Annotated in this window: 54 protein-coding genes, 1 rRNA gene and 1 pseudogene (1 of these 56 only partly in view); 12 read left to right on the forward strand and 44 right to left on the reverse strand. The window is 44.7% G+C overall.

Annotation, left to right across the window (positions count from 1 at the left end; all coding sequences use genetic code 11):
- From ACTW1R_RS15270 to pth, 13 genes are all read right to left on the reverse strand, one after another.
- Positions 1–1,096, reverse strand: a 16S ribosomal RNA gene (locus ACTW1R_RS15270); it reaches 464 nt to the left of the window's first position.
- 662 nt (positions 1,097–1,758) lie between these two features.
- A complete protein-coding gene (gene lysS / locus ACTW1R_RS15275) occupies positions 1,759–3,252 on the reverse strand; it encodes a lysine--tRNA ligase (protein WP_034858661.1) in 1,494 nt (497 codons plus the stop codon).
- Positions 3,253–3,348: 96 nt separating this feature from the next.
- Entirely contained in the window at positions 3,349–4,362 is a 1,014-nt protein-coding gene (gene dusB, locus ACTW1R_RS15280) for a tRNA dihydrouridine synthase DusB (RefSeq protein WP_087628086.1), read from the reverse strand.
- Entirely contained in the window at positions 4,363–5,244 is an 882-nt protein-coding gene (gene hslO / locus ACTW1R_RS15285; protein ID WP_005230756.1) for an Hsp33 family molecular chaperone HslO, read from the reverse strand.
- 142 nt (positions 5,245–5,386) lie between these two features.
- Entirely contained in the window at positions 5,387–7,495 is a 2,109-nt protein-coding gene (gene ftsH, locus ACTW1R_RS15290; protein WP_010749000.1) for an ATP-dependent zinc metalloprotease FtsH, read from the reverse strand.
- Between the two features lie 73 nt (positions 7,496–7,568).
- Positions 7,569–8,114: a hypoxanthine phosphoribosyltransferase gene (hpt, locus tag ACTW1R_RS15295; RefSeq protein ID WP_005230750.1), complete on the reverse strand. Its 546-nt coding sequence runs from the start codon at positions 8,112–8,114 to the stop codon at positions 7,569–7,571.
- 19 nt (positions 8,115–8,133) lie between these two features.
- Positions 8,134–9,534, reverse strand: a complete 1,401-nt coding sequence (gene tilS / locus ACTW1R_RS15300) for a tRNA lysidine(34) synthetase TilS (protein WP_270274258.1) — start codon at positions 9,532–9,534, stop codon at positions 8,134–8,136.
- Positions 9,535–9,634: 100 nt separating this feature from the next.
- Positions 9,635–10,078, reverse strand: a complete 444-nt coding sequence (locus ACTW1R_RS15305) for a S1 domain-containing RNA-binding protein (RefSeq protein WP_010748998.1) — start codon at positions 10,076–10,078, stop codon at positions 9,635–9,637.
- A gap of 74 nt (positions 10,079–10,152) precedes the next feature.
- Positions 10,153–10,599: an FtsB family cell division protein gene (locus ACTW1R_RS15310; RefSeq protein ID WP_005230746.1), complete on the reverse strand. Its 447-nt coding sequence runs from the start codon at positions 10,597–10,599 to the stop codon at positions 10,153–10,155.
- An 83-nt stretch (positions 10,600–10,682) separates the two neighbouring features.
- Positions 10,683–10,949 (reverse strand): RNA-binding S4 domain-containing protein, encoded by a 267-nt coding sequence (locus ACTW1R_RS15315; RefSeq protein ID WP_005230745.1) that lies wholly within the window; start codon positions 10,947–10,949, stop codon positions 10,683–10,685.
- Positions 10,936–12,567, reverse strand: a complete 1,632-nt coding sequence (locus ACTW1R_RS15320; protein ID WP_087628088.1) for a polysaccharide biosynthesis protein — start codon at positions 12,565–12,567, stop codon at positions 10,936–10,938. The genes ACTW1R_RS15315 and ACTW1R_RS15320 overlap by 14 nt, the downstream gene beginning before the upstream one ends.
- 15 nt (positions 12,568–12,582) lie before the next feature.
- The gene (mfd, locus tag ACTW1R_RS15325) at positions 12,583–16,101 is read right to left on the reverse strand and encodes a transcription-repair coupling factor (RefSeq protein WP_016608449.1); all 3,519 of its coding nucleotides are present in this window, start codon (positions 16,099–16,101) and stop codon (positions 12,583–12,585) included.
- An 11-nt stretch (positions 16,102–16,112) separates the two neighbouring features.
- On the reverse strand, positions 16,113–16,673 hold the full coding sequence (pth, locus tag ACTW1R_RS15330) for an aminoacyl-tRNA hydrolase (RefSeq protein WP_005230721.1): 561 nt from the start codon (positions 16,671–16,673) through the stop codon (positions 16,113–16,115).
- Positions 16,674–17,028: 355 nt separating this feature from the next.
- Between pth and ACTW1R_RS15335 the strand changes: the two genes are divergently transcribed.
- From ACTW1R_RS15335 to ACTW1R_RS15345, 3 genes are all read left to right on the forward strand, one after another.
- Entirely contained in the window at positions 17,029–18,012 is a 984-nt protein-coding gene (locus ACTW1R_RS15335) for an L-lactate dehydrogenase (protein ID WP_005230720.1), read from the forward strand.
- A 285-nt stretch (positions 18,013–18,297) separates the two neighbouring features.
- Positions 18,298–19,695, forward strand: coding sequence for a L,D-transpeptidase family protein (locus tag ACTW1R_RS15340; RefSeq protein WP_167822285.1), 1,398 nt, complete (start codon positions 18,298–18,300; stop codon positions 19,693–19,695).
- 155 nt (positions 19,696–19,850) lie between these two features.
- Positions 19,851–20,150 carry a hypothetical protein gene (locus tag ACTW1R_RS15345; protein WP_270290758.1) on the forward strand — a complete coding sequence of 100 codons (300 nt, stop codon included), beginning with the start codon at positions 19,851–19,853 and terminating at the stop codon, positions 20,148–20,150.
- A gap of 53 nt (positions 20,151–20,203) precedes the next feature.
- Here the strand turns inward: ACTW1R_RS15345 and ACTW1R_RS15350 are convergent, their stop codons facing one another.
- Positions 20,204–20,581 carry a winged helix-turn-helix transcriptional regulator gene (locus ACTW1R_RS15350; protein ID WP_015510504.1) on the reverse strand — a complete coding sequence of 126 codons (378 nt, stop codon included), beginning with the start codon at positions 20,579–20,581 and terminating at the stop codon, positions 20,204–20,206.
- Positions 20,582–20,678: 97 nt separating this feature from the next.
- On the opposite strand from ACTW1R_RS15350, the gene ACTW1R_RS15355 reads away from it, so the two are divergent.
- The 3 genes and pseudogenes from ACTW1R_RS15355 to ACTW1R_RS15365 all read left to right on the forward strand — a co-directional run bounded on the left by ACTW1R_RS15355 (position 20,679) and on the right by ACTW1R_RS15365 (position 22,567).
- Entirely contained in the window at positions 20,679–21,557 is an 879-nt protein-coding gene (locus ACTW1R_RS15355; RefSeq protein WP_375826770.1) for an aldo/keto reductase, read from the forward strand.
- 39 nt (positions 21,558–21,596) lie between these two features.
- Positions 21,597–22,078 (forward strand): annotated as a pseudogene (locus ACTW1R_RS15360) (VOC family protein).
- Between the two features lie 159 nt (positions 22,079–22,237).
- Complete coding sequence (locus ACTW1R_RS15365) at positions 22,238–22,567, forward strand: SdpI family protein (RefSeq protein ID WP_016608455.1); 330 nt, start codon at positions 22,238–22,240, stop codon at positions 22,565–22,567.
- A 33-nt stretch (positions 22,568–22,600) separates the two neighbouring features.
- Here the strand turns inward: ACTW1R_RS15365 and ACTW1R_RS15370 are convergent, their stop codons facing one another.
- The 8 genes from ACTW1R_RS15370 to arcA all read right to left on the reverse strand — a co-directional run bounded on the left by ACTW1R_RS15370 (position 22,601) and on the right by arcA (position 30,135).
- Positions 22,601–23,296: a YoaK family protein gene (locus ACTW1R_RS15370; RefSeq protein WP_074536488.1), complete on the reverse strand. Its 696-nt coding sequence runs from the start codon at positions 23,294–23,296 to the stop codon at positions 22,601–22,603.
- A 63-nt stretch (positions 23,297–23,359) separates the two neighbouring features.
- Complete coding sequence (locus ACTW1R_RS15375) at positions 23,360–23,875, reverse strand: VanZ family protein (RefSeq protein WP_015510509.1); 516 nt, start codon at positions 23,873–23,875, stop codon at positions 23,360–23,362.
- Positions 23,876–24,089: 214 nt separating this feature from the next.
- On the reverse strand, positions 24,090–24,596 hold the full coding sequence (locus ACTW1R_RS15380; RefSeq protein WP_005230706.1) for an arginine repressor: 507 nt from the start codon (positions 24,594–24,596) through the stop codon (positions 24,090–24,092).
- Positions 24,597–24,673: 77 nt separating this feature from the next.
- Positions 24,674–26,125: a YfcC family protein gene (locus ACTW1R_RS15385; RefSeq protein ID WP_008380167.1), complete on the reverse strand. Its 1,452-nt coding sequence runs from the start codon at positions 26,123–26,125 to the stop codon at positions 24,674–24,676.
- A 63-nt stretch (positions 26,126–26,188) separates the two neighbouring features.
- Positions 26,189–26,878, reverse strand: coding sequence for a Crp/Fnr family transcriptional regulator (locus tag ACTW1R_RS15390; protein WP_270290756.1), 690 nt, complete (start codon positions 26,876–26,878; stop codon positions 26,189–26,191).
- Positions 26,879–26,919: 41 nt separating this feature from the next.
- Entirely contained in the window at positions 26,920–27,855 is a 936-nt protein-coding gene (gene arcC, locus ACTW1R_RS15395) for a carbamate kinase (RefSeq protein ID WP_270290755.1), read from the reverse strand.
- Positions 27,856–27,872: 17 nt separating this feature from the next.
- Positions 27,873–28,892, reverse strand: coding sequence for an ornithine carbamoyltransferase (gene argF, locus ACTW1R_RS15400; protein WP_016608459.1), 1,020 nt, complete (start codon positions 28,890–28,892; stop codon positions 27,873–27,875).
- 19 nt (positions 28,893–28,911) lie between these two features.
- Positions 28,912–30,135 carry an arginine deiminase gene (gene arcA / locus ACTW1R_RS15405; RefSeq protein WP_010748983.1) on the reverse strand — a complete coding sequence of 408 codons (1,224 nt, stop codon included), beginning with the start codon at positions 30,133–30,135 and terminating at the stop codon, positions 28,912–28,914.
- Positions 30,136–30,535: 400 nt separating this feature from the next.
- On the opposite strand from arcA, the gene ACTW1R_RS15410 reads away from it, so the two are divergent.
- On the forward strand, positions 30,536–32,341 hold the full coding sequence (locus ACTW1R_RS15410) for a M3 family oligoendopeptidase (protein ID WP_144809507.1): 1,806 nt from the start codon (positions 30,536–30,538) through the stop codon (positions 32,339–32,341).
- Positions 32,342–32,388: 47 nt separating this feature from the next.
- On the opposite strand, the gene ACTW1R_RS15415 is transcribed toward ACTW1R_RS15410, so the two are convergent.
- From ACTW1R_RS15415 to ACTW1R_RS15455, 9 genes are all read right to left on the reverse strand, one after another.
- Positions 32,389–32,856, reverse strand: coding sequence for a TspO/MBR family protein (locus tag ACTW1R_RS15415; RefSeq protein ID WP_010748985.1), 468 nt, complete (start codon positions 32,854–32,856; stop codon positions 32,389–32,391).
- A gap of 126 nt (positions 32,857–32,982) precedes the next feature.
- On the reverse strand, positions 32,983–34,338 hold the full coding sequence (gene celB, locus ACTW1R_RS15420; protein WP_015510511.1) for a PTS cellobiose transporter subunit IIC: 1,356 nt from the start codon (positions 34,336–34,338) through the stop codon (positions 32,983–32,985).
- A gap of 7 nt (positions 34,339–34,345) precedes the next feature.
- On the reverse strand, positions 34,346–34,849 hold the full coding sequence (locus ACTW1R_RS15425) for a hypothetical protein (RefSeq protein ID WP_015510512.1): 504 nt from the start codon (positions 34,847–34,849) through the stop codon (positions 34,346–34,348).
- A 15-nt stretch (positions 34,850–34,864) separates the two neighbouring features.
- Positions 34,865–35,179, reverse strand: coding sequence for a PTS cellobiose transporter subunit IIA (locus ACTW1R_RS15430; RefSeq protein WP_016620318.1), 315 nt, complete (start codon positions 35,177–35,179; stop codon positions 34,865–34,867).
- A 13-nt stretch (positions 35,180–35,192) separates the two neighbouring features.
- Positions 35,193–37,226 carry a BglG family transcription antiterminator gene (locus ACTW1R_RS15435; protein ID WP_015510514.1) on the reverse strand — a complete coding sequence of 678 codons (2,034 nt, stop codon included), beginning with the start codon at positions 37,224–37,226 and terminating at the stop codon, positions 35,193–35,195.
- 54 nt (positions 37,227–37,280) lie between these two features.
- A complete protein-coding gene (locus tag ACTW1R_RS15440; RefSeq protein ID WP_015510515.1) occupies positions 37,281–37,598 on the reverse strand; it encodes a PTS cellobiose transporter subunit IIB in 318 nt (105 codons plus the stop codon).
- A gap of 296 nt (positions 37,599–37,894) precedes the next feature.
- On the reverse strand, positions 37,895–38,734 hold the full coding sequence (locus ACTW1R_RS15445) for a glycosyltransferase family 8 protein (RefSeq protein WP_016608464.1): 840 nt from the start codon (positions 38,732–38,734) through the stop codon (positions 37,895–37,897).
- 225 nt (positions 38,735–38,959) lie between these two features.
- Positions 38,960–39,481, reverse strand: coding sequence for an NADPH-dependent FMN reductase (locus tag ACTW1R_RS15450; protein WP_016608466.1), 522 nt, complete (start codon positions 39,479–39,481; stop codon positions 38,960–38,962).
- A 36-nt stretch (positions 39,482–39,517) separates the two neighbouring features.
- Entirely contained in the window at positions 39,518–40,123 is a 606-nt protein-coding gene (locus ACTW1R_RS15455) for an NADPH-dependent FMN reductase (RefSeq protein ID WP_034858676.1), read from the reverse strand.
- A gap of 201 nt (positions 40,124–40,324) precedes the next feature.
- Here ACTW1R_RS15455 and ACTW1R_RS15460 point away from each other — a divergent pair, with 201 nt between their 5' ends.
- Together ACTW1R_RS15460 and ACTW1R_RS15465 are read left to right on the forward strand one after the other, a co-directional pair.
- Complete coding sequence (locus tag ACTW1R_RS15460; RefSeq protein ID WP_086338759.1) at positions 40,325–41,179, forward strand: MarR family transcriptional regulator; 855 nt, start codon at positions 40,325–40,327, stop codon at positions 41,177–41,179.
- Positions 41,180–41,238: 59 nt separating this feature from the next.
- Positions 41,239–42,990: an ABC transporter ATP-binding protein gene (locus ACTW1R_RS15465; protein WP_325844017.1), complete on the forward strand. Its 1,752-nt coding sequence runs from the start codon at positions 41,239–41,241 to the stop codon at positions 42,988–42,990.
- A gap of 41 nt (positions 42,991–43,031) precedes the next feature.
- Here the strand turns inward: ACTW1R_RS15465 and ACTW1R_RS15470 are convergent, their stop codons facing one another.
- Entirely contained in the window at positions 43,032–43,397 is a 366-nt protein-coding gene (locus ACTW1R_RS15470; protein WP_213336079.1) for a hypothetical protein, read from the reverse strand.
- Positions 43,398–43,559: 162 nt separating this feature from the next.
- On the opposite strand from ACTW1R_RS15470, the gene ACTW1R_RS15475 reads away from it, so the two are divergent.
- Both ACTW1R_RS15475 and ACTW1R_RS15480 read left to right on the forward strand, forming a co-directional pair.
- Positions 43,560–43,892, forward strand: coding sequence for a helix-turn-helix domain-containing protein (locus ACTW1R_RS15475; protein WP_015510522.1), 333 nt, complete (start codon positions 43,560–43,562; stop codon positions 43,890–43,892).
- Between the two features lie 5 nt (positions 43,893–43,897).
- On the forward strand, positions 43,898–44,374 hold the full coding sequence (locus tag ACTW1R_RS15480; RefSeq protein WP_034858679.1) for an ImmA/IrrE family metallo-endopeptidase: 477 nt from the start codon (positions 43,898–43,900) through the stop codon (positions 44,372–44,374).
- Positions 44,375–44,443: 69 nt separating this feature from the next.
- On the opposite strand, the gene ACTW1R_RS15485 is transcribed toward ACTW1R_RS15480, so the two are convergent.
- From ACTW1R_RS15485 to ACTW1R_RS15505, 5 genes are all read right to left on the reverse strand, one after another.
- Positions 44,444–45,256, reverse strand: a complete 813-nt coding sequence (locus tag ACTW1R_RS15485; protein WP_010748973.1) for a metallophosphoesterase family protein — start codon at positions 45,254–45,256, stop codon at positions 44,444–44,446.
- Between the two features lie 4 nt (positions 45,257–45,260).
- Entirely contained in the window at positions 45,261–46,043 is a 783-nt protein-coding gene (gene phnE, locus ACTW1R_RS15490; RefSeq protein ID WP_010748972.1) for a phosphonate ABC transporter, permease protein PhnE, read from the reverse strand.
- Positions 46,040–46,819, reverse strand: a complete 780-nt coding sequence (phnE, locus tag ACTW1R_RS15495; protein WP_010748971.1) for a phosphonate ABC transporter, permease protein PhnE — start codon at positions 46,817–46,819, stop codon at positions 46,040–46,042. The genes phnE (ACTW1R_RS15490) and phnE (ACTW1R_RS15495) overlap by 4 nt, the downstream gene beginning before the upstream one ends.
- Positions 46,791–47,582: a phosphonate ABC transporter ATP-binding protein gene (gene phnC, locus ACTW1R_RS15500; protein ID WP_005230661.1), complete on the reverse strand. Its 792-nt coding sequence runs from the start codon at positions 47,580–47,582 to the stop codon at positions 46,791–46,793. The genes phnE (ACTW1R_RS15495) and phnC overlap by 29 nt, the downstream gene beginning before the upstream one ends.
- Positions 47,583–47,742: 160 nt before the next feature.
- Complete coding sequence (locus tag ACTW1R_RS15505; RefSeq protein WP_005230658.1) at positions 47,743–48,675, reverse strand: phosphate/phosphite/phosphonate ABC transporter substrate-binding protein; 933 nt, start codon at positions 48,673–48,675, stop codon at positions 47,743–47,745.
- Between the two features lie 196 nt (positions 48,676–48,871).
- Here ACTW1R_RS15505 and ACTW1R_RS15510 point away from each other — a divergent pair, with 196 nt between their 5' ends.
- On the forward strand, positions 48,872–49,543 hold the full coding sequence (locus ACTW1R_RS15510; RefSeq protein WP_074934164.1) for a cyclic nucleotide-binding domain-containing protein: 672 nt from the start codon (positions 48,872–48,874) through the stop codon (positions 49,541–49,543).
- A 187-nt stretch (positions 49,544–49,730) separates the two neighbouring features.
- On the opposite strand, the gene ACTW1R_RS15515 is transcribed toward ACTW1R_RS15510, so the two are convergent.
- The 7 genes from ACTW1R_RS15515 to ACTW1R_RS15545 form a co-directional block, all read right to left on the reverse strand.
- Positions 49,731–51,602 (reverse strand): beta-glucoside-specific PTS transporter subunit IIABC, encoded by a 1,872-nt coding sequence (locus ACTW1R_RS15515; protein WP_489927313.1) that lies wholly within the window; start codon positions 51,600–51,602, stop codon positions 49,731–49,733.
- Positions 51,603–51,740: 138 nt separating this feature from the next.
- Positions 51,741–52,583, reverse strand: coding sequence for a BglG family transcription antiterminator LicT (licT, locus tag ACTW1R_RS15520; protein WP_016608476.1), 843 nt, complete (start codon positions 52,581–52,583; stop codon positions 51,741–51,743).
- Between the two features lie 278 nt (positions 52,584–52,861).
- Positions 52,862–53,767 (reverse strand): EamA family transporter RarD, encoded by a 906-nt coding sequence (rarD, locus tag ACTW1R_RS15525; protein ID WP_005230654.1) that lies wholly within the window; start codon positions 53,765–53,767, stop codon positions 52,862–52,864.
- 156 nt (positions 53,768–53,923) lie between these two features.
- Positions 53,924–55,360, reverse strand: coding sequence for an MDR family MFS transporter (locus ACTW1R_RS15530; RefSeq protein WP_254777721.1), 1,437 nt, complete (start codon positions 55,358–55,360; stop codon positions 53,924–53,926).
- The gene (locus ACTW1R_RS15535; RefSeq protein WP_005230651.1) at positions 55,357–55,797 is read right to left on the reverse strand and encodes a MarR family winged helix-turn-helix transcriptional regulator; all 441 of its coding nucleotides are present in this window, start codon (positions 55,795–55,797) and stop codon (positions 55,357–55,359) included. Before ACTW1R_RS15535 ends, ACTW1R_RS15530 begins: the two co-directional genes overlap by 4 nt.
- Before the next feature lie 150 nt (positions 55,798–55,947).
- The gene (locus tag ACTW1R_RS15540) at positions 55,948–56,934 is read right to left on the reverse strand and encodes a tRNA dihydrouridine synthase (protein ID WP_325837617.1); all 987 of its coding nucleotides are present in this window, start codon (positions 56,932–56,934) and stop codon (positions 55,948–55,950) included.
- A 147-nt stretch (positions 56,935–57,081) separates the two neighbouring features.
- Positions 57,082–57,642 carry an LOG family protein gene (locus tag ACTW1R_RS15545; protein WP_270290749.1) on the reverse strand — a complete coding sequence of 187 codons (561 nt, stop codon included), beginning with the start codon at positions 57,640–57,642 and terminating at the stop codon, positions 57,082–57,084.
- Between the last annotated feature and the right edge of the window lie 29 nt (positions 57,643–57,671).

Raw genomic sequence — 57,671 nt, forward strand, 5'->3', positions numbered from 1 at the left:
ACGACACGAGCTGACGACAACCATGCACCACCTGTCACTTTGCCCCCGAAGGGGAAGCTCTATCTCTAGAGTGGTCAAAGGATGTCAAGACCTGGTAAGGTTCTTCGCGTTGCTTCGAATTAAACCACATGCTCCACCGCTTGTGCGGGCCCCCGTCAATTCCTTTGAGTTTCAACCTTGCGGTCGTACTCCCCAGGCGGAGTGCTTAATGCGTTTGCTGCAGCACTGAAGGGCGGAAACCCTCCAACACTTAGCACTCATCGTTTACGGCGTGGACTACCAGGGTATCTAATCCTGTTCGCTCCCCACGCTTTCGAGCCTCAGCGTCAGTTACAGACCAGAGAGCCGCCTTCGCCACTGGTGTTCCTCCATATATCTACGCATTTCACCGCTACACATGGAATTCCACTCTCCTCTTCTGCACTCAAGTCTCCCAGTTTCCAATGACCCTCCCCGGTTGAGCCGGGGGCTTTCACATCAGACTTAAGAAACCGCCTGCGCTCGCTTTACGCCCAATAAATCCGGACAACGCTTGCCACCTACGTATTACCGCGGCTGCTGGCACGTAGTTAGCCGTGGCTTTCTGGTTAGATACCGTCAAGGGATGAACATTTTACTCTCATCCTTGTTCTTCTCTAACAACAGAGTTTTACGATCCGAAAACCTTCTTCACTCACGCGGCGTTGCTCGGTCAGACTTTCGTCCATTGCCGAAGATTCCCTACTGCTGCCTCCCGTAGGAGTCTGGGCCGTGTCTCAGTCCCAGTGTGGCCGATCACCCTCTCAGGTCGGCTATGCATCGTTGCCTTGGTGAGCCGTTACCTCACCAACTAGCTAATGCACCGCGGGTCCATCCATCAGTGACGCAAAAGCGCCTTTCAACTTTCTTCCATGCGGAAAATAGTGTTATACGGTATTAGCACCTGTTTCCAAGTGTTATCCCCTTCTGATGGGCAGGTTACCCACGTGTTACTCACCCGTTCGCCACTCTTTTTCTTTCGGTGGAGCAAGCTCCGGTGAAAGAAAAAGCGTTCGACTTGCATGTATTAGGCACGCCGCCAGCGTTCGTCCTGAGCCAGGATCAAACTCTCATAATGATTTGTTTGAATGACCATACGGTCATTAAGCTCATAAAAATTAACTTTGCTAGCTATTGCTTGCATGTATTTGTTTCAATAAATTGAAACGTCCTACACATTGGTTCGTTTGCTTGCTTTGTTCAGTTTTCAAAGGTCTACCGTGCTGTGTTAGCAACTTTTATATCATATCAGAGTGACATTTAATTGTCAACTCTTTTTTAAAAGTTTTTTTCGCTCGTTGTTTTTCAACTTCGTAGCGGCTGTCTCAGCGACTTAATTAGAATAACAAATGATTTGTTATTTGTCAACAACTTTTTTCAATTAATTTTGTTGATCTATCAACATCAATTAACTATTTTAAAATTGCGACTTCGTTATAATATCATCTGTCGAGCTGTGCGTCAACTACTTTTTTTCAATTCTTTTTAGGAATTCATTTAGTCATTTGGCACATGTAATAATATACCAACTAAATCCCTTGCGGTCAATCATTTTCTATGGCTTTTTTCAATTTTTACAAACCCGTCTAATCGCATTGGATCCAGCTTTTATCGTTCGCATTTAATCCGTTTTCTGGCAACTTTCGTGGCGTTTTTCCCTCTAATTCCTCGCTGTTTTTCTCCCTGATCCAGCAGACAAGAAAAAAAGCCGCCCACCTCTTGCGAGTGGACGGAGTTTTTTTATCTCATTGTTGGGAATAATAAAACGTCGCGAATCGATTGCGCATCTGTCAACAGCATCACTAAGCGATCGATCCCGATCCCTAATCCACCAGTTGGCGGCATACCGTATTCAAGTGCTTCTAAGAAATCTTCATCCACCCCATGGGCTTCATCATTTCCTGCTTCACGCTCTTTTTCTTGCCCTTCAAAACGTTCTCTTTGATCGATTGGGTCATTTAGTTCCGTGAAGGCATTCGCAAATTCACGACCAACAATAAATAATTCAAAGCGGTCGGTAAAGCGTTCATCTTCTGGATTCTTTTTCGCTAATGGCGAAACTTCCACTGGATGACCGAAGACAAAGGTTGGCTGCTGTAACGTTTCTTCAACAAATGTCTCAAAGAATTCATTGATGATATGGCCAACAGTCATGGCATCATTGATTTCGACATGATGTTCTTTCGCTAAGCTGCGGGCTTCTTCAACGGACATTGGTTGCCAGAAATCAACACCTGTTTGATTTTTGATTGCATCGACCATATGGATTCGCGCAAAGTCGCTAGCTAGATCGACTTCTTGTCCATCGTATTGGATCGTTGCTGTGTGCAAGACTTTTTCAGCAGCATTACGGATAATGCCTTCGGTCAGATCCATCACATCTTTGAAATCTGTATATGCCGTATACGCTTCTAACATCGTAAACTCAGGATTATGGGTCGTATCGATGCCTTCATTTCGGAAAACGCGGCCGATCTCATAGACTTTTTCCATGCCGCCCACGATCAATCGTTTTAAGTGAAGCTCAAGAGCGATCCGTAAATACAGATCCATGTCTAAGGCATTGTGGTGGGTAATGAAGGGACGAGCCGCTGCACCACCTGCTTGATTATGCAATACTGGCGTTTCGACTTCGATATACCCATGACCGTCAAGGTAACGACGAATTTCGCTGATGATTTGGCTTCGTTTCATGAAACGATCAAAGCTTTCTTTATTACTGATCAAATCCAAGTAACGTTGACGGTAACGTTGTTCTACGTTCGTCAAGCCATGGTATTTGTCAGGCAATGGACGCAATGCTTTTGATAAGATCACGATTTCTTTGGCTTTGATGGTCACTTCACCGGTATCGGTCTTCATGATTTCACCAGATACGCCGAAGAAATCACCTAAGTCTGCGTGTTTGAATACTTCGTAAGGTTCATCCCCTACTTGGTCTTTACGTACATATATTTGAATACGGCCTTCGCGGTCTTGTAAATGCGCAAAACCAGCCTTACCTTTTCCACGTTTTGTAACGATTCTTCCTGCAATGCTTGCTGAAAGATTCATTTCGGCTAATTCTTCTTTGGTTCTTTGATCAAATAACTCATGTAACTCGGCAGAATTATGGGTGCGTTCGAATCGCTTGCCAAAAGGATCAATGCCTTCTTCCCGTAGTTTTTCCATCTTTTCACGGCGAACCAACATTTGATCATTCAATTCTTCTTGTGTTTGTCGTTCCTCTGTCACGAGTTTTCCTCCATTCTTAACTTGGGTTTCCTTCTTATAATGCCAATGATGACGCAAAAAATCAAGCCGAACTTTCGAATCGACTTGATTTGTTTCTTATTCCTTAAGAGTTGCTAGCGGCTGTTTTTCGATCTTTTCCACAAATGCATCTAATAAATCAAAAATCGTCTGCTTATCTTCCGCTTGGTTAATTGCCGCTTTGACTTTGGCTGCCCGCGAAATACCTTTTAAGTAGTACGCAGCATGTTGACGAAATTCTCGCGAAGCGATTTTTTCCCCTTTTAGCTCAGCCAAACGTTCTAAATGAAGTTTCGCTGTCGAAATTTTTTCTCGCGGTGTTGGTTCTGGCAATAACTCGCCTGTCTCCAAGTATTGCTTGGTGCGGTGGATCATCCATGGATTGCCTAACGCTGCCCGTCCGATCATCACTGCATCTGCACCGACTTCTTCCAACATTCGCTTGGCATCTTCAGGGGTTTTGACATCGCCATTGCCCATAAAGGGAATCGTGATACTTTGCTTCACTTGTTTCAACACGTCCCAATCTGCCGATCCTTCATACATCTGTACACGGGTTCTGCCATGCATACCGATCGCTGCGGCACCCGCTGCTTCTGCGGCTTGGGCATTTTCAACCGCAAAGATGTGCTGCTCATCCCAGCCGATCCGCATTTTGACGGTAACGGGCTTGTCGATCGCACTGGAAACAGCATGGACCATTTCATAAACCTTGTCGGGATCTAAAAGCCACTTCGCACCAGCTTCTGCTTTGATGATTTTGTTTACAGGACACCCCATGTTGATATCAATGATATCGGCAGTTGTGTTTTCTGCGACAAATTGCGCTGCTTCTACTAAGGATGCTTTATTCCCACCAAAAATCTGAATACTAAGAGGATGCTCGGTCTCGTCAATAAATAGCATCTCAAGGGTCTTCTTGTTCCGCAGTTGAATCCCTCGATCACTGATCATCTCACAGACGACTAAACCCGCGCCAAATTCTTTGACTGTCACACGAAACGCAGAATTGGTGATCCCTGCCATTGGCGCAACGACGACGCGATTAGGAATCTCAACCGACCCGATCTGCCATGTTTGTCTATCTTTCACTTACGCTTCCGCCTCTTTCTTCAATGCCGCCAATTCCGTTTCATCAAAATGATACTTGTTGCCACAAAACGAGCAGACTGCCTCTGCCCCGTGGTCTTCATCGATCATCGCTTGGATCTCATCAGCCCCCAAGGTAATGATCGCCGTCGCAAATTTTTCTTTCGTGCAATCACAATGGAACTGGACTGGCATTTTTTCTAGTACTTCGATCGTCGTATCTGGCAACAATGTCGCTAAGATCTCTTCTGGTGATTGTCCTTCATCGATCAAGGTTGATACTCGAGGCAATTCTCCCAAACGTTTTTCGATGGCATCAATGATCTCTTCACTGGCACCAGGCATGATCTGCAGCATAAAGCCACCGGCTGCCCGAATCGAATCATCGGTTTCTACTAATACACTCAGACCAACAGCAGAAGGAATCTGTTCTGACACTGCTAAATAATAAGTAAAGTCTTCCCCAAGCTCCCCAGAGACGATCGGTGTTTGTCCAGAGAAGGGTTCTTTTAGACCTAAGTCTTTGATCACGGTAAAGATCCCTTGGTCACCCACTGCGCCCCGAACGTCCAATTTTCCTTGAGGGTTCAACGGCAGACTGATCTGCGGATTTTTTATGTATCCTTTTACGTCCCCACGGCCATTGCTGTCTACGACGATTGCCCCAGCAGGACCATTTCCTTGAATTTTGACGGTCAATTTGTCTTCCCCTTTTAAGGTACTGCCTAATAACAAACTTCCCACCATCGCTCGCCCTAAAGCAGCGGATGCCGTATTCCATGTTTCATGGCGTCGTTGTGCTTCGGCGATCGTTTCTGTTGCCGATACTGCATATGCTCGGACGAAGCCGTCATATGCTAGTGCTTTTACTAAATAATCCTTCATCTTGATTCTCCTTTTTATTCATTAATGAATCATACTAGGAAGCGCCGCTTTTTTCAACTGAATGTGTTTGAATTTAAGGAAAGTCTTCTTAAATAGAAACAAAAAGGCACCGAGTTCCCTCGGTGCCTTGATACGTCTTGTTTTAGGCGTTATCATCTTTGTTTTCTTGATCAGTCGGTTGACTTTCGCTATTGCGGCGAACGTCTTCCAATTGTTGATCAAAATCGTTTGATGGTGCATCTTCGCTGTGTTTTTCTGCAGCTTGCTTCTCTGCATCTTTTTCTTCCAGCGCACGTTTCGCTTCTTCAAACGTTTGAGCTTTTTCACTAGGATACTCAGAGCTTTCGGTTCCTTCAGGCATTTTGCCTTCTTCAAACAAGGATTTGATTGCTTTGGCATCTAATGTTTCATGTTCAAGCAGTTTTTCAGCGATCAATTTGTGCTGTGCACGGTGTTCTTCAATGATTTCATGGGCTTTTTGATGAGCATCCATTAAAATCTTGCGAACTTCTTGATCGATTTCAAAAGCAACTTGTTCAGAGTAAGCTTTTGTTTGACCATAATCACGACCAACAAAGACTTGATGGTTTCCTTCATATTGAACTGGACCTAACTTGTCACTCATTCCATATTCTGTCACCATGCTTCTTGCAAGCGCAGTTGCTTGTTCAAAGTCATTGGAAGCACCCGTTGATTGTACACCGAAGATGATTTCTTCAGCCGTACGACCACCAAGCAACCCAACGATTTGTTCAAACATATCTTCTTTGGTCATCAAGAATTGATCTTCTTTCGGCAAGGCGATCATGTAACCACCCGCACGTCCCCGAGGAATAATCGTTACTTTGTGTACCACACGGGCACGACTCAAGACTAACCCAACAATGGTATGTCCTGCTTCATGGTAAGCAACCATTTCACGTTCGCGTTTGTTGATGACCCGGTCTTTCTTCGCAGGACCAGCGATCACGCGGTCTTCTGCTTCATCGATATCTGAAGCATCGATTTTTTTCTTGTTACGACGAGCAGCAACTAATGCCGCTTCGTTCAAGACGTTTTCCAGATCCGCACCAGCAAAGCCTGGTGTTTGTTGGGCAACGACTTTCAAATCAACATCATCTGATAAAGGTTTGTTGCGGGCATGGACACGGAGGATCGCTTCACGACCTTTCACGTCTGGACGACCAACCAAAATCTGACGGTCAAAACGACCTGGACGTAGCAACGCTGGATCTAAAACATCCGAACGGTTCGTTGCGGCAATGACGATCACGCCTTCATTCCCATCAAAACCATCCATTTCAACCAACAACTGGTTCAATGTTTGTTCCCGCTCATCATGTCCGCCACCCATACCGGCACCACGTTGGCGACCGACTGCATCGATTTCATCGATAAAGATGATGGCTGGTGCATTTTTCTTCGCTGTTTCAAATAAGTCACGCACCCGGCTTGCACCGACACCGACAAACATTTCAACGAAATCTGAACCAGAGATCGAGTAAAACGGTACGCCAGCTTCACCAGCAACGGCTTTGGCTAGTAACGTTTTCCCGGTTCCTGGAGGCCCCTCAAGTAAGACACCTGCTGGGATACGAGCACCTAATTCAACGAAGCGTCGAGGATCTTTCAAGAATTCCACGACTTCGACAAGCTCTTGTTTTTCTTCTTCTGCACCGGCTACGTCTGAAAAACGCACGCGGTTGGCTTTTTTATCCGCTTCTTTGGCTTTTGATTTGCCAAAGTTCATCACACGGCCGCCACCGCCACCGCCGCCACCTTGTTGGCTCATCATCATGTAGAAGAAGAAAATGATGATCACAAGTGGTAAGAAGCTAACCAAAAGCGATAACCAAATGCCGCTGTTGGATTCTTCTTCGATCGTGGTTTTGACCCCTTCTGCCGAGGCCAAACTGGTGACTTCGCTTAGTGTGGAATCATTCGGTAAAATGATCGTTGAAAAGCGGGTCGAACTCGCCTGTGTATTACCTAAAACAGACAAGCTGTTGTCATTGCTGACGGTTTGTTCTTCATTGTATTCACCCACGATTCGATACACACCGTTAGCGGGTTGAACAGTAAACTGTTTGATCTTCCCGTCTTTCAGCTGCTCTGTAAACGTGGAGTACTCGATCGTTGGGGTCTGCTGATTGCCATTTCCAAAAATGAAATATACGACCATGACCATCGCCAACAAGACAAGTACATAATATAAGGTATTTTTTACCATACCGTTATTTTTCTTATTCATGCGTACCTCCCTGGCTATTTTGTTTTATCAATCCTGACCATTTAATTGTATCACAATTGATTTAGAACAGTCACTAATTTGACTGATAAACACTAGGTTTTAAGACGCCAACGTAAGGTAAGTTTCGATATTGCTCTGCATAGTCCAGTCCATATCCAACAACAAACTCATTTGGCACATCGAAGCCGACATAATCTGCATCGATCTCAACGACACGACCTTCTGGCTTATCTAATAACGTTACGATTTTCACTGATTTCGCTTTACGGTATTTGAATAGATCCACCAGATAAGCCAATGTGCGACCGCTGTCAATGATGTCTTCAACGATCAAGAGATCACGGCCCTCAACATTTGTATCTAAATCTTTGATGATCTTGACCTCCCCAGATGAAATCATGGCATTGCCATAACTTGAGACATCCATGAAGTCTAACTCCAAGTAACAATCCATCTCACGAACGATGTCTGCCATGAAAGGAACGGCACCTTTCAGCACACCTACGACTAGAGGATTTTTATCCGCATAAGCCGCCGTTAATTCTTGACCAAGTTCCACACAACGATTTTTGATTTCGTCACGGGAAATCAAAATTTTCTCAATATCTTTATCTAGCATAAAGTTCTCCTTCCAACTCTTACTCCTGGTATTTATAAAGAAGTATGTAGTGTATTTTATCAGTTTCTGGCGCAATACTCAAATAGGAAAATGTATGAGGTAGTAAGGCAATCACCTCTTTTTCAAGGTTTGTGACGACCCAACTTTTTTCTCGCACTTCATTAGGAATTTTTGAATCGATAAAAAAACGACTGATCTTTTTGGTCAGACCACGCGCCAAGCGGATTCGGTCTCCCGGCTGGCGCTTACGCACCACCAGCTCAGAGGAATAGTTTAGCGGTAAATCTTGGGAAAACTCTGACCAATTTGTGATTTTTTTGGGAATATGCTGTTCATTTATCGGAAAATACCCAATCCATTCCTTTTCAGAAAGATAGATCCCCTCCCCTAAAACCAGTCGCTGACTAACTTCTGTCAACGGCGCTGCAGGCTTTTGGGGAACAGTAACAGGTTCCAATAACAATTGGTCATAACTGCGCCGTAGCTGCCACTGTTTGTGCAACGCCAATTGCCATTGCCCTTTCTTTTCATCCAGCAGACGCAATACCTGCGGCAGCTGTTTTTGATTGAGGGGCTGCTTCGTGAAAGCCTCTGCTTGCTGTAAAAAACCCGCATAGAAAAAATAGCGTTGCGCTGGCGAAAACGTCGGCAGCTGTTGCAGATCGATCACTAAGCGAGCAGCTTGCTGTTGAACGAATGCAGACAACCATTGCTGCTGCTCTTGTTGGATCAGCTGATTGGCGAACTGTACTTCTTCAGAAAGCTGTTGAAAATGCGGCAGCAGCTGCGGATTTTCCGCTTTTAAGGCTGGCACTACTTGCTGGCGTAGTCGGTTTCGCAAATACAGCGGTTCGTGATTGCTTTCGTCTTCAAAGTAGGGAATCTGCTGTGCTTGCGCATAGTCGTAAATCGCTGCCTTGCTGACAGTAAGCAGTGGACGCAACAAGATCCCTGTGTGAAAAGGCTGCTGCTGTTTCATCCCGCCAGCCGATCGCAAGCGACCTTCTCGCATCATCTTCATCAACATCGTTTCTACTTGGTCATCACTGTGGTGAGCAGTCAGCAAAACATCATAGCCTTCTTGAGACATGACGTCGGCAAAAAATGTATAGCGAAAGTTTCGAGCGCTAGCTTCTACGCCGGTTTCTGGCGGATTTTCCCAGCACCGTTCATAAAAAGGAATACCGCGTTCTTGGCAGTACTGCCGTAAAAAAGCCGCTTCCTTGGCAGATGCTGGACGCAATTGATGGTTCACATGCGCCACACCAAAACATGGCTCTTTTTGCATTTCAGGAAACAACTGACAAAAGATCTGCAACAAGACCATCGAATCGACGCCCGTCGATACCGCCAGCAAAAAGCGGCGTTTTTTTTCAGGATCGATGGCAGTGAGTTGCGCTTGAACGGTTTGAATGACCATCGTTTGACCTCCTTCTCATTTGGTAATCCCACAAGAAAGAAAGCTGAAACAAAACGAACCAACAGTTTTGTTCCAGCTTTTTCCAACTTGCTATTCATGTTTAGTTACGGCGTCCGCCGCGGCCACCGCGTTTTCCTTCTGTATTTCGACGTAATGACGAAAGACGATCATCACTATCTTTTAGAAAAGAACTCATCAATGAATCGAAGTCTTGTTTATTTACATTCGTATTTTGATTGCGTGAAAAAGATTTTTTCGGATTTGGTCGATTGAATTCTTTTTTCGGGTATTCACGTTTTTCTTCCGGTTTATCTTCTGCTTTACGGATCGATAGGCCGATTTTTCCATCGTTGCCGATTGCCGTAACAAGTACTGTCACTTCATCCCCAACAGACAACACGTCGTGAATGTCTTTGACGAATCCGTTTGATACTTCACTGATATGCACCAAACCAGTTTTCCCTTCACCAAGATCAATGAACGCACCAAAATTTGTAATACCAGACACTTTGCCCTTTAGTTTCGCTCCAACTTCGATTGACATATAAAAAATGTTCCTCCTAATTTTTACCCATTTAAAATAATTCAAACTACTGCGCTGAGTAGGTATGACATTGCTTAATCTTGTGACTCTGTGGATGATGATTCTTGTCCGCTTTGCGAAGAACGCTCATTGGTGTTTTGAGAATCCGTCCCGTCTGGCAAGACTGGATAGATTTTTTCGCCATCTTTTGAGTAGAAGAATCGGCTGCGGGCCAATTTTGCCACATACTCATCGTCTTGCAGCAAGGCAACGTCTCGCTCCAGTGAAGCCACCTTTTGTTCTGCCTCTTTTTGTTCGGCGACTGTTTCCGCCTTATATTCCTTTAGCTTTTGCAGGCGCATTTGATCGTTGAACATTTGAATCCCTACGATCGCAAATATCGCTAATGCCGCCACGAAAAACGCCACCAGCCGACGTCGGCGAAACACGACTTGCCGCCGCTCTTTTTCAAACTTGGCAAATTGCTCTTTCGCATAATCGGTCTGCAATAGTTCTATTTTTTTATTTGATTCTTTTGCCACCTGAACTCGCTCCCGTCGCTGTCTTTGTTTTTTACATTATACCAACATCCGCAAAGCTTGTCTAACTGAAAATGCCGTAAAAATCAAGCATTTTCTGAGATTCTTTCCTCTGAAACGATCTCATACATTTTTGCAGCGTCTTCTTTTTTCGTCGATTCATGCAATTCATTGACTTTTACTTCCAAGACCTTATTCCCGAATTGAATGCGCATGGTATCGCCTACTTTGACGTCACTGCTTGACTTGGCTAATTTGCCGTTGATCTGAATGCGTCCCTTGTCTGCCACTTCTTTGGCCACAGAGCGACGCTTGATGATGCGGGAGATTTTAAGAAATTTATCTAATCTCATGTTTTTCACCTCTTCTTAATAGTTTCTTTCCAAATGGAACTAACAGCCATTCGCGAATCGTTAACAATTTGATTTTGATCGCTGCCCCGATAAAGGCTGCGCCTCCCAGACCGACACCGCCTAGGCAAAAAAGCAGTGCCTGTAGTCGATGGGTCAAAGGACCGTTCAATAAGATCGCAACGAAGCTATAATATAAGAATAGCACGCTTGCCATGATCCCTAAACAAATAAATAGTTTTTTTCCATAATTTCCTTCATGCCAAAAGTGATTGATGCTGCTTTTTGCTCGACGCTGTTCGGAAACCACAAAACAGCATAAGGTCGCGCCTAACCCCAACAGCGTACTGATACTCGCTCCTGCAGTCCCATAAGAAGCAGTCAGCGGCCACATCGATAGACATTTGATCAAAAGACCGATCCCCGCAGCCAGCAAGCCGAAGGTATAGGTATTGCGACTTTGTTGAATGCTTTGATAGGCTTGGATCGTCGCCATCAGAGCGATGGAAAAGACAAACAATACCAGCGCCGCATTGCCAGAACCGTCTTTGAATAAGGCAAAGTTAATATAAGGCAGCAAAATCGCTAAGCCCACGGCGGAAGCCGAAGCAATCCCGATCGTCAGGCGCAAATACATTTTTGCCGACTTTTCAAACAGCTGCTGATTTTTCACCGTCAAATACTTGGTCAACGTTGGCAAAAACGTCGAGCTTAACGCCATCGCCACCACAAGACCTAGTTGGACGAGGGGTTGTCCGCGATCATAGATCCCTTTTGAAATTCGGGCTGCTTGTGCCGTCATCCCCCCCGCTTCCAGCGCATTGGTCAATAAAAACGAATCCGCTAACTGGAACAAGATCAAATAGCCGCTATAAATCGTCAACAGACCGCCTTCTAAGAAGAACCGTTTCTTCAACGAGGCGGATAAACCAGCGGGATTTTCTCCTGTACTGGTGACTGGTTTATGCCATAGCGATAGGCGTTTGCCGTTGATTTGTCGGCTATAATAACTTAAGATCCACCACGCCGCAAGGCCCCCGACTAAGGCACCCATCATGGCGACAGTCCCCGTTTGATAAATCGTCCAGCCCAATTGCTGGAAAGCTGCCGCAGCACCTAAAATCACACCAACTCTAAGCAGCTGCTCTACGACTTGGGAAACTGCTGTCGGCACCATTTGCAAATTTCCTTGAAACATTCCTCGATAAAAGGTCAAAGGCGGGACAAATAAGAAGGTAAAAGAAACGACTCGAATCAAGCCCGACAGTTGGTGGTCCCCCATCACTTGTGCGATCGGACCAGCAAATAAAAAGGTCACCGCCCATAAACCGATCGCAGACCAAAGCACGAAAGGCGTCAACGCTTGCAGCCGTTCCTTGCTTTTCAAAGGATCGGGTTCTTCAGCGACGATGCGGGAGATAAACTGTGGCAACCCTGACAACGCTAACGTCATCGCCAATCCATAAATCGGATAGACTTGTTGATACACATAAAACCCTTCGTCCCCTACCAGGTTCTGAAAAGGGACCCGATAAACGGCACTTAAGATTTTTGCGATAAAGGAAGCGATCGTTAAAATAAACGCCCCTTCCATCGTACGCTTCAATTGTGATTTCGGCATCCCGCTGGTTCCTTTCTAGCCTTGGCTGGCGTATTTTTGCTCCCGTAACGCTTTGACAAAATCTTGGATTTCTAATAGCCAGGTGCTTTCCTTCATCACTGGCGGAATCTGTAATTTGATGGTCATTTGCTCATGATCGACACCCATCGTGGCTTTTAATTTAGTAGCTTTCAATGCTTCAAACAGCTGCTCCACCGAATAATTTTTCGTGCCGACTTTACTCAAAGTAAACGACACCGTCTGCTGCTGCTTGCGGATAGTTTCTAACAAGGCACGATCGCCGTTCATTTTGATCTCGCCCACCGTTAAGAGATGCGCCACTTCTACAGGGTATTCACCGAAACGGTCTAACAGATCATCTTGAAGTTCATCAACTGCTTCTTGGGATTCCAGCTCACGAATTCGTTTGTAGATCTCGATTTTTTGCCGTTCGTCTTCAATATACGAAGTCGGTAAGTAGGCATCGATCCCCAGATCGATCTCGACGGTCGTTTTTTCTGTTTGGGTATTTTTCCCTTGTTTACGAGTGACTGCTTCAGAAAGCATTTGCGAGTACATGTCAAACCCGACTGCATCGATAAAGCCGTGCTGCTGCGCCCCCAATAGATTTCCCGCTCCACGAATCGAAAGATCTCGCATCGCGATTTTGAAACCTGAACCTAACTCGGTAAAGTCCTTAATGGCTTGCAGGCGTTTTTCACTGACTTCATTCAACACTTTTTGCTGTTCATACATGAAATACGCATAGGCGACCCGATTGCTCCGACCGACACGGCCGCGCAGCTGATACAACGTCGAAAGCCCCATGTAATCGGCATTTTCCACAAACAACGTATTGGCATTGGGAATATCCACACCGGTTTCAATGATCGTCGTCGTCACCAACACATCGTATTGCCCTTCAATAAAGTCAAACAAGGTGTTTTCCAATTGGATCTCGGTCATTTGCCCGTGGGCATACGCGATTCGTGCGTCTGGCACTAACGCCTGCAGTTCTTCGACTTTCCGCTCGATCGTATCGACACGATTATAGAGATAAAACACTTGACCTCCCCGTGCCATCTCCCGTTGGATCGCTTCTCGCACCGCTCCTGGATTCATCTCCATCACATAGGTTTGGATCGGGTAACGATTTTCTGGTGGTGTTTCGATCACAGATAGGTCCCGTACCCCCAGCATCGACATATGCAATGTTCGTGGGATAGGCGTTGCCGTCAACGTCAACACATCGACTTGCGAACGCAGTTGTTTCAAGCGCTCTTTGTGTTTGACCCCAAACCGTTGTTCTTCATCGATCACCAACAAGCCCAAATCAGCAAACTCGACATCTTTTGACAATAATCGGTGGGTCCCCACCAAAATATCGACTTGCCCTTTGCGCACTTGCTCGATCGTTTCATTCTGCTGTTTTTTCGTCCGAAAACGACTCAGTACCCCAACATTGACGGGGAATCCTTCAAAACGATCGACCATCGTTTCATAGTGCTGCTGCGCCAAGATCGTTGTCGGTACTAAGAAAGCCACTTGTTTGCTTTCTTTGATCGCTTTAAAAGCAGCCCGCAGCGCCACTTCTGTTTTCCCAAAACCGACATCCCCGACTAACAAGCGGTCCATCGGCTTTTCTTTTTCCATATCCCGCTTGATCTCTGCCGTACTGCGCAGCTGATCATCAGTTTCCGAATACGGAAAGGCATCTTCAAATTCTTTTTGATAGGCATCGTCTGGTTGAAAAGCATAGCCTTTTTCTGATTCGCGTTTGGCATACAATAAAATCAAATCATCTGCGATGTCTTCAATTTTAGCCGTCACTTTGCGCTTGGTCTTCGCCCACTCGCTGCCACCTAATTTATTGATTTTCGGTGTTTTCGATTCGGAAGCCACATATTTTTGAATCAAATTCAATTGAGTGACTGGAATAAAGAGCTTGTCTTCGTTTTGGTACAAGATCGTCATGTAATCTTGGTGGACGCCATCGACTTCTAAGGTTTCCATGCCAATGTACTTCCCGATCCCATGATTCGCATGGACGACATAATCGCCCGCTTTTAACTCATTGTAGCTTTTGAGCCGTTCCGCATTAGTGACATTTTGCCTGCGGGCTCTTTTTTTGTTCATCTTTTGGAAAATTTCTTTTTCCGTAACCACCACTAGCTTGTCTTGCGGCATTTCAAAGCCGCTTTGCAAACGTTCCACCACGATTTGGGTGCGTCCTGTAAACAGGCGGTCTTGTTGCGTCTGCACGGCATAGATATCATGATCTCGCAGATCTTGCTCTAACTTCTTGGCCCGCTCTTGGTCACTGACCAGAAAAATCACCGTCTGCTGCTGCTTCTCCCAGCGATCGATTTCAACTTTCAAGAGACCCATTTGGCTGAAAAACTGCTGCATCGGCCGGTATTGGAATTGATGGATCGCTTGGAAGCGAATGTTCCCCATTCCTTTTTGGAATAAAGAAAAGAAGCTGGTCACAAAGGTTTCTTTTTGCAGCAGCTGATGGACATCGATCCCGAATTGCTGTTCAGAAAAGACCCGCAGCTCCGCTAATTTTTGGGTATGCCACTCCGCCTCTTCCCGTTCGATCTCACGATTGGTCTCCATGATCCGAGCATAATCATCGATCATCAAAAAGGCATCTTCAGAAAAATAATCTAAGACACTCGTTTGCTGACGATACAGTAAATCCGTGTAGTAACGGGCACTTTCACCAGGAATCCCTGCTTGCCATTGAGAAGCCAACTGGCCAAAATAATCTTCTAAAAAGGCGCGATCGGTTGCTTCTTTGGTGACTGCCAACCGTTTGTTCAATAATTCTTGCAGCTGCTTTTGCCCCGCAGCTAAATCTTCCGCTGAGAAAACCAATTCGGTAGTGGGTAAAATAGCCACTTGCTGCAGCGTTTCCACTGAGCGTTGCGTTTCCACGTTGAAAGAACGCATCGAGTCGATTTCTACATCGAATAACTCGATCCGTACGGGATATTCGGCGTTTAATGGATAAATATCGAGGATGCTCCCACGAATACTGAATTCGCCAGGTTTGCCAATCATTGACTGACGTTCGTAGCCCATCAAAATCAATTGTTGCGGCAAACGCTCTAAATCGATCTCATCGCCGATCTGCCATTGAAATTGATTGGCTAACCAGGTTTTCTTTTCAGGCAAATACTTTCGCAAAGCCGCCACCGGCAACACATAGATCCCCGTTTTCCCTTGAGAAACAGCATTCAGCGCTGCCACGCGTTCTTCTCTGGCTTCTGGTGAAGAAAAAGCCATTTCGGCTGACAACACTTCATCCACTGGAAAAACATAGACATCTTCCGTCACATTACGCAGATCTTCGGCTAGTTGATTTGTATAATAGAGATTTGGGGTCACGACGATCACTTGTTTTTGAAATGCCTGATACACACCAGTGATCGCTAATGTTTTTGCCGATCCAGCTAGACCGGTCAGTAATTGCCGGGGGGCCTGTTCACGTAAACCTGTATGCCAAGCCGCCACTGTCGGCACTTTATTTATTAATTCAATTAAATCCATCTCGGCCCTCCTTAGTTAAATCGATTCATTGTGGCAAGAAAGTCGCCGTTGGTCAAGTAATCACTACTTGCCTCAACCGCTTTATCAATACTTTGTAAAACGATGGGCAGATCGTCTTTTGCAAAAGGACTCAGGACATGATTGACCACGGTTTGTCCTGGACGTGGACGATCGATCCCGATTTTGATACGGTCAAAGACTGTTGAATCCAAATGAGCGATCAAACTCTTGATCCCATTGTGGCCACCTGCACTGCCTTTTTGGCGCAAACGAATTTTCCCTAATGCTAAATCGAGGTCATCATAGACCACCACTAGTTCTTCTTGGTAGATGCCAAAATAGGTCATCAACGGGCCTACCGCACGACCGGATTCATTCATGAAAGTTTGTGGTTTGACCAAAAGGATTTTTTCACCATTCAAGAAAAACTCTGCCACCTCTGCTTCAAAAGCCGACTTTTTAAAGGTTGCTTGGTACTTTTGTGCCAACGCATCCACTACCATAAAGCCAACATTATGTTTGGTTTTTTCATATTTTTTGCCAGGATTTCCCAAGCCTACAATCATTTTCATTTTTTATTTACGCTCCATTATTTCTAGTTTCAAGCTGATTCTTCATCTATTTTATCGGTTTTCTTATCCAAACACAAAATACTGGGCACACAAATGCGCCCAGTTCTTTTGCTTAGGTAATTATAACACGAAATGGACTGTTATGGTGGCACCCTCTTGCTCAGTTTTTATCTTTCTTAACGAATCTTAATAAAACCTTGATATATCTTCTTTTTGACGTAATAATAAAGAAAGCATTTACAACTGAAACAGCGATATTTTGTGTAATATTGTTGTGCAAATCACATGACAAACATACTTGAAAATGGTAGGATGATAGCGAGTAAAACAATTATGCGGAAGGAATGATACACAGATGACTGCAAAAACGAACAAAAAAGATCACCAAAAGGTAATTCTTGTTGGAGACGGTGCGGTTGGTTCTAGTTACGCGTTTGCGCTGGTGACCCAAAACATTGCGCAAGAAGTCGGAATCATTGATATAAATACAGCAAAAACAGAAGGCGACGCAATTGACTTGTCCCATGCTTTGGCATTTACTTCCCCTAAAAAAATCTATGCCGCTTCTTATGAAGATGCACATGATGCTGATTTAGTCGTTATTACTGCTGGTGCGCCTCAAAAACCAGGCGAAACCCGTTTAGACTTAGTTCATAAAAACTTGAAAATCAACCGTGAAGTAGTTACCCAAATCGTTGATTCAGGCTTTAACGGAATTTTCTTAGTTGCAGCAAACCCAGTCGATATTTTGACTTATTCTACTTGGAAATTCTCAGGCTTCCCGAAAGAACGCGTTATCGGTTCAGGTACCTCATTAGACTCTGCCCGTTTCCGTCAAGCATTGGCTGAATTGGTCGATGTCGATGCCCGTAACGTCCATGCCTATATCTTAGGGGAACACGGCGATTCAGAATTCCCTGTTTGGTCTCATGCCAACGTAGCTGGCCTACAAATCTATGAATGGGTCAAAAACAACCCAGACATCGATGAAGAAGCAATGGTCAACATTTTCTTCAGTGTTCGTGATGCAGCCTACACCATCATCGAGAAAAAAGGTGCGACCTTCTACGGAATCGCGGTAGCCTTAGCACGGATCACTCGTGCGATCTTAGACGATGAAAATGCTGTTCTCCCATTATCTGTGTACATGAACGGCGAATACGGCTTAAACGACTTGTATATCGGTGCGCCTGCAGTCATCAATGCCCAAGGGATCCAAAAAGTAATTGAGATCCCATTAACAGATGGTGAAAAAGACCGGATGGCCGCTTCGGCAAAACAATTAAAAGATATTCTTGATGAAGCTTTTGCAAAATTAGATGCGGAAGACAATCAATAATTTCTTTCCCCTCGTGTTAAAGAGTCAATTTTAGTTAGTCAATTATGCAACTGAACGAATTCTCCAGCTCACTCTTTTTCAGAACCCTTTGATCAAGATGGCTTGCTGCCGATTCGTTCAGTTTTTTTATCGTAAGAAATGCGTTTCTACAGCTTGCCTAAAGATAGTTTAAGAATTTTCTATTTTTCATGGAAGTTTTCATTTGCCATATTCGCTTTCCCGTGGGAATATGGTATGATTTAAGCGTTATTATCTATTATGCCATTAGAAAAAAGGAGTAGTTGAATGACTCGTTCAAACAAACATACTGACGCCAAGAATAATACGAAGAAAATTGTTCTGATCGTTGTGGCCGCTTTACTCGTAGTGATCGCTGGCGGCTATACCTACCGAAGTACATATTATGCAAACCGTTTTCTACCAAAGACTGAAATCGATGGGATCGACATCAGCAACAAAACCGTTGCCGAGGCCAACGCCCTGCTGCATGATCGCTATTCACAAGAAGACTTTACTATCAAAGATGGTGATAGCGAATGGAAAACAGTCAACCTTGCTCAATTTGGTTTGCAGACGGATTTCACCGATGAGCTGCAATCGTTAAAAGATGAACAAAATCAGTGGAGCTGGGGAATGGCTTACGTTTCGGCTGCCGAAGAAAAGAAGCTAGACAATCTCTCAGTAGACCAAGACACCTTGACTAGCGAAACCAACACGATCCAAAAAGAACTCGAAACCTTAAATGAAGATCGTACCAAATCGGCTGATGCCACGTTGGAAAAAGGCGAAGACGGTTTTTCTATCAAACCAGAAGTTGACGGCGATGCCATCGATGTTGACAAAGCAGTGGCAGACTTGCAAGAAGCCATCGTCAGCGGCGAAAAGGAACTGAATCTCGTTGATTATGTCACAAAACCAAGTGTGACCGCCGATGATCCAGACTTAACGAAAGAAATGGATTCGTTGAATAAAATCGCCAAAGTAACTGGCAATTATACGATCAACGGAAATACGTTTCAAATCCCAAGAGAAACGATCATGGATTGGCTCTCTTATAAAGACGGCAACACAACGATCGACGAAGACAAAGTACGAAGCTATGTCACATCGATCGGCGAACAATACAATACTAGCACCAATTCTTCGACCTTCCAAAGTACCAAGCAAGGCGAAGTGACAGTCCCAGCCGGTACTCTTAGCTGGACGATCCAAACCGATGCGGAAACAGAAGCATTGATCGAGGCGTTAAAAGCAGGCGAAGACTTCACCCGCACACCGATCGCTCAAGGAAGCACCGATGCCGGCAGTCCGCTGTTTGGCAACACCTATATCGAAGTTGATCTAAAAAACCAACACATGTGGTATTACAAAGATGGCGAATTGGTGTTGGATACAAAAATTATCTCTGGGAAACCAGCTACACCAACACCAACTGGCGTCTTCTATGTCTGGAACAAAGAAGAAGATGCAACCTTGACTGGTGAAGATTATGCGTCCCCTGTTGATTACTGGATGCCCATCGATTGGACTGGTGTCGGTATCCATGATTCTGATTGGCAGACGGAATACGGTGGCGATCTTTGGAAAACCCGTGGTTCTCACGGCTGTATCAATACTCCGCCAGGCGTGATGAAAGAATTGTACAGCAAAGCCGAAGTCGGGACACCCGTGATCGTGATTTAATCAAAAAAAGAATCAAACCTTTTTATAGACGAACCAAAAGCTGCAAAAGAAAAATCTTTTGCGGCTTTTTTGTTGTCTCCCAAATGTTCCTATTTACAAAGAGCGGTTTAATAAATATACTTAATTAACTACTTTAATTAATAAGGAGAATCATTTTGGAAAAAGTCGTTTTTATTGATCGTTCTACTTTGGCTGGAAATCTGATCAAAATTTTCGCCCGCAACATCCAACTGCTATCCGAGGATCAAATCAGCGTAACTGTTGTGACACCAGAACGTCTGGCGAATTATCGTTTTGCGCAAGAAAAACTCGTTTTGGTCGATCCCTTGCTTTCTTTAACAGATCCGATGATCAAGCAGGCCATCCCACCACGCATCAAGCGCCTTTCGTTTCCCGTCAATCATTACAGCGGGATGAATACTGAAGCCATTCTAGAATTGATCCAACAAGCATAACAAAAAAAGCGTGCAGAAACCAAGCGTTTCTGCATGCTTTTTCTCACTCAAACTCAGCTCTGCGAGACAAGTGTCTCTTCTTGTTCCAGCAAAACAACGGGTTCCCCTTTGTCTTGCAGTGCAGCAACGTGCATCGTGCCCCACTGGCAAAGAGTATCCAATAAGCCGCCTAAGGTTTCTCCATATTCACTCAAGGAATACTCAACTTTAGGTGGTACTTGATTATAGGACTTGCGAGTAACGATGTCAGATTCTTCTAATTCCCGCAATTGCTGGGTCAACATTTTTTGACTGATGCCAGGGATCTTCCGCCGTAAATCACTGGGACGTAATGCCCCATGGCGTAAATTACAAAGAATGATTGGTTTCCACTTCCCGCCGATGACATCCATGGTTGCTTCAACACCGATATTATAAATTTTTTCTGCCATTTTTTTCACCTCATTACGCTTGATACCACACAAAGGTTACCAAAAGGTGGGTATCAAACAAAAAAGTACGTACTATACAGTATTACCACCTCATTATATGATGATACCAGAAAAAAATAAAGGAGATGTTTTTATGATCGAAAAATTATCAGATACCGTCACCCTGAACAACGGCAGTGAAATCCCCGGGTTGGGGTTAGGTGTCTTTCAAATCCCTGAAGCTGACACAGCAGAGGTCGTGAAGCAAGCGATTATCAATGGCTATCGCTTGATTGATACAGCAGCGATTTACGGCAATGAAACAGGAACAGGGGCAGGAATCAAACAAGGCTTACAAGAAACGGGGTTGGCTCGTGAAGAACTCTTTGTCACTTCCAAACTTTGGAACGATCATTTAACTTATGATGAAACGATCCACGCCTTCAATGAAAGTCTGGCCCGCTTAAACCTCGAGTATCTCGACTTGTACTTGATCCATTGGCCAGGAAATCAAGCATTTCAAGAGTCCTGGCGTGCTTTGGAAGACCTCTATGCGGCAGGAAAAATCAAAGCGATCGGGGTCAGCAACTTCCAGATCCATCATCTGGAGCAATTATTGGCCATTGCTAAGGTCGTTCCTGTTATCAATCAGATCGAGCTGCATCCCAAACTGACGCAGCAAGATCTGCGGGCTTTTTGTGGCGAAAAAGCAATTGCGATCCAAGCTTGGTCGCCATTGATGCAAGGCAAACTGCTGAAAGATGACACCGTCTTGGCGATCGCCGATGCACAGCAAAAATCAGCGGCACAAGTGCTTTTACGCTGGGCTATTCAACAAGGGATCTTAGTCAATGTCAAATCGACACACCCCGAGCGAATGATCGCCAATGCAGCGATTTTTGATTTCTATTTATCAGAAGCTGACATGGCCCGCTTGAACGCATTAAATGAAGACTTACGAGTGGGTCCAGATCCAGACACATTCGATTTTCATTAACCAAACGATATACTAAACAAAACCTTAGGAGGAAGTATAATGACAAACACAAACACAGGCTTTTCAATGGTTAACCATGTGGGAATCACCGTCAGCAATCTCGAACATTCCATCCAATTTTATGAAGCATTAACGGGAAAGAAAATCGCCAATCAAGATACGATTGGCGGCAAACGCATGGCGCAAACGCAAGGATTAGCAGATACACTGATCAAATATGCCAATCTTCATTTAGACAATCTCAACATCGATCTTTTAGAATACGTCGAACCAAAATCCAACAAAGCCAGCTATTCCAATGAGCAAATCAGCGCGATGCATCTTTGTTTTGAAGTCGAAGCTATCGATGAAGCCGTTGCACGTCTAAAAGCCATTGGCGTTGAACCTGACGGCACCCCATCGTTTTTGAAGCACAAGACGGCTTGAAAAGCGGCTTTGGGACAGGCGTCGCCTACTTTACAGATCCAGACGGCACCAATCTTGAATTGATTGCACCAAAAGGCCCTTTTCAACGGGGATAAAAAAACGGATGGCGCTGCAAATCGCCATCCGTTTTTTTGCTAGAAGCACGTATTTTTCGATTGTTCCCCTTCATAGAAGCGTTCATAGCGGATACAATAAGTATGTACTCCTCTTTAGCGGCTTCACTTACTTATCCAACAAATCGCACGTGAAAGGTAGTGATCTCGATCGATATTGGACTTTTGTTGTTGATTTTTACGGGTATTTTTTTCATCGTCTTCTGGTGCTTTTACCGAGAAGAACCCAATTATGTATTCGGCTTTCGCACCAAGCGCAGTACAGCCAGTGTCAGCAATTGGCGTTTTGCCCAGCAGTGGTTCTCCTTGTTAGCGATGCTCTTTCTAGGCGGGGTCGTTTTATTGCAGCGCAACGAGCTGATCGCAGAGGCTTTTTACCAAGTAGCCGTTTTTGGCAGCTATCTTCTAGCAGCGCTACTCGTAGAAACGGCACTGTATCTCAAAGATTCACGCACAAGCACCAAAAAGTAAGACAAAAAAGACATTCCAGCGAATGTCTTTTTTCTATTGTTTATTTTGATGATGGATCGTGATCCCCAACACCAAGGCTAAAATCCCTGAAACCACCCAGATGGTGCGGTGGAATAAGAAAATCCCTAGCAAGCTGCTTAAGACTGCACCAAAAAAGAAGCCGCCGATGATCAAGGAAATAGAAATAATCTTGGGCGTCACTGATCGGTCCTTTTTAAACCAGCGCATGTACACATAATCAGCCAGTGAACGTAAGTTGCCGGTGGTCATCGTGGTGGCATAGGGCATCCCTGCCAATCGACGATAGGCGGCATATTGAATCGCTGCAAAAAAAGATAACCCCGAATCGATCATGACATTGGGTAATGATCGAGCAAAAAAGCCCAGAACCAAAATACCGATTGCTTCAAAGATCAATGCGGCATTTTGCCAAACGATCCAGCCCCCTGTCGGAAAATGATGCTGCAGATAATTCGTCACTACGATCCCCACTAAAAACATGAAGATTGGTGGCAGATATCGAAAGGCTTGTTCAAACTGCCCCGTTGAAAGATTGATCCCTAACAAAATGACATTCCCCGACTGCATACTTGCAAACACTTCCCCGTGAAACAAGTAGGTATACGCATCTAAAAAACCGCCCGCCATAGCAAGAAGAATCCCCACCGGTAAACTTTCATGCACGACAAACTCCGATTTGCTTTTGACACTGCTCAAACTTTTTTCCATTGGTTTCGCCTCTTGTTTTTATACTTTCTGACAGCTTACTGCTTAAAAAACGCCGACAACTCGTTATGTTTTGCGGCGTTTAGGTGACTTTTTCGATAGCTGACAAATCAACCACCCCAAAAGAACGGCGGTCAGTGCTCCAGCTGAATCCAGCATGACATCTTGAAAAAGCGGCGTCCGTCCTCCCGTCAGCATTTGATGGTATTCATCGATCCCAGCGTAGCCGGTGGCTGCCAACCAAGCAAAAAAAGCGGCTAGCCAATAGGGCGTACGGCGATAAACGAGAACGAAGAACAAACTGCCCCCTAAGACAAAATAAGTGAAGAAATGCGCACCTTTGCGAATGAAAAATTCCACAAATGAGAAATAGCCTTTTTCCGCAATACTGATCTCCGACCCAGCATAGGAAAAAGAGATCGTCTCCAACCAATCTTTCAATGGTTCGTTTTTTAAGATACGTGAAAGCAACCCGATTTGAGATTGCTGCTCATAGGTTTGTGAAGAGCTGATAAAGAGGATGACCATTACCGCAATTGCGATACAAAAGTAAAAGTTCGGTTCTTTCAGTAATTTTTTCATAGTTTTCACTCCTCATTTTCCTATCTTACCATTTTCATTTGGTGATGCAACTGTTTTTCCAGCAAACCGTGGAGACATTGCACACACAAAAAGAGTGCTTCCGTCAAGTTTAGAAGCACTCTTTCTTTTTAAAAATAGCCATCGGTATGAAAAGCCGTCACCCGTTTGGTTGTGAGATCTTTGGGCTTGTGACGTTCAGCTTCCTCAACGATTCTCAGGGCTGTTTTGCGTTTTTTTCTCCAGTAAATAATGACGAACCCATCTCGTAGCCTTCTACATAATGATTCAACCGCTCGACGACCTCTGCTGCCGCTTCTTGTGACGGCGTGATGATCAATAAAATATCAAACCCTGCAATCGTGCCGACAATTTCTGGCAGCTCCATTTCATCAAGATAATTGGCGATCACATCGGCGCCATTTTCAGCCGTATGAACGACAACTAAAAAGTCAATCTGCGTAATCTTTTTTAGATACTCATACATCGAAAACGCAATTCTGTCTTCTAGATCCTGCTCTTTGGATTCAAAAATTGAATAATACGGTCGCCCATTTTTGGCATACGTTTTAGCGATGTTCATTTCCCGCATGTCTCTAGAAATCGTGGCTTGGGTAGCTGAAACATTTTCTTTTTTTAATAAATTCATCAATTCTTCTTGAGACTCAATCCGATGTAGGACAAAAAGTTTTTTGATAATTGCTTGTCGCTCTTTTTTTTTCATTTACTTGATCCGCTCCTCTCAAGTCGCCTCGCTTACTGAAATAGTTGATCCGTCTCGTTCACTTCTTGAGACCCAGCTTACAAGAACAACATCGAGAAGATTAAAATGGCAAGATTGGAAATTCCGATAACCAGTAACGGTTTGCGCATAAAGCGAGTCCAAGTAGAATAGTTGACCCGCGCCAGCTCCAATCCGCCCATCACGACGCCAGAAGTTGGTGTGATCAAATTCACTAATCCGCAACCAGCAGTAAAGATCATGACCATGACGTTCGGATTGAGTCCGATGCTTTGCGCCAAGGCACCCATGATAGGGATCGATACATATGCCAGTCCTGAAGTCGATGGAATCAAGAACGATAAGAGCAGATACAAAATATAGGCGCCAATTACGAACAGGACAGGTGATAACCCTTCTAAAAGATGGGAAGCCCGATCCAAAATAAACAGATCCAAGTACGTCGTTTGCATAATGTAGGAAGCCCCCCGTGCCACAACGATGATCAAGACAACGGATAAAATGTCTTTGACCCCATCGATAAAGTTGGTCACGATTTCTTTTTCTGAGAATCCTTGAATCAACGCAATGATGATACTGATGTAGAAGAACCACATGGCCAAATCACCAAAATACCATTCACCGAAGCTATTGCCGGTCAAAAAGGCGGTCCAACCGTCAAACACATGGATATCAAAGTCGCCCCAAGGAATCAAGGAAACCACCATGATCACAAAGGATAAGCCAAAAATCGTCAAAATCAGGCGATGTTTTTGCGTAAACACCAAGGCTTCGTTCGTGTCTTTGACAAAATGTTCTTCCATTTCTTTTTGCTCTTGCAGCGATAAGATCGTGGAGCCTTTGTCGGCTTTGACTTTTTTTGCATAAGACATCACCACAAAGATACAGTATGCGGTCGTGACTAACCAAAGCAATGCCCCGACTACTAAGATCGTTCCATTGTTTGGGGCAATATCGATGCTTCGCAAGGCATCCATCGCAACGCCGGTCGCAAAGGGGTTGACGGTGGAGCCAATCACGCCGGCACCAGCCCCCAGCATAACGGTTCCTGCTGCGACGATCGTATCAAAACCTGATGCCACCATCGTTATTGCTAATAAGGAATAAAAAGGAATCGTTTCTTCCGCCATTCCATAAGTGGAGCCGCCGATCGAAAACAAGATCATTAAAATCGGAATCAAAATCAACTCATTGCCTTTGAGTTTTTTGACCAAATGCTGAATACCGGCTTCCAAAGCGCCTGTTCGCGTGACGATATTCAAAAAACCACCCAAACAGAGAATAAACACACAGATCTCGATCGCATCACGAAATCCGTTAAAAGGCGCCATAAAGAAATCAGAAAACTTGGCACCGACGACTTGGCTGACCATCTCTTCTTGCCCTGCTGGTAATGAAGGTGCAAAGGGCTGACCGGCTAGTAGCCAAGAAGCGACCGTCAACGCAATAATGATCAGAAATAAGATACTGAACGATGTCAGCGACTTTTTTTCTTTTTGCTTTTTTTTCATCTTCGTTCCTCCTCTATTGAATCAATCTTAGGAGCAAATTGCCAACAGCTAGTCTGTCTGTGGTCAATTCGCAACATGGGAAAAATAATCTTTGTCATAAATAATGAGTTCTTTGTAACGATAATAAATCTTTCTTTTATGCACGAGCGCCTTGATGGTTTGACTGACCGTCTCGCGCGTCGTTCCACTGTATTTAGCAATATCATTGATAAAAACTGGAAAAGGAATGCGAATCTGCTCTCCTTGTGACTGTCCGTGCTCGATCATCAAGAGACCAATCGTATTGATGACTCTTGTCTGCGCGCTAGAGGTGACACAGTACTCCACTCGGCGTCTTTGCTTCTCCAACTGCTGGCTCATTTGCTGATTCAGCCACAGCAACTGACTTGTAGATGAAACAACCAGCGGTTCAAACAGCGACATCGCTGCAAACTGCACGACAATGTCTGTTGCAGCGAATGCCGATACATCATAGTTGTCTCTTTCAAACAAGCCAATCAAAGGAAATAACTGATCAGGCCCAACAAAATCTACATAACAATAGGAATCAGTTCCGTCGGTTTTTTCGATCCGTACGAGACCTTCGATCACATGGAATATCCGATCTCTTACGTCGCCTTCATAAAAAAGCACTTGGCCTTTTTTGTACGTACGGCAGTATATATGCTCCTTCAATCGCTGTTGATTTTCTTCTTCCAGCCATTGAAAGCTATTCGCTCTTGTTGATGGATCTTTTATTTGGTAGTCGATCATTTCTCTCACTCCAATGTTTTGGACTTGCTTTGCTACTTCGCTTATTTCCAGGTGATCTGTGTACCAGCGTCTTCAATTTCTGCCAGCTTATCTAAGGAAGTAATCACTGCCCGTTTTTCCGTGCCCATTTTGACAAAATTCAAAGCTGCTTGTACTTTCGGTAACATGCTTCCCGGTGAAAAATGTCCTTCATCGACATAGGTTTCCAATTCAGCGGCGGTCACATGATCCAACCACTGCTCATTTTCCTTGCCAAAGTTCAAAGCGATTTTTTCCACGCCCGTCAAAATGATCAGCTGATCCGCATCGACTAAACGAGCCAATTTTTCAGAAGCAAAATCTTTATCGATCACGGCTTCAACCCCCAGCCCATTATCTAACACGGGAATGCCCCCGCCGCCTGCGCAAATAACGATCGTGTTTTGTTCAATCAGCGCCTTGATGCTGGCAACTTCTTGAATCGCTTGTGGCGCTGGACTGGCAACGACTTTCCGCCAACCACGACCAGCATCTTCACGATAGATGGCATCTGTTGCCGCCATGGCTTTTTTGGCAGCTGTTTCCGTTAAGAAAGGACCGATCGGTTTGGTCGGATGGGCAAATGCTGGATCTTGGGCATCGACTGTAATTTCCGTCACCACTGTCACTACCGGCTTAGCCATTTGGGCTTCTTTCAACTGGATTCTCAGCTCATTTTGTAACCAATAGCCAATACTGCCTTGCGTCATTGCCACACAGGTATCTAAAGGCATCGCTGGGTTTTTGCTAGAATCACTGGCTTGTTGCTGCAAAACCAAATTTCCCACTTGAGGCCCATTCCCATGGGTAATGATCAAATGAACGTCTTTTTGGATCAGGGGAATTAAATACTCGACGGTCTGTTTAAGCCGTTCTTTTTGCCCTTTGGCACTGGCATCATCTGCTAGGATAGCGTTGCCGCCAAGGGCGACAACGATCGTTGGTTTCTTTTCACTCATCTGCTCACTGCTCCTTCTTACACTCTAGGAATAAAGAGATCGCCTAAGGTTACTGCCATGATTGCTTTGATCGAGTGCATTCGGTTTTCAGCCTCTTCAAATTGACGGCCCCATTGACTGCGGAAAATGTCGTCTGTGATCTCCATTTCAGAAATGCCGAATTTTTCTTCGATCATTTTTCCATACGTCGTATTCGTATCATGGAACGCTGGCAAGCAGTGAAGCACGATCAAGCCATCGTCTTGTTTTCCAGTCGCCATTACCATTTCGCGGTTGATTTGGTAATCTTTCAACAGCTTCACCCGTTCTTCAAACTGGTCTTCTTCCCCCATTGAAACCCAAACATCGGTATACAGAACATCGGCATCTTTGACGCCTTTTTGAATATCGTCTGTTACCATCAGCTGACTGCCAGATTCTTTGGCAAATTTGTTGGCATAGTCTGTCACTTCTTCAGCTGGGAAAAGTTCTTTTGGTGCACAGATGCGAACATTGACACCTAAAATCGCCCCCGTCACTAACAAACTATTCGCCATATTGTTTCGGCCATCGCCCACATAGACTAACGTAATGTTTTCTAATGTACCGAAGTTTTCTTTGATCGTCATGAAGTCAGCGATCATTTGGGTTGGATGCCATTCATCGGTCAAGCCATTCCAAACAGGAACGCCAGAGAATTTGGCTAAATCTTCAACGACTTGTTGGCTGAACCCGCGGAACTCAATGCCATCAAACATACTGCCTAAAACTCTGGCGGTATCTTCAACGGATTCTTTTTTGCCTAGCTGGATATCATTCGCACCTAAAAATTCTGGATGGGCACCAAGATCGATGGCAGCCGTCGTAAATGCCGCCCGTGTCCGAGTCGACGTTTTTTCAAATAAGAGGGCGATGTTCTTGCCTTCCAAATAGCGATGAGAAATATTTTGCTTTTTCAACTGTTTCAAATAGATGGAAAAATCAATAAGGTATTCTAACTCGGCTTTCGTAAAATCTTTTTCTGCTAAGAAGCTTCTTCCTTTAAATACTTGTTTCATTAGTAATTCCTCCTCTAGATTAAATATCTTCTCTGATAAATGGCATGCTCATGCAGCGAGGGCCGCCACGGCCGCGAACCAATTCACTGCCGGAGATTTTATGCAATTTGATGCCGGCTTCAGTTAACTTTTGATTGGTGATCGTGTTACGGTCATAGACCACGACTTCACCAGGTGCGATCGTCAAGGTATTGGAACCGTCATTCCATTGTTCCCGAGCTGCAGCGACCAAATCGTTCCCCCCACAGCGAATCAATTCCACTGCATCTAATTCTAAGTAGCGGCACAAAATGTTTTCTAACGTATCTTTTTCTTCTTTGATGGTTACGCCATCCCCGTCACGTGAGATTGAATAAACGGTCAGTTCGCCTTCAATTTCTGGATGGATCGTAAATTTGTCATAATCAACCATTGTAAATACCGTATCTAAATGCATGAATTTGCGTTCTTGACCAATATCAAAAGCTAAGACGTACTCAAAACTTGGTTCATGTTGGAACACATTACGAGCCAACTGTTCAATGGAAGTGGCATCTGTTCGTTGGGAGATCCCGATCGCTAACACTCGTTTTGACAGAACCAATTCATCGCCACCTTCAATTCGTGTTGGCTGATCACGGTCATAAAGCAAGTGCGGTGGCTGTTGTTGGAACATTGGATGATGAGCAAAAATGTATTTGCCATACAACGTTTCACGACGTCTTGTTTCTGAATACATGCGATTCAAGGAAACCCCGTTACCGATCGTCGCAAACGGATCGCGAGTGAAATACAAATTCGGCATTGGATCGATCAAAAACGGATACTGGTCATCCACAGCACCAGCTAGGCTTTGACTATGGGGCAATTTCAATTCATTTTTCGCTAGACCTGCCATCGTTTTATCGATGAATTGACGGTTATCTTCAAAAGATAAGAAATAATCGGTAATTTCAGCAATGATTTCTGGGCTTTGTAACGTTGTTTCTTCTAAATATTCCTTGATAAACTGCTCTTTGATTTCTTGACTAGTTAACGCTTCTGCTGCTAAATCTTCTAAATACAACACCTCCACATTATTATTACGCAATACATCGGCAAATTGATCATGTTCAGCCCTTGCTTGTTCCAAAAAGGGAATATCATCAAATAACAAGCGATTTAAATGATCGGGCACGAGATTTTCTAATTCTCGACCAGGGCGATGGAGCATGACTTGCTTCAAGCGGCCGATTTCTGAAAAAACATGAATAGCATTTGACATTTCTTTACATCCTCCTTTGTTTTGATTACGCCTACATAGTACAAGAATGTATGCGCTTACCAAGCGACGTATTTCTCCTTCATTATGCAAAGCATTTGTCATTATGCAATAAAGAGTGAATATCTTCTTGCGAGCGTTTTTTTACTCGTTGTTATTTTTTTATATGTAATATTTATTCAGCAATTTTTAAATAAGAATTTGATGAGAATGAAAAAATGATCGATTTTGTTCTTTTCTTTGATTTTGACGTCCCCGACCAATGCAGGCAAAGCTTGCGAAAGACAAGAACTTTTTCAACCGACAGCTTTCCTTTTTCGATTAAAAAAATCCGATGGTTGCGACTAAATGTGGCTATGCTATACTTAATAAGATCGTAGGAAAAGAAAGGGGTTTGATAGGAATGACCTATTCAATCAATTGGGATCTAGAAACAATTTTTCCAGGAGGCAGTGATTCTGTTCAATTAAAAGAACGCATGAGCCAGCTGGAAGAAGAAATCAAAACTTACCGTGAAAAAGTTGACGCTTGGGCACCAAACGCTACAGACAATGCGACAAAATTAGAGGAATTAATCGAACTTTCTGGCACAATCAATCAGGGATTTTCACAATGTGGCAGCTTTATCAATGCCTTGCTTTCAGCGAATGTCAACGACAGCAAAGCCAAAATCCTGACAGGCGACCTCTACGCAAAACTGCCAGCATTGCAAGCAGCACAAACCGTTTTCTCGAAAAAATTGACAGAAATTTCTGAGGATGATTGGACTGCGTTACTTACAGCGGAAAACTTAGCACCAATCGCTTTTCGTCTAAGCGAGATTCGTCGCGACGGCAAAGAATTGTTATCTGAAGCAGAAGAAACCATCATCAACACGTTAAATTTAGATGGCTTAAATGCTTGGAGCCAACATTACGATACGATCGTTGCCTCGATCGAAATTCCTTTCCTTCAAGAAGACGGCACGACGATCAACTTGTCCGCTGGTCAAGCCTTCAATAAAATGATGGGTGATCCAGATCCAGAAGTTCGTGCACGTTTATTTGACACTTGGGAAAAGACTTGGGCAGAAAAAGAAGACCTCTTTGCAGATACCTTGAACCATTTAGACGGCTTCCGCCTTTCTACCTTCAAGCTTCACGGTGTCACTGATTACTTGAAAGAACCATTAGAATACAATCGTCTGCAAAAAGCGACATTGGATGCTATGTGGGGCACGATCCAAAAGAACAAACAGCCGATCGTTGATTTCTTGACCCGCAAAGCCCAGCTTTTCGGCAAAGAAAAAATGGAATGGCAAGATCAAGATGCGCCGATCATCCTTGGGGACATGGAAGAAAGAACCTACACCTTTGATGAAGCAGCTGACTTTATTTTGACCAACTTCCGTAAGTTCAGTCCGAAAATGGCTGACTTTGCCCAAGTTGCTTTTGAAAAAAGCTGGATCGAAGCAGAAGATCGTCCTGGCAAACGTCCTGGCGGCTATTGCACCAGCTTGCCAGAAACCAAAGAGTCACGTATTTTCATGACCTACAGCAATTCAGTCAACGAAGTAGCGACGCTTGCCCATGAGTTAGGTCACGCGTTTCACAGCAGCGTTCTTTGGGAGCTACCAGAATTAAACCGCAACTATGCCATGAACGTTGCCGAAACAGCAAGTACCTTTGCTGAATTGATCGTTGCTGATGCAACCCTCAAAGAAGCGACAACGAAGGAAGAAAAAATCAATCTATTGGATGCCAAAATGCAAAATGCGATCGCGATGTTCATGAACATCCATGCACGCTTTATTTTTGAAAACAGCTTCTACCAAGCCCGTCAAAACGGCTTAGTTTCAGCGGAGCAAATCACGGAAATGATGACAGCGGCGCAAAAAGAAAGCTATGCGGATGGGTTAGCAACTTATCATCCACATTTCTGGGCAGCCAAATTGCACTTCTTTATTGATGATGTGCCGTTTTACAACTTCCCTTACACCTTTGGTTACCTCTTTAGCATGGGGATCTATGCGTATGCCAATGAAAAAGGGTCTAGCTTTGAAGAAGAGTACATTGCTTTATTGCAAGATACTGCTTCAATGACGACGGAAGAACTGGCGCAAAAACACCTTGGTGTTGATTTAACAAAACCAGACTTCTGGCAAGCAGGGATCGATATGGTCCTAAAAGATGTTGACAGCTTTATGGAATTGACTGAAGACTATATCTAAAAGAAAAAACCCTCTTCCAACACGACGCTTGGAAGAGGGTTTTTCTATCAGGCATTCAATAAAGTTAAGCCAATCGTTAAGTAGCCTGCGTACAGACACCAAATCAAATAAGGAATAAACAAGTACATTGCTTTTTTGTCGATGCGAGCAAAGAGGATCATACAAATAATCACTGATAGGACTAACAAGACAATAATGACCGTTCCTGCCCAGTAAGCATTCCAGCCAAAGAAAACGATACTCCACAAGAAGTTTAGTACTTGCTGGATCGCAAAGAAGATATAGGCATTCTTTTTAAGCGCTGGATTGACTTTGGCTACGATCAACAGATACAACGCTGTTCCCATAAAGGCATACAAAATCGTCCAAACGATCCCAATGATCCCACCAGGAGGGGCTAAAAAGGGTTTTTCCATTTGCGCATACGTTCCAGCGATGTCTCCTGCAAACAAACTCGAGATGATTCCTGTTGCTTCGATGCCGATCACACAGACCAGCCAAATCAAAAATTTCATGTTCTCCACTCCTTCTTTTTTTCATGACTCTCTCATTTAATCGTACCATCGAATCGAAAAAAAGCAGAATAGAACGCTTAAAAAAAGAAACGCCCGTGTGGACGTTTCTTTCTTGTTCCTTTCAATTTATGCTGCTTGCTCCCCTTCTTGGGCTTCTTGCTTGACTAGGCCTGCATCATAAGAACGAGCGAATGGGAAGTAGATCAAAAAGGCAACCCCTGCACATAAGAACGCACAAACTGCGGCTTTCCAATCGCCTCCACTTCCAATGAATGCGCCGATACCGATTGGAGAAGGCCATGGCATTTGGGCGATCATCGGTCGAATGATCTCCAATTCGATCGCAAAATAGGCAATCGATGCGGATGCCATCGGTGCTAAGAAAAAGGGAATCGCTAAGAAAGGATTATAAATCAAAGGAATCCCGAAAATCAACGGCTCGTTAATATTGAATAAGGCTGGAATGATCGAAGCTTTTCCTAACACTCTCAATTGTTTTGATTTTGCCAGATAAACCAAGAATAAAGCGAGACCTAGCGTTGCTCCTGAACCTCCGACGGTCACATACGCATTGTTAAACTCACCAGCTAATGCAAAATTGGCGCCCTCAGCATTGGCTGTCAAATTACCTAAGGTGATTGGCGTCAATACAGAGAAAATGATATTTGCGCCATGGATTCCTACTAACCATAATGCACTGACTAAAAAGTAAATCACCATCAACCCTAACCAACTATTAGTCAAGTTCGTCACAAACCCAAAAGGCACGGCAATGATTTGGAAAATATCCGTTCCCGCTGCAACCAAAGCCCCATTGATAATAAGGACCGTGAATGCGACGACAAAGGCAGGGATCAATGCTGTAAAGGCACGGGCGACTCCCAATGGTACTTCTTCGGGCATTTTAATGACCCATTTTTTTGTTACACACAAGCGGTACAACTGAACAGCCAACACCGCCATGATAATACCGGTAAATATCCCGGTCGTTCCTAAACGCTCCACCCCGTCGCCACCGATCGCCCAGCCATTGATGATGGCATTTTCTTGATCGGTGATTCGTGACATGCTGCCATCCACGATCATCAATTGTGGGATCGACATGAAAAAGGCAAACATCGATAGTAACGCCCCACTCATAGGCGCAAGATCCAACTCTTCTTCTTCCGCATAGATCTTGGTGTATTCATAGCCGAGAACGATACAAAAATATAATGCCAAAAGTCCCATTGTCGTGCTGTTTGCCAGCATATACAAATCACTGACTCTGAAAAAAGTATTATTGAAGAAATCTTCTAAAAAGGTAAAGGTCTGCGGCAATACATTGATAACTAAAAACATCGAGCCAACGATCGTAAAAGGAATCGAAGCCATCCCAGCAGCCATGATGGCACGTACGATTTTGAACTGTGCCACTTTTCCTAACGGTCCCATGACGGCCGTTTCTAAGAGACTGAACAACTTGCTATTTGATTGTTCCATAATGTAACTACTTCCCTTCAATGAGTTTTTGGTATTCTTTAATATATCCATAATACGTATCTTTTTTGCGACGGATCTTATTGACACGCTGCAAACATAACGCAGCTAACATTAGCCCCACACTAAGCCAGAGTGTAAGAATGCCTCGATTGATCGGCGTATTTTCAAGAAAAGGAAAAACGAATGAAAACAGATGAGAGAAGCAGCAGATGGCGATTAACAGGAGATTCATCGTCAGTTGACAAAGATAAAACAAGCGCGTCCAGCGCAGTTTTCCAGCTATTTGCTCTGAATAGCTGCCATAAAGACGCACGTATTCCCCGATCGCCGAAATGGCCAAAATCAGCAGTGCCAGCGGGAGGATCAAGAGTACGGCATTGCTGACCATCGCTGCTAAGAACCAATAAAGATTTGCAAAGAAAAAGACTGCTAATACATACCTTAGAAATAAAAAGCGGTGAAACCGAAACGTTTTTTCTGCCATTTTTTTCTGCTGTTCTCGATTGGTCATTTGATCCCTTCCTTTCTACCGCTCTCGCTGGTATAACGCTAGCATTTCAATCGCCACTTCTCGCAAAGTCATCGTTGTCATTAGATGATCTTGTGCATGGACCATGATGATCTCCATGTCGATTTTTTCTCCGCTGGCGTATTCTTGTAATAAGCCCGTCTGTGCTTTGTGGGCCTCTACTAGTGCTTCGTTTGCTTGATCCAGTTTTGCTTGTGCTGCTTCAAAAGTTCCTTGACGCATCTCTTGGAATGCTTCATGAACGATCGTCCGAGCATCTCCGCTGCTAAGAATAATTTGAAAGGCTGTCTCTTGTAGTTTTTCTGATTCCATTGTTCTTTCTCCCTTACATATGCGATAAATGTGTTCCTAGGTGATACCCGATAAAGCATTCCATAAAATGTTCAAAATCACCACTAGCTATGAGTGCATCTTTAAATGACTCATCTTCAATGATCGGTACTAACAGTTGGCTGATTTTGTTCAATTCTACTTGCCCCAATCGATCAGGGGAAAGTAAGAAAATCAGCTGGATCTGGTCATGCTCGTCATCCCATTTTATGCCTTGTTTTAGTATAGCAACGGCCGCATAAGCATCATTGGTGATCGGTTCAATGGGGTGCGCCACCGCCAAATGATCGGAAAAGGCTACTGAGCTATAGGCTTCTCGTAAAGCAAGCTGCTTGCCTAGCGCTTCTTTCACCGCGCGCTTTTCCACGCTTTCGATCCTCGTCAGCAGCTGGTCCAAAACAGCCTCTTTATCGGTCTCTTCGGCGAGCCAAAGAAAAAGTTCTGGGCGAAAGCTAGTCTCAATCAGTTCCCGCTCTTTGTCAGACAAGGTCTTCGGTCGCTGTTTCAGAACGCTACGGTACTGTTTTTTCGTTTTATACTGTTTCAATTGGCGATTGATTTTTTGGATATCTTTTTTATCTAAAAAAACACTGACTGTGACGATGGGGATATTTAGAACCACATCTGGTACTTTGATCGATGAAATGATCAAATCGATCCCTGCTAGTTTTTGTTCACTGATTTCGTAATAGCTGATCATCTCTTCAATCACGAGTTTTGAACCAAGTTCGTGTTCCAAACGATTTTTTAACATTTGTGAACTACCGATTCCTGTTGCACAGATCACTAAGACCCGTGCTTTTTGCTGATTCGCTAAGCGTTCCATCGCAGCAGTCAAATGGATCGTCAAGTAGGCGAGCTCTCCTTCAGTCACTTTGTAGGGGGCAAAGAAGGGAACATCAGAAAAATGCCGAATCGTTAGCTGAAAAAAGTCACTGTAATCTTTTTTGATGGTCTCTAACAAAGGATTTTCCATACTCGTACCGTTATTCAATCGTTGCAATAAGGGGGTGATATGCATCATCAGCCCATCTATCAATAAGGGATCTTCGGCTAAGCAAAAGCCCGTTTCTTGATCGATCTTTTGTAAAACGACTAGCAGCTGTTGTTTGACCTCGTTATCGTCTAAATCGATCTGTTCACGAATGGTTTCAGAAACTAGTTTGTTTTTTAAATGAATGGCGATATAGAAAGCCTCTTCCGGTGGCAAGACGATGCCCATCTGTTGGCGGATCTTCTCGACGATCTCTAAAGCTGATTGGTATTCCACTTCCTGCGCTAAGTTTGCCTCTTGTGGATGCAGCTGGATCTCAAAGCCCGCCTGCAGCCGTTTTATTGCTAGACCAATATGAAGGACGATCGTATAGATCATAAAATCAGAGAGTTTCAAAAAATACTTGCGGCATGTATCCAAAACGATGATCACGATTTCCTCGATCGCTATCCCCTCTAATAGATGTTTGTACATGGAAAAGGCATACAAATTGTCTTGCAGGCGATTCATGAAAAAGTAATTCATGATGAAATGCCGTAGACTATTTTCAGATCCTGCAACGTAGATCCCCTGACTGGTTCGATGTTTCAACTCGATCGTATAAGGCTTTAACAATTGCTTGATTTCAACGATGTCGTTGGAAATCGTTGAACGAGAAACACATAGATCCGCCGCCAAGTCATCAACAAAAACAGGCTTTTGCCCAAATAACAATTGATTTAACACAAAATATTGGCGGTCATTGGCTTCATTGATCGTCGTAAGGTCGGCAGCTGTTGGTCTGGTGTTGGTTTTCTCAGTATAAAAACGATCAAAGGAACGCTGGTCGGTGATGTTTAGCCGATAGCCCTGCCCTTGCTTGGCACAAATCTGACCAAGCTTATGGTTCTTCAAGATAAGCCCCAACCCTTGAACATACTTGCGCGCAGTCCGATCTGAAACCCCCAGTTGCTTTGCGATCTGTTTACTACTGGTATACGTGTTACGATTTTGGTAAAGCATTTTTAGCATGATGATCTCTTTTTTACTCAACATTTTTCATCAACCTTTTTCATCAACCTATTCTCATGAAGCTTTTTGTTTGAACGACTATTGTATATTTTGCTCCACCACAGCAGCTAATTTTTCAATGCCCATCGGTATCGGCACATAAGCTTGGGGCGGAATATTTACGATGGGTCGTTGGTACTTGATGGCAGCTTTTTCAAGATTCGCAAAGTACATTTTGGTTTGCGGGCTGACTAAGTATAAGTCGTATTCATCTTTGGCGATCGTGGCTGCTCCTTGAGAGGCAGACGTTGCATCTAGTTCAATTTCTTTTCCTCGCTCTTTAAAATATTCCGTCGTTTTTTTGGCAATGACTGATGAAGACATACCGCCTGCACAGATGATTAATGCTTTTTTCATATAGTTTTCCTCCTTAACGATGACACTCTATTTCACTATCTATGTTCAGTAGTTGCTAAATGATGGCGTGGTTCTGACCATTTTTCCGCTGAATAAAAAAGTTGCTCACTGACTTAGCATTGCGATGGGTTGATACTGTCATCATAATAGATAGCGCTTTCTTTTTGAACACAAGGTGTTTCCTTATCGATGCGGAAACAAACTAGATGCGTCTATTTGATTTTACAAGAATTCCCTTCAAAAAATGATCGAAAAAAAAGCTTTACTTGTCTTTTGTCCAAGTAAAGCTTTTTTAATCATACGCTCTTTGATTGTTTTTCTTCAAACTTCCGTCGTTCATTTTCCACATACTTGTATAGCGCCCCGTAGCGGCTGCGGTAGCCTTTTTTCCATGGCTTCTCTTTGCCGCAAAAATGTAACAAAACAGTATGCTCGATGACCCAATCCAAACTCCATTCCCCTAAACTGATCGTTTCATAGGTACGGTTTTTTCGTACGTCATAGTTGTAGAGCTGATCGGGGATCGCCAGCACCCGATCGCCGTACAACCCATTCAAAATGTCTTGATCTGGCAAAAAGAGGTTCAAATGATTTTTCTCAATGAACGCTGCGATCTCTGCTTCTTTGACCTCTTGCCGCAGCTGGTGCACATTCATCAGCAAAACGCCTGAATTATAGTAGCCTTCCGACTCATAATTGCGCAAACGGACTTTATTGATGACTGTTGTTACTTCTGTCAGCTTAGAATGACTGGCGGCGGCATACAGAAAATCCCCTAACGTCAGCTCATACAAGGGGCGCAAATCATTGATGCACAAAATATCCGCATCCAGATACAGGATTTTTTCCACTTGCTGCGGCAAGTAATTTTGTGCCAATAATCGATAGTAGATCGACTCAGGGTAGCGATCACTGACTGGCGCCGTTTTAAAAATCGAGCCAGAACCGATGATGATGGGATGATAGGTCATCGCCAGCTTTTGACAAAAAGCCTCCAGCTCTGCAGCATGGCTCAATTCTTTTTCTTGTAAGACATAGACATCAAAGGATGCTGCTGTCGTATGACGTTTGATTGAATATAACGTTGTTTTTAATTGTTCACTGAATCGATCATCAATCGCAAAAAGTAGATTCATGCTCTTGTTCACTCCTCTGTTACTGGCTGCGTGCAGGTTTTTGGAAAAAATCGATCGCTTTTGCACGCAGCTTCTGTTCTTCTAGTATACCCGATTTTTGGTCTTTCTTTCAGTGAAACACCCTTGCCAGTCGAACCCTTGCTTGGCAGACGCCAAAAAAGCTGTTCCATCCATGGGATGAAACAGCAAAGGATCACTTATAAATGATTGTGTCTTAAAAACAGATCAGCGGATCGTTGCAAAAGCTTTTGACCACAACAACAATTCATCTAGCATATCATTGACACCCGCAGCCATGTGCTCACCGGGTTTGAAGGTACTGAAATTTTCAAAATCAGTAAATAAGTTGAAGGCTGGGTTGGTCCGCACGGTGGCAACTTTTTGTTCAGCTAATACGTTGCGCAATTGTTCAGCGGCCCGAATCCCACCGCCAGAACCGTAGCTGACGATCCCAGCAGCTTTATCAAACCATTCTTCCCGAGCAGAATCTACGGCATTTTTCAAGGAAGCTGCAAAACCGTGGTTGTATTCTTGCACGATGAAGATATAGCCATCTAACTCAGCGATTTTTTTGTTCCATGCCAGGTTTGGCTCAGCCGTTCCCATAAACGGTAAATCAAATGCTTTTACATCAACGATCTCAAACTGATGCTCTGACCGTTGATTAGCAATTTCTTGAATATATGCTCCGACTTGCGGACTTACGCGTCCTTCTCTTGTACTGCCTAAAATAATACCAAATTTCATGATAGGTTCCTCCTAAGATTGTTTTCGTTTGTTTTTTTAACGATTGGCAAATGTGTCTGCCCAGTCCAATAATTCCGTCAACATGTCGTTCATTCCTGCAGTCATATGCTCGCCAGGGGTAAAGGTGGCAAAGTTTTCAAAATCAGTAAATAAGTTGAAGGCAGGATTGGTGCGCACCGTGGCTACTTTTTGTTCCGCCAAAATCAAGCGAACTTGCTCAGCGGCACGAATCCCTCCTGCCGAACCATAGCTGACGATCGCTGCTGCTTTGTTGAACCATTCCTCTCGAGCGCTGTCCAACGCATTTTTCAAGGAAGCTGATATGCCATGATTGTATTCTTGTACGATGAAGATGTAGCCGTCTAACTCAGCGATTTTTTCGTTCCACGCTTGGTTCACTTCACCTGTCCCCATAAATGGCAAGTCATAGTCTTTGATATCAATGATTTCAAACGAGCGGTCGCTATGCGCGCGTGCTGTTTGTAAAACATAATTGGCTACTTGCGGACTCACGCGGCCTTCTCTCGTACTGCCAACGATGATCCCGATTTTTTGCGCTTTTTTCTTTTCAGGGGTGCGATACACCTCTTTCATTACTTCTTTTTCAATTATTTGTTCTTTTTTCCCAAATCCAAAGACCATTCTTTTGTACTCCTTTTGTTGTGGTTTCTTTAACGATGGACTCAGCATACCAAACTTACTTTTAGTAAGTCAATCATTCTGCTTACTTTTTGTTAGAAAAAAATCTCAGCTGCTTCTTATTGACATTCGTTCGGTACCGAACTATAATCAACTCATCGATATCGTTAGGTACCGAACGATAAACCAAAAGGAGTGTACACCATGAGTACAATGACCGACCACTTAATGAAACAGCTTCGTTTTATCAGCGAAGCCAGCAATGCCTTTATGAGTCAAAACAACCAGCGCCTTTCGGGACAGCAACGTGTCCTGGCCGTTTTAAATTTAGAAGACGGCTTGGTGCAAAGTTATCTTGCAGAAGTCTTAGACCTACGGCCAAGCTCTCTAGCGGAACTATTGAAGAAAATGGAAAATAGTGGCGATATTCATCGCAAAGAAGATGCTGCTGACAAACGGATCAAACGAATCTACCTGACAGAAACTGGAAGAAAAAAAGCGGAAAAATTACTAGCACAAAAAGAAGCCACCAGCAGTCAGTCGTTTTTTGCTGGGCTCTCAGAGGAGGATCAAACCGAGTTTGCTCGTCTGCTTGAAAACATCGCCGCTGGGTGGGAGACGGACTTCCAACAGCAGGCACAACGCTTTATTGACCCAATGGATCGTTTGCAAGCCATGCAAGAGATTCGGGAAGAAATGATGAAGCAATGGGGCGGAAATTGGCAAGAAATGACGAATGACGAGCGCCGAAAAATGAGGCAACAAATGAAAGATACTTGGCAAGAAATGGGCGTTGATGAGCGACGCAAAATGAAAAAACAGATCAAGGAAGCCATGCGGCAAATGCCGTTTCCTGGACATCGCGGCATGGTTGGCAATCGACCATTTGAGCCGTTTGGGCCGTTTGGGCCATTTGATAGTAGCGAGGCGAATGATCCACGGTACACATGGGTAAAAGGCAACTTTTTTGATGCCTACGGGTTTAGACAAGACCGCAAAGCAAGACCGACTTCCGCTTCTAAAGACGAAGCAGCCGAGGAGGATTGGCAGGATTTCTAATAACACCTAATTAAAAAGAAAAAGCGGTGAGCCATCTTGCTTGCTGCGGAGGAAAACGAATGGAAACAACGACACCAACAGTGAACAAAAACAAATTTAAAATGAAAGACTTTATCCACCTGATCGTCAGTGTCAATCCTAAGAAAGGCTTGTTTCTTTTAGGGATGCTCTTTAGCCTGATCACAAGTGCCGCCAGTTTGGTCGTGCCGCAGCTGACGAAAACACTGGTCGATGCCAGCGGCACCCCCACGTTCAGCACCTCCATGCTGGTCGTTTTGATCCTAGCCTTTGTGCTGCAATTAGGCGTAGGGACTTTAGGCGGCTTTCTCTTGCGCTATGTGGGAGAAAGTGCTGTGAAAACGTTGCGGGAACGTCTTTGGAAACATCTGCTGCATTTGCCAGTCAGCTATTTTGATGACCACAAGTCGGGGGAAAGCAGTTCGCGACTCGTCAATGATACGTCAGTGATCAAAGAACTAGTCACCTCGCAATTTCCCAGCTTTGTCACTGGCTTGATCCAATTGATCGGTTCGATGATCATCTTGTTTTTGATGGACTGGAAGATGGCTGCGATCATGTTCAGTGCGGTGCCTTTGATCACCTTGATCATGTGGCCAATCGGCAAGATCATGTCGAAACTAGGACGCCAGTTGCAAGCAGCGACCGCCGATTTCAATGCGGACGCCAGCGAAAAGCTCTCGGAGATCCGTTTAATCAAAGCCAGCAACGGAGAAGCCAGTGAACAAGAAAACGGTCGGCGCAACATTGGGGCAATTTTTACCCTCGGGGTCAAGGATGCGAAAGTCAGTGCGATTTTGCAGCCAATCATGACGACGGCCATGCTGGGCTTACTCGTAGGAATCCTCGGTTATGGCGCGATCCGTGTGCAAGCCGGCACCTTGACGAGTGGCGCATTGATCGCTTTTCTACTGTATCTCTTTAATATTATTGCGCCTGTGACGACGTTTGCGATGTTCTTTTCACAAGTCCAAAAAGCGATGGGTGCTACGGAACGGATCCAAGAAATTTTGGATACGCCGCTGGAGCCGATCCAGGCAGCACCCAAAGCCGCCATCGATGGAGCAATCCTACGGGCAGAACAAATCGATTTCAGTTACGATCCCAAACGGCCGATTTTGCAAAATATTTCTTTTGAAGCCAAACCCAACACCGTGATTGCTTTTGCAGGACCAAGCGGCGGCGGAAAATCCACGATTTTTGCATTACTGGAACGCTTTTATGAACCCACCAGCGGGCGCTTGCTGATTGGAGATCAGCCGATAGCTGACATTGATCTGCAAAACTGGCGGGCACAGATCGGCTATGTTTCCCAAGACAGTGCGGTCTTTGCTGGTACGATTCGGGAAAACTTGCAATACGGATTGGGCCGAACACTGTCAGAGGAGGAATTGTGGCAAGGGCTGGCATTGGCTTATGCCGATCAGTTCGTCCAAGAGTTCCCCGAAAAACTAGAAACACAAATCGGCGAACGCGGCGTCAAACTATCTGGCGGGCAAAAACAACGGATCGCCATCGCTCGAGCATTCTTGCGGGATCCCAAGCTGCTGATGCTGGATGAAGCGACCGCCAGCCTAGATTCTCAGTCAGAAGAAAAAGTCCAGCGGGCGTTGGATCATCTGATGGAAGGGCGTACGACATTAGTGATCGCCCATCGCTTATCGACCATCGTGGATGCCGACCAAATCTACTTTATAGAAAAAGGCACCATTACCGGTCAAGGTACCCATGCACAATTGATGAACAACCACCCGCTTTATGCTGCCTATGTCAATGAACAAATGATCAACTAATCGAAAAAACTGCTTATTGACGGATAAGCAGTTTTTTTCTATTAGCCAACGGCTGAATGTTGCTTCTCTTCACGCGTCCCAGGCATTTGATTTACTCGCTGTAATTCTTTCAGCACCTGATTTTCTGCCCGCAAAAAATCCCGTTCGCTTTGGGCAGTAGCAAGCTTTCCTTGATAAACTAAGACTTCTTCTTGGTAGGTTTTAGTGGTCTTTTGGACTTCTTCTTCTAACTGATCGATTTTATGGGTCAATTCTTGATTGATCTGTTCATATTTTAGGTAAAGCTTCTGGGCATTTTCGATATTCGTTTGTTCCAAATTCGCTTTGCTGGATACTCGGGTAGCCAAATAAGTAAGTACACCAGTAATGAGTGACGGCAAGACAACTGTTACGATCGATGTATCCATGATCCTCCCCCATTCTTTTGATACGATTCATATCATCTGTTTCCAGTATAAAAGATACGATTCGTATCGTCAACTAATGTGATATTTTTTATATCGAATAATACAAAAATAGATACAAATTATATCTAACGTGCTATACTACAAAAAAGGAGGCGATCACTCATGCTTGGCGAACGGCTAAGAACACTCAGACTACGAACCAATCAAACCCAACAGCAGATCGCAGATCAACTGGGAATCACCCGCGCAGCGTATTCTCATTTCGAAAATGATCGTAACGAACCCGATGGCGAGACCATCGTCAAACTCGCGGAGATTTTTCAAGTATCCACCGATTTTTTATTAGGCAGACAAGTCCCGGCAGGCTTTACGCAGCCCTCTGCAAAAGTTCAAACCGTTGCGGCCCATATTGATGATGACGTCACCGATGAGCAGATGGAAGATATCCTCAGCTATATTGAATTTATAAAACAGCGGCACGCCCAAAAGGAATGATGGAAATGGATAAAGTAGAAGAACTGATGGCCGCCTACCCAGACTTGCACTTTATTTTCGATAAAAATATGCCTGATGGTCAGCAAGGATTGTACATCGATCACCATATTTACTTGAACCCTGACCAGTCACAAGAAGACCTCTTGAGCACCATCGGTGAAGAAATCGGTCATTATCTGACCAGTGCTGGCGACATTACCGCCCAAGATACCAACGAAAAACGCAAACAAGAACGCAAAGCCCGCGACATTGGTTCTGCGATCGTGGTCACGCCCTATGATATCATCGCTTGTTTTGAAGAAGGCTGCAAAACATTGGCGGCATGCGCTGATTTTTTAGGGGTTCCCCCACAAACCTTCAAAGACGCGGTCACCTATTATGCCCGACGTTTTGACGGTATCAAAACCGAAGAAAATTATACCTTGTTTTTTCATATCGACGGCACGATTGAAGTTGTCAAAACCTTTGGCAATCAAGGCTAAGCCTTTTTCACACAAAAACAGACGTTCCTTTTCTGCTGCTAAAGGCAGCGTTGACGGAACGTCTGTTTTTTATCCTTGCATGTTGACCCGCATCAATACACGGTTCGGTCGATAGTTTTCTGAGGATTGATGAACCAATGCACCTTCCTCAAAACGATACAAATTGTATCCATAGCGTTCTTCAAAACGGACCATCCCATCGCCTTCATCTTCCCCGACAAACGACATACTTGCCACAGTATAGTAAGGAATCCCTGCGATCGTTCCCGTAAACGCATGATGGGTATGTCCACTGAGAATACAAGAGATTTGATACTGCTGCAATAATGCCACCAAACGATTGGCACCGGCCCATGCCGGCGTGCTTGCTTGGTCGGGCAACAAATGATGGTGCGTCACAAAAACGATCTTTTTCTCTTTGAGCTGCGCCAGCGTGGCTTGCAGCCATTCAAACTGTCGCTCATCTACGATACCGTCGGCATAGCCATAGCAGGAATTATCGAAAGTCACGATCGCCAATGTCTCCGTTTCATAGACTTGATTAAAAGGTGTATCACTGGCGGTTTCTACTGACTTGCCTTGCCAGCCTTGGCGAAAATGCCGTTTGATATCATGATTACCTAGCGTTACTACGATGGGCACTGAGCCAAAGGCTTTTTCTAAATATTGCTTCAAAGAGGCATAATCGGCAGGCGCGCCATCTTCGGTCAAATCGCCGCTGATCACCACCAAATCGATCGCTGCTCGCGCCTTGGCATCTTGGATACACTCTTCAAGAGGAATCAAAGGATTTTGCATGGCTGCCAGCATTCCTTGATACCCTTCTTCACAAGGCAGGTAACTTTCTCGAAAATGGATATCTGATATATGCAATACATTCATAGGTTTATCTCAATTTCTTTCTGATGATTCCAGTCAACTGGTCTAATAAGAAGACGGTCACAACGACGCCCAACAAAATAATACTTACCTTGCTCCAGGTTCTGGTTTGAATAGCAAAAATCAATGGTGCACCGATCCCGCCAGCACCGACTAACCCTAATGTTGCCGCACTGCGGACCGCAATTTCAAAATGATTCAATGCAAAGGAACTATAGATGGGTGCTAAGTAGGGGACCCGCACGAAAAACATCGTCTGCCAAAAATTGGCACCGACTGCTTGCATCTCTTCCGTCAAGCGCTCATCCATGGCTTCCATTTCTTCGGTAAACAACTTGCCCAGCATACCGATCTGGTGGACACCGATCGCCATAACTCCAGCAAAAGGTCCTGGACCTACCACACGGACAAAAATAATCGCATAAACCAGCTCGGGAAATGCCCGCAAGATATTGCAGATCATTTTGCCGATTTTTGCGACCCAGGGTGTCGAGGTCCATAGGTTGGCGGCACTCAGCAAGGTCACTGGAATCGCGCAGACTGTTGCAATCATCGTTCCTAGACAAGCGATCCCGATCGTCAGTAACAACAAGCTCCACAGATCTTCCCCACTGCCGTCATAAAAGAAGGACCAGTCTGGCTGACTCAGCCCTTGCAAGACATCTCTTCCCATCGCTAAGGAAAAGGTGCTTAATCCAGAATAATCCAGCGTCGCAGCGGATAAAACTAGTAAAACAGCAAAGAGTCCCCATAACAGCCAAGTCGTTTTCTTCACTTCTCTGATCATCATAGGAAAGACCTCCTTACCCGCTCACTGAGAAAATCAACGATCGCTACTGTCAGCAAAATCGTCAAGATAATGATCGAGACCCGCTCATAATTCAACAATGCCAATGAGGCGTTCAAGATTACCCCGATCCCGCCGGCACCCACATACCCTAACACCGTCGAAGCTCGAACATTGACTTCAAAGGCATAAAAAGTATAGCTGGCAAACTGGCTGATGACTTGGGGAATGATCGCCCAAACGGTCACTTGAAATTTATTCGCTCCTACCGCTGCTGCTGCTTCGATCGGCGCAAAATCAATGGTTTCGATCGCTTGGAACATCAGCTGTGAAACCATACCAAAGGTAAAGACCGCGATGGTCAAAACACCAGTGGCTTCACCGATTCCAAAAATCGCTACGAACAATGCCGCCAACAATAGATTGGGGATCGTCCGCACCAGACCTAAGAGAAAACGCATCGGCACCGAGACCCAACGGCTTTCTGTCACGACTGTTGTCGCCAACAGACTCACCGGTATCGCTGCGACTACTCCTAAAACGGTGCCTAAAAAGGACATCTGCAATGTCTTGATCAAGGGCATCATCAGTTGCGGTAGATAACTAAAGTCTGGGTGCAAAAAGCGAGCCATGAAAGCCGTCATCTGGCTGCGATTCGACCACACTTGTGCAAAATCAGCCCCTGTGATCCAGGCACTACTTTGAAAAAAGAGCAGCAATAAAAGAACCAGCAGCAGGTGTTTGTACCAATTAAAATGAACTGTTTCTTTCAGTTTCATCGATTTCTCCTGCCTTTTCTTCAAAAATTGCTTTGCCATAGATTTGTTCTAAACGCTGATCTGTCAAAGCGGCTGCGTTGCCGTCAAAAACGATCGCACCTGCTTTTAAGGCAATGATCCTTGTCGCATACTGACGAGCCAAGGGAATCGAATGCAGATTGATGACAATCGTTTTGCCCATTTCTTGATTGATCTTCTTCAGATCCTCCATCACTTTCTCTGTCGTGATGGGATCTAGTGATGCCACAGGTTCATCTGCTAAAATCACCGGCGCTTGTTGGACCAAGGCACGGGCGATGGATACCCGCTGCTGTTGCCCTCCACTCAACTGGTCGCTTCTCGTTTGCAGTTTGTCTGACAAGCCGACAGTCGCTAGCGCTTCTTTCGTTCTTTCGTAGTCTTCTTTCGTAAACAACCCTAAAATACTTTTCCAGGTCCCGTAATACCCCAAACGCCCAGACAAAACATTTTTTTGAACGGTACTGCGTTTGACCAAATTGAAGCTTTGCGAGATCAATCCGATTTGTCGACGAATCAAGCGCAATTCTTTTTTATTGGCTTTCGTGACTGATTTGCCGTCTACCCGGATATCTCCTTCAGTGATTGGCACTAAGCGATTGATTGAGCGTAAAAAGGTACTCTTACCAGCACCGCTCAAGCCAATAATGGCCACAAATTCACCTTGCTCAATCGTTACATCTATGTTCTGTAATCCTTTGACCCCATTTGGGTAGACTTTGGATACATTCTCAAAAGTTATCATCTGTTTTCTCCATTATGTAGGGACCGCGGCAAAGTTTCCCCAATCGGTCACGGTCTATTTCACTAAAAAATGCACTGGTACTGCGTATTCCACCTATTCCCCTAGTAAATCGCTGCACATCTCCGTGTCCCGTTATCCTTCTACCGCAATCCCTGATTTTTTACTCTGCTGCTCGTTGTGTATAATCGCGAATGGTATCGTAAGCAGAATCTGCTGCTTCTTCATACCCTTGGTGTCCCCACAAGCTCATTGCTTCGGCACCCTCTTCATCATCTGCCATGTTCAAGAACACTTCTTTGATCTGCTCTTTTAGTTCAGCATCCATTGATGGTTGGACGGCAATGGCGTCATTTGGAATATCCCCTTCAGTCAAGTAAAGGACTTTTAGGTCTTTGAATAAATCGTTGTCTGGAAAGCTTGATGCAAAGACATTTCGTGCCCCTTGGAACACAAAGGCGGCGTCCATCTGACCATTCAAGACTGCAGTGATCTCACTTGGAATATCATTCACCGTCGTTAATGTAGCATCCGTCGTTGGATCAACTCCTGCATCTTTCAACTCGGCAACTGGGTAAATATAGCCGCTGGCAGAGTTTGGACTCAATGTGGCGATTTTTTTCCCTTTTAAGTCCGTCAATTCTGTCATATCGCTATCCGCACGGACCAAGATTTCCCCTTTGAAGGTATTGGTTTTTTCCCCTTCTAATGGCAAGCCCGTCTCTGGATCATAAGCACCTAATTGAGAAGTCAAAATCGCTTCAGCTGCATCCATGTCTTTGGCTTGAACATAAGCGGCTGGCGGCATGATCCCTAAATCAACTTGTCCAGAAGCCATCGCTTCTACGATCGTCGAATAATCCGTTGCTAACGTTACTTCTACTTCACGGTCTAATTTTTTTGATAAATACTCAGCAAACGGTTTTGCTTTGGCTTGCATCGAGCCGTCATTATTGGTCGGTACGAATTGTACCACCAGCTTTTCTTTTTCGGCTGCGGCACTGCTGTCGCTGCTGCTGCTCCCATTCCCACAGCCGGTCAATGCGGCAACTAACGCAATTCCTAACATTCCTTTAACAATTCGTTTCAATGGCATTTTTTCTCCTCCTAATGGTTTGACGCTTTCTTACATTCAAATCATACCAAGTATCCCATCAAAATGAAGTGACACATGTCCTATTTTACCTTATTTTTACATACAATTTACATTAGATTTTATTTATCGTTCGTGTTGAGTCGAAAGGGGAACTAAGCTATACTTAAAGAAAACCATTCAGGAGTGGCTGATTCCCATGAAAAAAATCGATGATACCGCACGCCTCAGTAATTACATTGACACATACGATCTGCAATCTTATATGGACAATGATTTGTTAGCGATGGCCACTTTGCATTCCTTTGAAAAAGAAGAGCACCTGATTCGAACGGGTACGACTTCTGAATACTTGTATTTTCTCGTAGAAGGAACCGTGATGGTCTATTCCTTCTCTTCGGATACCCAAACGATTTGTATTGATTACGCCAAGCCAGCTGCACCTTTAGGAGAAGCTTCCTCTTTATGGGAACTCTTGCCGAAAAGCAGTGTCAAAGCCGCTTCTGCTTGCGTCTGTGTCTGCATCCCTTTGAATCGCTACCGCAACACCTTGCAACAAGACGTCCGCTTTTTGCAAACCATCTGTCAGTTGCTCAGTTCCCGCTTGAATTCGGGGATCAACTTAGCGAATTCATTGACGGAACCTGTAGAGACACGGTTGGCCAAATTTATTCTTGCGCATCAAGAAAATCAACACTTCTCCTTCCAGTTGACCACCTGTGCGGCGATCTTGAATGTCAGCTATCGCCACCTGCTGCGAACCTTTACCAGCTTTCGAGAAGACAAGCTGATTGAAAAACAAAAACAGGGCTATGCAATTCTCGATTTCCCCGCTTTAGAGTCGCTTGCCGAAAATTTAAGCCATGTGTAAGGATCAGTTCCCAAGAATGTTCGGGTTTTCCCTGAGTAGGCATTCCTGATGTTGGTCTTGCTCTTAACTCGCGCTGTGACAAGCGTTTGCCACCGAAGAAGGCAAGCGAGACCGGCAACTGCGCCTTATTTTCTTACAAAAAACCCGATCCTTGCTGATATTCAGTCGAGGATCGGGTTTCTTTTGCTTATTTTACGATGGCTAAGAAGTCTTCTCCTTGCAAGACATCGGTTTGGTTCATATCCATCACATCTAAATATTGCGGGGTGTTCGTCACAACGATCGGTGTGATCGTGGATAAGCCAGCTGCTTTGATCGTATCTAGATCAAACTTCACTAACAAATCGCCGCGTTTGACTTGATCGTCTTGTTTAACAAAGACCTCAAAGCCTTTGCCGTCTAGTTCCACAGTATCCATACCAATATGCATCAAGACTTCGGCTCCATCCGTGGTGGTCAAACCAACGGCATGGCCAGTAGGAAAGAGCGTCGTGATGGTGCCATCTGCTGGCGCATATAAAGCCCCGACGGTCGGTTCGATAGCGATACCTTTTCCTAATGCACCCGAAGAAAAGACTTGGTCTTTGACTTCTGCTAAGGGAACCACTTTGCCTTCTAACGGACTGCTGAGGACCACTCGTTCTTTAGACGAACTCTCTGTGGGTGCTGCTGGCTCTTTCGCTGGTGCTGCACTGGCATCGGTTGCTGGCTGATCTTCAAAACGTAAGAAGAAGGTCAAGACAAACGCGGCGCCAAAAGCGATAGCCGTTCCGATCGAAGCTGCGATCAGACCACTTAGATCTTTCGTATCTTGTGGGATAAAAGAAGGCAGGCTTAGTAAGCTGACTAACCCAAAGGTATAGTTTTCGACTTGGCTGAAGCCAATAAAGGCTCCCCCGATGGCACCACTGATACACGCGGCGATAAATGGTTTTTTCAATGGCAAAGTCACCCCATACACCGTCGGTTCTGTGATCCCAAAAATTGAGGTGATCGTTGAAGAAAGGGCCAACCCTTTCAATTTCACATTTTTTGTCATAAAGAACACTGCTAGCGCTGCACCCCCTTGAGAAAGGACGGCTGGCAACAGCATCGGCACCATCGTATCGACACCGGTTTGACTGAGATTCAACATCATGATCGGTACAAAGCCCCAGTGCATGCCAAACATCACAAAGACTTGCCATAAACCACCCATGACAGCGCCAGCGATCAGTGGGCTGAAGTGGTAAATGCTGTCGTAAGCACTACCTAACAAGTTTCCTAAAATCGTTCCTAGTGGACCGACGACAATAAAAGTCAATGGCGCCATGATCAAGAAGACCGCTAAAGGTACACAGATGATCTGTAAGAAGCTAGGAATGACTTTTTTAAAGAAACGCTCCACATAACTTTGTAAAAAGACCGCTAATATAATCGGAATGACGGAAGACGTATAAGCACTCGCACCAATAATGACCGGAAGGCCTAAGAAACTCAACGTTTGCCCAGCCAAAGCGGTAATGTCTGGATGAACCAATGCCATCGCTAAGGAAACCGCTAGAAATTCATTGGTACGAAACTTCTTCGCTGCAGTAAAAGCCAACATCACTGGTAAATAAGTAAATAATCCATCGGCAATCGCATACAATACAGTGTAGACCCCAGAATCAGCTGCTAACCAATTCAAGGTGACTGCCAGCGTCAAGAATCCTTTTAAGACCCCGGCACCTGCCATTGCGCCTAAAAACGGCGTGAAGATCGACGAAATAATATCCACCAGTTGATTCAACAGGTTGCCTTTGTCGCCTTTGCTGTCTGCTTCGCTGTCGAAGTTCGCTACTCCATTCAATTCACGATAGACATCGCTGACATGACTGCCAATCACCACTTGGTATTGTCCGCCGCTTTGAACGACTTGGATCACGTCGTCGTCTTGATTCAAGCGTGCCGTATCCGCTTTGTGCTCATCTTTTAATTTGAAACGCAAGCGGGTCGCACAATGCACCACGCTGTTGACATTTTCTTTGCCGCCCACCGCATCAAGGACGCGAACGGCAATTTCTTTATTTGAACTCATTTTTTCAACACTCCTTTTTTTAATAAAAAAACCCAGATTGAAAAAACGACCGTCTAACGAGTTTTTTCCTCGCTGACTGTTGTCTTTTCAATCTGGGTATTGCCTGCCTGACAGTAACAATCCGTTAATGATTGAATGTTAATTGGTTTGATCATTGACGACACGTTCGATGTGGATCGTTAAGTAGATCATTTCTGATTCACCGATCGATTTGTCGTAGGTTTTGATCAAGTACTCGTTGATCCGTTGGACCGTTTGAAACGCTTTAGGGTACTTCGATTGCACAAGGGCAAATAAAAATTCATCTTTTTCCCCCGAAAGTTCATCGCTTAAATAACGCTGCGCAAAATACTGCAAATGCGTGGTGATCCGTTGATAATTCAAGGAATCTGGGTTAAAGACTCGTCCATAAAAGCGACTGATGATCGCCAGTACGTCACGTACGATTTCTACCGCTTGCATCGTGGTTTCCATCGTGCCATTGGCTTGTTCGCTATTGACGATATGAAAGGCGATAAAGCCGATCTCCGATTCTGGCAATGTAATCCCGAAGACTTTTTCAAAATAAGCAACGGCATCTGCTGCAACCGCATACTCTTTTGGATAAAACTTGCGGGTCTCAAACAACAATGGATTCGGCAGCTCAATGCCTTCACGTGCCCGAACCAGCGCATAATGGATATGGTCGGTCAGGGTCAAATAAATATTTGGCGACAGCTCGATCCCCAAGGATGCTTCCGCATCATCCACCACTTGCTTGACAGCTTCGACTTCTTCCACAGGAATGTCTGAAAACAATTGCTGAAACTGATTTGCAGTAAAGGTATCCTTTAACACAAATTCTTTTTCGACAAAGGCTTCATCCACTGGATCGCCGACTTTTTTCTTAAACGCAATGCCGCGGCCCATATAGATCACTTCCTGACCGGCATCATTGGTCGAGATGACGACATTATTATTTAAAATTTTTCCAATAATCATCGCTTTCCCTCACTCCAAAATAAAAAAACCTAGAATCTCCCCGTTAGCGCGCTGCGGTCAATTCTGGTTTTGCCTGCCGAACAGTAACAATCCTTGTAACTGAAAGAATAATAACACACCCCTGTGGCAGATGCAACCCTTTTCAAACAAAATTTCTACAACGGGTTTTTCCTTTGTTATACCATTGAAGGGTTCTCCTTGCAACATCCTTTACTACCTAAAATGATTTGTTTTTTAATAAAAAAAGGAACGGCCCAGCTGCAGCCATTCCTGATGTATCAGAGTTGCTTTCTTTGCTGTCCCATGCGCCGCTCTTTCATCGCCGTCCCTAGCGTACCATAGGTGAAGACCGCGATCCCCAGCCAAATAAACGCAAAGGCGGAAAATTGGGCCAGTGAATAGGTTTCGTGAAACAAAAAGATGGCTAACAAAAGCATGATCGTCGGGTTGACGTATTGAATAAACCCAAGCGTAATGTAAGAAACATTTTTCGCGGCTTCCGCAAACAGCAGCAGCGGAATAGCCGTCACGATCCCAGCACCCATCAATAAGAGATTGGTTTGCAAGGGATAATTCATAAAGCCGACGGTTGAAAATCCTAAAATATACACGAGCGCAAAGGGGAAAATCACCATCGTTTCGATCGTTAACCCAGTAACCGAACTAATGGGGATCCTTTTTTTGATCAAGCCATACGTACTAAAGGAAAAGGCCATGATCAGTGAGGCATAAGGAATCGTTCCTGTTTGGATCGATAATAAGATCACCCCGATACTTGCCAGCAGACACGCCAGCATGCCAGTACGACTAAGACGTTCCTTCAAAAAAACGGTCGCTAACAAGACATTGACTAGCGGATTGATGTAATAGCCTAAGCTGGCTTGCATCACGTGGCCCGCACTCACCGCGAAGATAAAGGTGAACCAGTTGATGGAGATCAGCACAGAAGCTAAAACGATCAGTCCAGCAAATGCTTTGTTCTTCCACAGCAGACGTGCTTCTTGTAAAAATTGCGTTTTCTTCCCAGAAAGCACGATAAACAACACCATAAAAACAAAGGACCACACGATTCGGTAGCACATCGTTGCTAATGGCGAAACCCCAACGATTATTTTCCAATATAGTGTGACCAAGCCCCACAAGACATAGGCAGACAATCCAAAATAAACGCCTTTATTCTTCATTTTCTCCCTGATTTTTTTCCATTAAAGCAAGCCTTTAATGAAAAAAAATACTCCTCCTAAACCATAAGTTATCTTATTATATCGAATTTTTTGGTTTTTCATAGAGTTTCATGAAATAAATCAAGAAAAGCACCCTTCAAAGAAAGGTGCCCCTCTTTATTCCAGTGGTTCTTCTGCCCCTTCTAGCCAAACGGCTTCTGGCTTCTGATCACGAATCAAGAATAGCCCCGTTGCAAACAGCAGTCCAGAAGCGATCGTCATCAATAAGAAAGAAACATTCATCCCATGAAGCAGTGCACTTGTTCCTGTTAAGGTCGTGCTTTTTTGCGCCACACTATTCATGATCCCGACAAATAGTGCTGTCCCGATGGCGCCTGCCACAGTCCGCAAAGAAGTCAATAACGCTGTTCCATGCGCCGTCAGCTGCGGCGGAATATTTTTATTTCCCCATGTCACGAAGGGCATCAACAAACAACCTGTGGCGGCACAGCGCAGCATGTTCAAAACCACTGCTACCCAAATACCCGTGTGCATATGGATAAAATACATGCCGATGTTGCTCAAGACCAGTGAGCCGCCGCCAAAAAGCGTCAACAAACGGATGCCGACTTTGTCATAGATTCTCCCAGCCACGGGACTTAAGAAAGCCGAGACCAGAGAGCCTGGCAAAACGACTAATCCCGAGATCGTCGCTGATTTGCCTAAAATCGACTGCACGTATAGCGGCATCAGCATCGCCGAACCCATCAAGACCAAGTAAAGCATGATACTGCCAAAGACACTGATGGCATACTCTTTTGTTTTTAAGACCCGCAGATCCAAAAATGGAGTTTCCGCTCTTAACTGACGGAAGACAAAGAAGATCCCTGCTACCAAACCGAGCCCTAAGGTTCCTAAAACGGGTAAGCTGAAAAAGCCATAGCTGCCGATATTGCCAAAACCTAAAGTAATCCCACCAAAGGCGAAGGCACTCAAAACAAAAGAGGTCTGATCAAATTTGCTGTTGCTTACTGGCAACACATCATCAAAAACCTTTATGGCCCAAATCAGTGAAATCAAAACGATCACGGCAACGATATAAAAAATCGCATGCCAGTTCAAGCGGTCCACGATCACCCCAGCAAGAGTCGGTGCGATCACGGGTGCCGCGGTGATCGATAGTCCATACCAGCCCATCACGACACCGATACGATTGATGGGATAGATCGATAAGAGGATCACTTGCGCCATTGCGGTCAAGATTCCATTGCCTACGGCCTGCAAAATACGAGCAAGCATCATGACTAGAAAATTGGGAGCTGCAGCACAAAGCAGCAAGCCCACCAACGCAATTCCTAAGGCAGCGAGATACAGCTTTTTGGTTGCCACACGATTCATAAGATATGCCGTCAAGGGCATAACGATCGCCATCGCCAAGGAATAACCGCTAGTCAGCCATTGTCCCGTAGTGACGGAAATCTGCAGGTCAGTGACGATGGCGGGTAAAGCCGTCGTCAAGGCAGTCGCCAACATGGATACGGCAATACATGTAATCATTAAATTAATAAAAATCAGCGTCCGCTGACGTTCCGTTCGTTGGACTGTTTCACTCAATCAACGTCCGCCTCCTTCTCAAGATAAAACTGTTCGATTTTTGCTAAGGCTTGACCAAAGGCTTGTTTTTCTTCTGCCGTCAAATAGGTCAGCATTTCTTGGTGCGCCTTACTGCGTTTTTCTTTCATTCGCTGTGCCTCTTCCTTGCCTGCTTCCGTCAGCGAAATCAGATGGCTGCGTTTATCTTTCGGATCGACTTCTTTTTGGATCAGCCCTTTTTCAGCCAGTTTTTTTAGTAGCTCGCCAGTGGATGTCGAGCGAATCGCTAAATACGCGGCGAGATCTTTTTGGGTCAACGTCCCTTTTTCGTCCAATACCAGTAGGCAATTGAACTGTCCCCGACCTGGCATAAAACGCCCATATTTTTGTTCCGCATACCGCCGATTTAATTTATACACTTCAAACAATCGTTCCACGATTTCTTGTTCGGAAACCATCGACCTTCAGCTCCTTTCGCCTCTTCACTATTTAGATAGGTACCTAGTTAAAAGTCCGCTCTCCATTTTACATAGGTACCTATCTACTGTCAAGAAAGGATTGACAATGAGAGCGGGTACAGCAACCAAAAACAAAAAAAGCATTGAAACTTACGCTTCAATACTTTCCTCGTGGTTCTTTTTCTCAGCAAACTCTGCCAGCAGTTGCCGAACTTCATCCGTTGATTTAGTATTCATCAATTTTGCCCGCAAATCACTGGCTCCAGGGAAGCCTTTGACATAGATTTTAAAGAAACGATGCAATCCTGCGATCGAGCGTGGCACCATTTTGGCGTAATGGTCCTGCAAGTCTAATTGCAGCTGCAACAAGCCTAATAGCTCTTCTGAGGTATGCTCTTTCGGTTCTTTTTCAAAGGCATAGGGATTCTTGAAAATACCCCGACCGATCATGATTCCGTCTACGCCATATTTTTCTGCTAGCTCTAAACCTTTGGTACGATCAGGGATATCGCCGTTGATCGTCAGCTTCGTTTGTGGGGCGATTCTATCCCGCAAGGTAACCACTTCAGGAATCAATTCCCAATGAGCATCGACCTTGCTCATTTCTTTGCGGGTTCGCAAATGGATCGAAAGGTTGGCGATATCCTGTTGCAGGACATGGGTCAACCAAGCTTCCATTTCTCCTAGTTCGGTATAGCCCAAACGAGTCTTGACACTGACCGGCAGACCGCCAGCTTTGGCTGCTTGGATCAGCTCAGCAGCAACTTCTGGTCGCAAGATCAAGCCGCTGCCTTTGCCTCGTCCGGCAACGTTTGGCACTGGGCAGCCCATATTTAAGTCGATCCCTTTAAAGCCCATCTCCGCTAAGCCGATACTCATCTCACGGAAATACTCTGGCTTGTCGCCCCAAATGTGGGCCACCATCGGTTGCTCATCTTCGGTGAAGACTAAACGTCCTCGCACACTGTCGCGTCCTTCTGGATGGCAGTAACTATCGGAATTGGTAAATTCCGTAAAGAAAACATCTGGTGCGCCGGCAGCTTGAACGACATGCCGAAAAACGACATCGGTGACATCTTCCATTGGTGCTAGGATAAAAAAAGGCTTCGGCAATTCAGCCCAAAAATTTGTTGTCATGATTTACGCTCCATTTCTTTGTCCAAGGATCTTCTTTTATGACCCCCACTTGCAAAACAAACCCCATTATACTAAGAATGCGTCAAAGAAGCAAAAGAGCAAGACGACACCCGTCGGTGCTTCGCCTTGCTCTTTTGCAACAGACGCTTAATACTGCCGAATAACTGGCGGTTCGTAGGCTTGAATAAAGGCTTCAAGCTCCTGGGTTGTTTGCGCAAAGCCGATTTTTTCGCGATCGGCCTGCGTCAAGAACTCATTTTCCACCATGTTGTCATACAAGGCTATCGTTGCGTGGTAAAAGTTGTTCACATCATAAAAAGCACACGGATTCGGGTTTTGACCGATTCTTGACCACGAGATCATCTCCGTGATTTCTTCCAGCGTACCCGGACCACCTGGCAGCGCGACAAACGCCTGCGACAATTCGAACATTTTTCGTTTTCTTTCTGACATCGTCTCGACGACATGGAGTTCGGTCAATCCAGGATGTGCTAGTTCCCGATCCTTTAAAAAGGTTGGGATCACCCCGATCACCTGACCGCCATTTTCTAAGACAGCATCTGCCAATACGCCCATCAAGCCTGCTTTTCCGCCACCATAAACCAGCGTATTTTTTCGTGAAGCGATCCACTGCCCCAATTCTTGGGCGGCTGTTGCAAAACTAGGTTCATTACCGACACTGGCACCACAATAGACTGCAATTTTCATAAAACTCTCCATCATCCTTCTCAATCATT

This window comes from Enterococcus sp. R12, from assembly GCF_058135755.1.

Coding starts and splice junctions, on each gene's coding strand:
- ACTW1R_RS15385 (WP_008380167.1), bottom strand. CDS start 26,125: ATGAAAAAAAAGCAAAAAGAAAAAAAGTCGCTGACATCGTTCAGTATC.
- arcA (WP_010748983.1), bottom strand. CDS start 30,135: ATGTCAAATGCTATTCATGTTTTTTCAGAAATCGGCCGCTTGAAGCAA.
- ACTW1R_RS15535 (WP_005230651.1), bottom strand. CDS start 55,797: ATGGTTTCCGAACAAGAAATCGTGGAACGATTGTTTGAAGTGTATAAA.
- ACTW1R_RS15445 (WP_016608464.1), bottom strand. CDS start 38,734: ATGAATCTACTTTTTGCGATTGATGATCGATTCAGTGAACAATTAAAA.
- ACTW1R_RS15435 (WP_015510514.1), bottom strand. CDS start 37,226: ATGTTGAGTAAAAAAGAGATCATCATGCTAAAAATGCTTTACCAAAAT.
- ACTW1R_RS15410 (WP_144809507.1), top strand. CDS start 30,536: ATGACCTATTCAATCAATTGGGATCTAGAAACAATTTTTCCAGGAGGC.
- ACTW1R_RS15480 (WP_034858679.1), top strand. CDS start 43,898: ATGGATAAAGTAGAAGAACTGATGGCCGCCTACCCAGACTTGCACTTT.
- ACTW1R_RS15505 (WP_005230658.1), bottom strand. CDS start 48,675: ATGCCATTGAAACGAATTGTTAAAGGAATGTTAGGAATTGCGTTAGTT.
- ACTW1R_RS15515 (WP_489927313.1), bottom strand. CDS start 51,602: ATGAGTTCAAATAAAGAAATTGCCGTTCGCGTCCTTGATGCGGTGGGC.
- ACTW1R_RS15545 (WP_270290749.1), bottom strand. CDS start 57,642: ATGAAAATTGCAGTCTATTGTGGTGCCAGTGTCGGTAATGAACCTAGT.
- ACTW1R_RS15430 (WP_016620318.1), bottom strand. CDS start 35,179: ATGGAATCAGAAAAACTACAAGAGACAGCCTTTCAAATTATTCTTAGC.
- ACTW1R_RS15540 (WP_325837617.1), bottom strand. CDS start 56,934: ATGACAACAAATTTTTGGGCTGAATTGCCGAAGCCTTTTTTTATCCTA.
- licT (WP_016608476.1), bottom strand. CDS start 52,583: ATGATTATTGGAAAAATTTTAAATAATAATGTCGTCATCTCGACCAAT.
- argF (WP_016608459.1), bottom strand. CDS start 28,892: ATGAAACAAGTATTTAAAGGAAGAAGCTTCTTAGCAGAAAAAGATTTT.
- ACTW1R_RS15415 (WP_010748985.1), bottom strand. CDS start 32,856: ATGAAATTTTTGATTTGGCTGGTCTGTGTGATCGGCATCGAAGCAACA.
- ACTW1R_RS15465 (WP_325844017.1), top strand. CDS start 41,239: ATGGAAACAACGACACCAACAGTGAACAAAAACAAATTTAAAATGAAA.
- ftsH (WP_010749000.1), bottom strand. CDS start 7,495: ATGAATAAGAAAAATAACGGTATGGTAAAAAATACCTTATATTATGTA.
- ACTW1R_RS15390 (WP_270290756.1), bottom strand. CDS start 26,878: ATGATCGACTACCAAATAAAAGATCCATCAACAAGAGCGAATAGCTTT.
- ACTW1R_RS15425 (WP_015510512.1), bottom strand. CDS start 34,849: ATGACCAATCGAGAACAGCAGAAAAAAATGGCAGAAAAAACGTTTCGG.
- ACTW1R_RS15455 (WP_034858676.1), bottom strand. CDS start 40,123: ATGGTCTTTGGATTTGGGAAAAAAGAACAAATAATTGAAAAAGAAGTA.
- phnC (WP_005230661.1), bottom strand. CDS start 47,582: ATGATAACTTTTGAGAATGTATCCAAAGTCTACCCAAATGGGGTCAAA.
- hslO (WP_005230756.1), bottom strand. CDS start 5,244: ATGAAGGATTATTTAGTAAAAGCACTAGCATATGACGGCTTCGTCCGA.
- ACTW1R_RS15450 (WP_016608466.1), bottom strand. CDS start 39,481: ATGAAATTTGGTATTATTTTAGGCAGTACAAGAGAAGGACGCGTAAGT.
- ACTW1R_RS15335 (WP_005230720.1), top strand. CDS start 17,029: ATGACTGCAAAAACGAACAAAAAAGATCACCAAAAGGTAATTCTTGTT.
- ACTW1R_RS15510 (WP_074934164.1), top strand. CDS start 48,872: ATGAAAAAAATCGATGATACCGCACGCCTCAGTAATTACATTGACACA.
- arcC (WP_270290755.1), bottom strand. CDS start 27,855: ATGAGTGAAAAGAAACCAACGATCGTTGTCGCCCTTGGCGGCAACGCT.
- phnE (WP_010748971.1), bottom strand. CDS start 46,819: ATGAAACTGAAAGAAACAGTTCATTTTAATTGGTACAAACACCTGCTG.
- ACTW1R_RS15305 (WP_010748998.1), bottom strand. CDS start 10,078: ATGTCAATCGAAGTTGGAGCGAAACTAAAGGGCAAAGTGTCTGGTATT.
- ACTW1R_RS15460 (WP_086338759.1), top strand. CDS start 40,325: ATGAGTACAATGACCGACCACTTAATGAAACAGCTTCGTTTTATCAGC.
- ACTW1R_RS15315 (WP_005230745.1), bottom strand. CDS start 10,949: ATGAGATTAGATAAATTTCTTAAAATCTCCCGCATCATCAAGCGTCGC.
- ACTW1R_RS15355 (WP_375826770.1), top strand. CDS start 20,679: ATGATGATACCAGAAAAAAATAAAGGAGATGTTTTTATGATCGAAAAA.
- pth (WP_005230721.1), bottom strand. CDS start 16,673: ATGAAAATGATTGTAGGCTTGGGAAATCCTGGCAAAAAATATGAAAAA.
- phnE (WP_010748972.1), bottom strand. CDS start 46,043: ATGATGATCAGAGAAGTGAAGAAAACGACTTGGCTGTTATGGGGACTC.
- ACTW1R_RS15320 (WP_087628088.1), bottom strand. CDS start 12,567: ATGCCGAAATCACAATTGAAGCGTACGATGGAAGGGGCGTTTATTTTA.
- ACTW1R_RS15475 (WP_015510522.1), top strand. CDS start 43,560: ATGCTTGGCGAACGGCTAAGAACACTCAGACTACGAACCAATCAAACC.
- ACTW1R_RS15440 (WP_015510515.1), bottom strand. CDS start 37,598: ATGAAAAAAGCATTAATCATCTGTGCAGGCGGTATGTCTTCATCAGTC.
- mfd (WP_016608449.1), bottom strand. CDS start 16,101: ATGGATTTAATTGAATTAATAAATAAAGTGCCGACAGTGGCGGCTTGG.
- ACTW1R_RS15350 (WP_015510504.1), bottom strand. CDS start 20,581: ATGGCAGAAAAAATTTATAATATCGGTGTTGAAGCAACCATGGATGTC.
- ACTW1R_RS15375 (WP_015510509.1), bottom strand. CDS start 23,875: ATGAAAAAATTACTGAAAGAACCGAACTTTTACTTTTGTATCGCAATT.
- ACTW1R_RS15485 (WP_010748973.1), bottom strand. CDS start 45,256: ATGAATGTATTGCATATATCAGATATCCATTTTCGAGAAAGTTACCTG.
- ACTW1R_RS15380 (WP_005230706.1), bottom strand. CDS start 24,596: ATGAAAAAAAAAGAGCGACAAGCAATTATCAAAAAACTTTTTGTCCTA.
- celB (WP_015510511.1), bottom strand. CDS start 34,338: ATGGAACAATCAAATAGCAAGTTGTTCAGTCTCTTAGAAACGGCCGTC.
- ACTW1R_RS15370 (WP_074536488.1), bottom strand. CDS start 23,296: ATGGAAAAAAGTTTGAGCAGTGTCAAAAGCAAATCGGAGTTTGTCGTG.
- hpt (WP_005230750.1), bottom strand. CDS start 8,114: ATGCTAGATAAAGATATTGAGAAAATTTTGATTTCCCGTGACGAAATC.
- ACTW1R_RS15340 (WP_167822285.1), top strand. CDS start 18,298: ATGACTCGTTCAAACAAACATACTGACGCCAAGAATAATACGAAGAAA.
- ACTW1R_RS15470 (WP_213336079.1), bottom strand. CDS start 43,397: ATGGATACATCGATCGTAACAGTTGTCTTGCCGTCACTCATTACTGGT.
- rarD (WP_005230654.1), bottom strand. CDS start 53,767: ATGAAGAATAAAGGCGTTTATTTTGGATTGTCTGCCTATGTCTTGTGG.
- tilS (WP_270274258.1), bottom strand. CDS start 9,534: ATGGTCATTCAAACCGTTCAAGCGCAACTCACTGCCATCGATCCTGAA.